This window comes from Klebsiella sp. K5-204 (assembly GCF_030128585.1).
In the GTDB taxonomy this organism is placed as follows: domain Bacteria; phylum Pseudomonadota; class Gammaproteobacteria; order Enterobacterales; family Enterobacteriaceae; genus Klebsiella; species Klebsiella quasipneumoniae.
The window spans coordinates 1,021,028-1,076,695 of record NZ_JAKUZS010000001.1; the positions used below are offsets into that span (position 1 = coordinate 1,021,028).

A 55,668-nucleotide genomic window follows, 5' to 3' on the forward strand; every position below is an offset into this window, starting at 1 on the left:
CCACCAGCCGCGTTTGCAGCCACCAGGCGAACAACGCCACCGCCATCAGCAGCAGCGACAGCAGCGCAGCGCCGGTGAGATCCACCGGCCAGTCGGCCAGCTTTTTCTCAATGCCCACCGTCAGCATCACTACTCCCGCCCGACTGCCCAGCGCCGCCGGGACGCCAAACTCCTCAATGGCGAGAGTAAACGCCAGCAGCATCCCCGCCGCCAGCGCCGGGGAGAGCATCGGCAGCGTCACGTGCCAGAAGGCGCGCCAGGCGCTGGCGCCATGGACCCGGGCGACCATCGCCAGCCGTTGCCCGCTCGCCAGCAGGCTGCGGGAGACGGCAAAGTAAACCACCGGAAAAATGTTAAAGGTCATCACCAGCACGATCCCGCTGCGGCTGAACAGCAGATCGTTTAGCTGCCAGCCGGTCAGCTGCTGCAGATAGCCCTGGCTTTGCAGAGCCAGCATCCACGAGAGCGCCGAGATATAGGGCGGCGTCAGAAAGGGGATCAAAAACAGCAGGTCCCACAGCCGGGGCAGCGGCAACGAAAACATACCGCGCAGAATACCGAGCGGCAGGCCGATCATCACGCTGGCCAGCGCCACGCCGCCGGCAATCCACAGCGTACCGCCGAGCATCGACGGCAGCTGGGGGTCGGCCAGCAGCGGCGAGACGCCGCCAAAGGCGTCATGGAGCGAACCGGCGCTAAAATGGGGAAAAATCGCCTGCAGCAGAATAAACAACAGCGGTAACGCGACCAGCAGCGTCAGGGCGGCAAGCGTCACGCCGGAAAGGAATTTTTGTTTCACAGCGGTTCCTGAAACGAAGCGTTCTCCGGCGGCCAGCGCCGGAGAACCGTGTCAATTAGTGGGCATACAGCTGACTGAAGCGGCTGAGGACGGCGCTACGCTCGCTACTCCCCTCGCCGCTGGTGGGCAAGACCTTCAGCGCGTCCAGCAGCGGGCGTTTGGCGGCCACATCGCGGCGAGCGGGCATCAGCCAGGCGTCGGCGACCCGCGCCTGACCTTCCGGCGACAGCACGTAATCGATAAAGGCTTTGGCCTCGTCGGCTTGCTGGCTGGTTTTGAGGATCATCATCGGGCGCGGGGCGATCACCGTCCCGCTGGCCGGGAAAATCACCTTCAGCGACTCGCCCTGCTGAATATTGCCGTAGGAGACATAATCCACCGCGCCGAACACCGCCGCTTTCGCCCCCTGCATCACCGGCGTCACCGCCTGGGCGTTGGGGCCGCTGACCACCATGCCGTTCTTTTTCAGATCGTCAAACAGCTGCCAGGCCTGGTCGCCCATGCTGTTTTGCAGGCCAATCAACAGATCCAGCGACGCGCCGGAGAGCGACGGGTCGGGCGTGGTCACCTTGTCTTTAAACGCCGGCTGGGTGAGGTCGCGCCACTCTTTCGGCTCCGGAGTGCCGCTTTTGCTGTTCCAGACGATGCCAAGCGCCGAGACTCCCTGGGCGATATAGTCCGCCGATTTCAGATTAGCCGGTACCTTGTCGGCATTGGCGCTGTGAAAAGGCAGCAACCAGCCCCGGTTGTGCAGATCCTCCGCGGTATCCCATGAAGCGGAGATCAGCACATCCGCCTGCGGGTTGGCCTGCTCGGCCTCCAGACGGGCCATCACTTTGCCGGTGGTGGCCTGGAAAACGGTCACCTTCACCCCGGTCTGTTGTTCAAAACCACTGGCCAGGCTTTTCGCCAGCGAGCCGGGGCCGGCGGTGTAAACGGTCAGCGCATGGGCGCTGGAGAGCATCATGGCGGAGAGAGCCATCGCGAGTACCACTCCTTTCTTAACGGTCATAACGGTGTTCATGCAACTTCCCCTGAGGTTGGCGTAACGGCGCGGACAGCGGCCACGCGGCCCGCGGATAAATGGACGATCCGGTCGGCTAACAGGTCGGCTTCACGGCGGTCGTGGGTGACATACACGGCGGTGGTGCCGAGCTGTCGCAGCAGGCGGCTCATTTCACCACACAGCGATTCGCGCAGTTCGCTGTCCAGGTTGGAGAGCGGCTCATCAAACAGCAGCACCCGCGGCGCGGCGACGATCGCCCGCGCCAGCGCCACCCGCTGCTGCTGGCCGCCGGAAAGGCCTGAAGGTTTACGTTCCGCAAAGCCGTCGAGGCCCACCCGCGCCAGCGCCTCGCTCACCCGGCGCTCGCGTTCGGCGCGGGCAACGCCGCGCATGCGCAGCGGAAAGGCGACGTTCTGCGCCACGCTCATATGCGGCCAGAGGGCGTAATCCTGGAAAACCATGCCGATATCGCGCTGTTCCGGGGGCAATCCCCATCCTGCGCGGGCGACCAGCCGATCGCCAAAGCGGATTTCACCGCTGGCCGGCACGCTCAGCCCGGCCAGCAGGCGCAGCAAGGTGCTTTTGCCGCAGCCGGACGGGCCCAGCAGCGCCACAATGCTGCCGGGTTCGATATGCAGCGAGAAGCCATCGAGAATGGAGGTCTCTGCGAAAGCGAATGAGACCGCCTGCAGAGTGATAGGGGTTAGCGCGCGCATTGTCGCCCTCCCTTGCGGGAAAGCAACCCCTGCCCGGCGGTCGACATCCGACGGGGCGCGCTCACCTGGGATAACATCAGGGGAGCCAACATATTGTGATCCTCTTTGGGACTTTGTGCTGGCGACTATAGCCAGACGAGATGACGTATTGATTACATTTTCATTGCGGCTTAACGTGTTACCTGCCAACCGACCCATTACTCAAGGAACGCCTATGAGCCGCTTTCGCCACGTGGAACTGCAGTATGCCAGCCGCCTGCTCAACCACGGCCCGACCATTTTGATCACCAGCTACGACGCTGCCTCCGACCGGCGCAACGTCATGGCCGCCGCCTGGTCGATGCCGGTGGAATTCGCCCCGCCGCGGGTGGCTATCGTGGTGGATAAAAGCACCTGGACGCGGGAAATCATCGAGCGCAACGGCACCTTCGGCATCGTGGTTCCCGGCGTGGCCGCCGCCAGCTGGACCTACGCGGTCGGCAGCGTCAGCGGCCGCGATGAAGACAAATTCAATGCTTACGGAATTCCGGTGGTGAGCGGCCCGGAACTGGGACTGCCGCTGATCGAGGAGAAGTGTCTGGCATGGATGGAGTGCCGCCTGCTGCCGGCGACGGCGGCCCAGGAGCAGTACGATACGCTGTTTGGCGAAGTGGTTTCCGCCGCCGCCGATGAGCGCGCGTTTGTCACCGGACGCTGGCAGTTCGATGACGATAAGATCAATACCCTGCATCATCTGGGAACCGGCAATTTTGTCGCCAGCGGCCGCCACGTGCGGGCAAACTCCCTCGACGAATAAACCGTACTCGACGATGTCGGCAGGGTCCTGCTGACATCGGGCGCCTGAACGTCATGGCCCCGCCAGCAGACGATGACGATTTAGCCCTGTAGATCAGACCTCGTGGCAGTATAGGGATCTCACCCCGGACGGGAGAACCTATCGCTATAATGACAACGTGCATCAATACCAGGCGGTGAGCGGCGATTTTTACAAGCTGACCTTCGCCCCGACGTTCAAAGTGGGCGATGTGTTTGATATCAAAGCGAGGCCGGAGATCCGCTTCTTTGTCACGTGGATGAACTGGGATAAAGACCTGGATCGCTATGCGATCAACGATGATTTCGGCAGTAAAGGCTTTACCGCCGGAGGAAACTGGAACTTTGGCGTGCAGACGGAGATTTGGTTTTAATAAAGTAACCCGTCCGGGGCAAACGCCTGGACGGGTTGATTTATATACACGCTGTTACTTAACGCCAACGGCCGCTGCAAAGTCCTGCTGTTTTAAACCTGTAGCTTCACGTATCGCTTTCACGTCAATTTCGCTGAAGGTATGAACGTGCTGCTCCTTCGGCATTTGTTGACCTTTCTCGATCCTGACCATTTCTTCTGCACTCGCCAGCAGATCGGCAAACAATTCGTCTTTCATATACACCTCAGTTGGCTCTCTGGCGCTTAGGATAGATGAACATGATGTTTCTCTCAGTGCGTAGCCGGAGAAGCCCCTGCCGGAGGCGGCGCAAAGCACCTTGTCCGTTGGACAGATGCGCAGCATCGCCTCCGGGGCGCCGGGTTACATGCTATAACCCGGCTTCTTAATCAACTGCGCCATCTGCGGGGCGATCTCGCTGTCCCACACCGCCTGCCATGCGTCCGGCTCAACCTGAGTAAGCGCGACGCTGACCGCGCCCTCTTTACTGTTCAGATGGCGGATCAGCACCTCGGTAATGTCGGCGGCCAGCGCGGTTTTTTGTTCGTCAGTCAGTTCACGGGGAAAGCATTTAATATCAACATGCGGCATAGCAAAGACTCCTTGTGGTGAAGGCCATAACGCTACCACAGAATGGCGGTTGCGGTTGACATCGCGTGCGTTAAATCAGCTTGTTACGTCGTAGCGCCGCGGCCAGCTCCGGTCGCTGATAGACCGCCAGGGCGACGGCGGCAAATTTGGGCGTATGGGCGTTAAACCACGCCTGCCTGGGCCCCCAGCTATACATCGCCGCGATATAGCAGTCCAGGAGGGTAACCGACGCGCCCAGCGCCCAGGGCCCGGCGACCAGCTGCTGTTCGAACCAGAGATAGAGGTTGTTCCGGTACTGGCGACAATTTTCCACCAGCTGCTCCGCCGCGGCGGGCGCCCAGCGTTCCGGGTAGTCGGCATAGGTAAAGGTGGGATAGACATTCGCCACCAGCCAGATCAGCAGACGCTGAAACTGCTGACGCTGCGGCGTCCCCGGCGCGGGGGCCAGATCGGGGCGCTGGTCGAGGATCATCAGCGCGATGGCGGCGGTTTCGGTCATGATGCTGCCGTCGGCCAGCCTGAGGGTGGGCACCTGGCACAGCGGGTTAATCTGCCGCAGGCGCTCGCGCGCCGGGCCGGGCTGGTCAAAGCCCTCGACGTCAACCACCTCGTAGGGAATATCGGCCAGGGAGAGCATCAGCTCGCTAATCGTCGAGCCCCATCCCGGCACGCCATATACGGTAATCATGGTCTGCCTCCAGGGTAAAGCCTAAGTGTAGGCAGAAAATTGCCGCTCACCCACCCGGCATACCCTGGCCCTGGCGGTTAGTAGGTGATCCCCGGCGGGTTGACCACCGACTGCGCCACCGCTTCGCCCTGCTCTCCCCAGCGCGCCAGCACCTGTTGATATTCACCGCGGGCGATCGCCCCGTCGAGGGCGGCCTGCAGGGCAAAGACCAGACCGTTGCCTTTTTTAGTGGTCGTCGCCACCCACGCTTTTTTCGGCCCCAGGCCTACCACCCGGGTCTGGCCGTTAAGGGCCGCTTTATAGGCGGCCACCGACTGCGGACCGAAAAAAATATCCGCCCGCCCGGACTGGATATAGAGGTTGCCGGAGGCATCATCGGTCAGGTAGACCGGCTGGGCCGGCGGCCGCCCGGCGGCCCGGTTGTCCTCATTCCAGCCCAGCAGGATCCGCTCCTGATTGGTGCCGGACCCAACGATCACTTTGCGCCCGGCAAGGTCCGCAGGTCCATGCACCGCGGCGATGTCGCTGGTGGATTTCACCGAGAAGGCCAGAGAGTCCACCCGATAGGTGGCGAAATCGAACTTCTCTTTGCGCTTCTCGGTTACCGCAATATTAATCAGCGCCACGTCATAGCGGCCGGCGGCGATGCCCAGCGGCCAGTCCTCCCACGCGGTGGGCACCAGCCTGAGCTTCAGGCCAAGGCTCCCGGCCAGCAGGCGGGCTATATCCGGGTCGCTGCCGATCCGCGTGCGGTTGTCGCTGGCCAGCAGCGCCAGCGGCGGCGAATTGAGCGCCGAGATCGCCACCGTCAGCGTCCCCGGCTCCACGAAACGGTAGCCCGGCGGAATTTTCGCTATCGCCTGCGGGTCGCGAGTGACCGGCAATGGCTGCTCATTGGCGCGCAGATCCAGCGCCGCGTGAGCGTCCAGCGCCAGGGCGCTGAATACAAGGGTCGCTATCGCTCTGTTCATGACGGCAGCACCCTGGATAAAAACTGCCGGGTACGCGGATGCTGCGGATGGTTGAGCACCTCGTCGCTGCTGCCCTGCTCGACGATCCTGCCGTCGACCATAAACACCACCTGGTCGGCCACCTCGCGGGCAAAGCCAACCTCGTGGGTGACCACCACCAGCGTGGTGCCAGAGCGCGCCAGCTTCTTGATCACATCCAGCACCTCGCCCACCAGCTCCGGATCCAGCGCCGAGGTGGGCTCATCAAACAGGATCACCCGCGGGTCCAGCGCCAGCGCCCGGGCTATGGCGATACGCTGCTGCTGGCCGCCGGAGAGATGCCGCGACCAGGCGTCGGCTTTATTGCGCAGTCCGACGACGTCCAGCAGCTCCCAGGCACGGGCAATGGCTTCTTTGCGCGTGACCTGCCTGTGGGCGATCGGCGCCTCTATCAGGTTCTCCAGCACCGTCAGGTGCGGAAACAGGTTAAAGTTCTGGAACACGTAGCCGACGTTGATCCGCTGGCGGAGGATCTCCTTCTCTTTCATCTCATACAGCTTGTCGCCTTTGCGGCGATAGCCAATATAGTCGCCATCAATCTGAATAAACCCCTCATCGACGCGCTCGAGGTGATTAATGGTGCGCAGCAGCGTGGACTTGCCCGAACCGGAAGGGCCGAGGATCACCGTCACCGTGCCCGGAGGTATCTCCAGCGACACATCGTCCAGCGCCTTGTGGCGGCCATAGTATTTGCTGACCCCGGTGATAGAGATATGGCCATTACGAGAGCTGGGCATGGACGGCCTCCTGGGGCTGTGGTTGACGTGCGGGTTGATTCAGACGGCTGCCACGGGCGCTGTTCACCGCCGAGCGGCGCTCACTGCGCGCCAGGCCACGTTCCACCAGGTACTGAATGGCGGAGAGGACGCTGGTGATAACCAGATACCAGGCGGCGCCGACCATCAACAGCGGGATCACCTCCTGGGTACGGTTGTAGATCATCTGGATGGTGTAGAACAACTCCGGCATCGCCAGGACGTACACCATCGCCGTTCCTTTCGCCAGACTGATGATCTCATTGAAGCCGGATGGCAGGATGGTGCGCAGCGCCTGCGGCAGAATAATGCGCAGCGTGCGTCGCCAGGCGGGTAGCCCCAGCGCGGCGGCGGCTTCATACTGCCCGTGGTCAACGCCGAGGAAGCCGCCGCGAATAATCTCCGCGGTATAGGCGCTCTGCACCAGGGTCAGGCCCACCACCGCCGTGGAGAATTGCCCCAGCACGTTTATCGTCTGGTAGCTGGCCCAGGTGACGCCGGTAAACGGGATCCCCAGCGACAGGGTGTCGTAGAGATAGGAGAAGTTGTAGAGAATGATCAGCACGACAATCAGCGGCAGCGAGCGAAACAGCCAGATATAGCCCCAGGCGAGGCTGCTGAGCAGCCACGATGAGGACAAGCGGGCCAGCGCCAGCAGGCCGCCGAAGATCACGCTCAGCACCGTGCCAAGCAGGGTCAGAAGCAGGGTTTGCCCCAGCCCTTCGAGGATCACCGGGTCGAAGAACCAGCGGGCGAAGACGCCCCACTCCCAGCGCGGGTTAAAGGCCACCGACTGGATCACCACCGCCAGCACCAGCAGGGCCACCAGGGCCCCGACTACCCGCAGCGGATAGCGCGCCGGCACCACTTTGATCGTTTCAGATGAATGCATCATGCCTCCTCAGGCGCTGTGGCTGAAGGCGCTCACCGCCAGCGCTTTAGTGAACCGCAGTCGGCCATCGTAGGGCGGCTGACTGTACTCTTCGGGGTCTCGCGCGAGGTCGAACTGCGCCTCATACCCCTGGCTGAGATAGAGCTTGACCGCCTCCGGCTGACGAAAGCCGGTGGTCAGGTAGATATGGCTGTACCCGGCCAGCACCGCCCGCCGCTCCAGCTCCTGAACCACTTTCGCCGCCAGCCCCTGCTGGCGCAGACGGCGGTGCGTCCAGATACGTTTGATCTCTGCGGTGTGGCGATCCTTCGGCTTATAAGCGCCGGTGGCGATAATTTCGCCCTCACGCTCAAGGACGATAAACAACCCCTGCGGCGGCAAATACCACTCGCTCAACTCCACTTCCGCATCGCGGGAAAAATAGTCACCGTAGCGGGCGGCGTATTCGGCAAACAGCCCGCTAATAATCGGCTGCAGCTCCGGTGCGTCCGGAGAAATATCGCGGAATGCTTCGCTCATCGCGCCTCCTGTCAGTCGCCCAGTCCGGGCGGGTTGATCTCCGATTGCGGAATGCTTTCCACTCCCTCTCCCCAGCGGTTAAGCACGTTGGCATAGTCCCCGCTGGCGATAGCGCCGTTCAGCGCCGCCTGGACGGCATTCACCAGCCCGCTGTCTTTTTTCAGCGTCACCGCGATATGCGCCGCTTTCGGCCAGCCACCGTCAACGCTGCCCACCAGTTTGGTTTTGCCGGTCAGCGCCGCCTTCCACGCGCCAATCACATTGGGGCCGAAAAAGGCATCGGCTCGTCCGGTCTGCAGCGCCAGAGTCTGGGCTGCATCATCCTTGGTGTAGACCGGGGTAAACGGCTTCAGCCCTTTTTTGACGTTCTCCGCGTTCCACGCCAGGAGGATCGCCTCCTGGTTGGTACCGGAGCCGACGATAATCTTCAGCCCGGCGATGTCTTCCGCCTTGTCAATCTTGCTCAGCGGACTGCTGCTTTTGACGTAGAAGCCCAGCGAGTCTTTGCGGTAGGTGGCGAAATCGAACTTCTCTTTCCGCGCTTTGGTGACCGTAATATTGCTGATCGCGGCATCATATTTGCCGGAGGTGACCCCTAGCGGCCAGTCTTCCCAGGAGGTGGGAACCACGTTCACCTCCAGCCCGAGACTCTCCGCCACCAGCCGGGCGATATCCGCCTCGCTGCCGAGCAGGGTTTTGTTGTCATCGGCGAAGACCGTCAGCGGCGGTGAGTTCAGGGCCGCCACCGCGACGGTAAATTTCCCCGGCACCGCCAGATGCAGATCTTTCGGCAACAGGGCAATGGCCTGCGGGTTTTTCGCTGTGTGAATGGGCGTTTTGTTGGCCTCAAGGCTTACCCCGGTGCCATTGATCTTGACGTCCTGTGCCCACGACGAGGCGCTAAATGCCAACGCGACGGCCAGCAAGAGTGTTGTTTTCTGCATAGCGTGATTCTCTTTTCTTATTTTTTGAATTGATTAGCGGGTAGCGCCAGGCCCAGACTTTCCCGCAGGGTGGCGCCCGGATAGTCGCGACGGAACAGGCCGCGCGCCTGTAACAGAGGCACCACCTCATCCACAAAGCGCGGAAAGGTTTCCGGCGTGCCGCCCTGAATAATGAAGCCGTCCGCCGCGCGCTGTTCGAACCACAGTTGCAGGCCATCGGCGACATCGCTGGCGGTGCCGGTAAAGCGCGGACGCGGGCTCGCTGCCTCCAGGGCCACCTGGCGCAGGGTTAATCCGCGCTCGCGGGCGTGACGTTTAATCTCGTCGGTGGTACTGCGGAAGCTGTTTTGCCCGAGGTCGCCAATATCCGGGAACGGTTCATCGAGCGGATACTGCGAAAAATCATGGTGTTCGAAATACCGCCCCAGATAGTTCAGCGCATCCTCGATGGAGACCAGCGCCGCGGTGGTCTGGTACTGGCGCTCCGCGTCTTCGGCGTCATCGCCGACAATGACGCTGACGCCCTGGAAAATATGCAGCTGATCCGGGGTGCGCTGCCAGGCCGCCAGCTGGCTTTTCACGTCCTGATAAAATGCCTGCGCCTCGGTCAGCGATTCCTGATGGGTAAAAATGGCATCGGCGTGGCGTGCGGCTAATTTTTTGCCATCGTCCGATGCGCCAGCCTGGAAAATAATCGGTCGTCCCTGCGGCGTGCGGGCAATATTCAGCGGTCCGGCCACTTTAAAGAAATCGCCGTGATGATCGAGCGTATGCAGCTTATTTTTGTCAAAGAACTGACCGGTCGCTTTATTGCGCACAAAGGCATCCTCTTCCCACGAATCCCACAAGCCTTTCACCACCTGCAGATATTCATCGGCAATGCGATAGCGCAGCGCATGATCCGGATGCTGGGCCCGGGAGAAGTTTTTCGCCGACCCTTCCAGCGGCGAAGTGACCACGTTCCAGCCCGCCCGCCCCTGGCTTAAATGGTCGAGGCTGGCGAACTGGCGGGCGGTGGTAAACGGCTCGCTGTACGAAGTGGATAAGGTCCCCACCAGCCCCAGCCGCCGGGTGACCGCGGCCAGCGCGGAAAGCACCGTTAAAGGTTCGAAGCGATTTAAAAAATGGGGAATCGATTTTTCATTAATATATAAACCGTCGGCGACAAAAATAAAATCCAGTTTTCCCGCTTCCGCTTTTAACGCCGTCTCTGTAACAAAATCAAAATTAATACTGGCGTCCGCTTGCGCCGCCGGATGACGCCAGGCGGACATATTTCCCGATGCGCCATGTAATATCGTCCCCAGACGCAATTGTCGATTTTCAGACATAGCTACCCCTTCCCCTGTCATCCATTAAATGTGTTGTAATGCCTGCTCCGCCAGACGGGCGAAATAGTGCGCTGCGGGTGCAATAAGCCGTTCGTCCGGATTAAATGCCGGATGGTGCAGACCATATTCGCTGGCGCTGCCGATACTGACGAACGCCCCGGGAATATGCTGAAGATAGACCGCAAAATCTTCACCGCCGAGATGCAGATCGGCGTGGTGGGTGCGGTACCCGGCCTGGGCCGCTACCTCGCTGGCGAAGTCGGCCCAGCGGGCGTCATTGACCAGCGCCGTCGGGCCGGCATACCAGAAGACGTCAATCTGCGCGCCAAAGGCGCTGGCGAAACCGGCCGCAATCTCGCTGACCCGGGCCTTGACCCGCTGCTGCACTTCACTGCTGTGGGTGCGCAGCGTCCCCTCCAGCTCGACGCTCTCCGGCAGCACGTTCCAGGTATTGCCTCCCTGGATCCGCGTCACGCTGAGCACCACCGAGTCGAGGGTGTTCACTTCCCGGCTGGCCACGCTCTGCAGCACCGTCACCAGCTGGCTGGCCAGCAGGATCGCATCCTTGCCTTCGTGGGGGCGGGCGGCATGCGCGCCCTTTCCGGTCACTTTGAAGACGAAGCGGTCGACGTTGGCGTAGAACGCGCCGCCGCGGGTGGCAAATTCGCCCACCGGCAGGCCGGGCTCATTGTGCATGCCAAAGATCGCCGACACCTCCTCCAGCGCCCCGGCGCGGATCAGGGTTTTCGCCCCGCCAAAATTTTCCTCCGCCGGCTGGAACAGGATCCGCACCCGCCCCGGGAGTTCCGCTTCCCGATCCTTCAGCAGCAGCGCCGCTCCCAGCATTACGCTGGTGTGAATATCGTGCCCGCAGGCATGCATCACCCCTTGATTCTGCGAGCGGTAAGGCAGACCGGTCGCCTCCTCGATGGGCAACGCGTCGATATCCGCCCGCAGGGCTATCACCTTGTCGCCGCTGCCGACTTCGGCCACCAGCCCGGTTTTCAGATCGTAGGGCAGCAGGGTCAACCCACCGCTTTGCAGCCAGTCGCGGATCCGCGCAGTGGTGGCCACCTCCTGCAGGGAGAGCTCCGGGTTCTGGTGCAGCTCGCGCCGCCAGCTAATCAGTTGTTGTTCAAAGGACATTCAGCACCGCCTTGCCGTAGTGAGCCTGCGCCAGCAGGCGCAGAGAGCGCAGGCGCGCAGGCCCGTCGCTAATGGGGGTATCAATGATGAGTTCATCCAGCTGATCTTCCGCCTGCAGCGCGTCCAGCCGGGCTTTCACCTCTTCGGGGGTACCCGATATCAGCGAAGATTCGCGGCGGGCGATACGGGTGGGACGGCTACCGGCCTGGCGGGCAAAGGCAACGGCCTGCGCCTCACTGCCGACGGTCACCCGCTGGCCGTTCTCCAGCTCAACGCCCCACGCCTCCACCTGCTGCGCCAGCGCGGCGGCGGTAGCGGGATCGTCGGCGACCACCACCTGCACGGCGACAATCGCCTCGCGCGGGCTCAGCTCGCGCCAGCGGTTGAGCACTGTACGGCGCAGCGCGCTGTCGCCATTGAGATGGGCGGCAAAGACAAAGTTCCAGTCAAGGCGGGCCGCCAGTTCAGCACTCTCCAGGCTGGCGCCGAGCAGAAAACCGTCTGCCCGGCGCGGTGGGATCGGCGTGGCGCGCAGACTCTCTTCCCCTCCGGGCTCAGTCAGCGACAGCCAGTTATCCAGCTGCGCCAGCTGGTCGGCAAAGGCGCCTTTCTCTTCCTGATGCAGGCCCTGCTGCAGCGCGCGGGTGGAGAGCGGCAGGCCACCAGGCGCCTTGCCGACCCCGAGATCGATGCGGCCCGGCGCGAGGGCGGACAGCAGGTTGAAGTTTTCCGCAACCTTATAGGGGCTATAGTGCTGGAGCATGACGCCGCCGGACCCGAGGCGGATCCGCCGGGTGTGGCCCAGCAGCCAGGCGATAACCAGCTCCGGCGAGGGGCTCGCCAGCTGATCGGTATTGTGATGTTCGGCGACCCAGAAGCGGTGATAGCCCCAGGCTTCGGCGTGTTGCGCCAGCGTTAATGTACGCGCCAGCGCCTGCGCGGCGGTTTCCCCGGCGGCAAGCGGACTTTTATCCAGGATACTGATTCGATAAGACATTTCGCAGGCTCATATGAAAGTACGTGCCTGCATTATTAAAATCTCTGCTAACTATTGAGAAACAATTAATTCACATGTGTACTGCTGAAAATTAGATATGCCCGCCTGACCGCTGCGCTTCCAGCTCGCGGAGCAGCGCCTCGGCCTGCCGAGGACTGCGTAGCCGGACGAAGCGAATATGACGATATTGCGGATCCTGCATATCGGCCAGATAGCGTCGGCGATTCTGCCGCCAGGTTTTCAGCGTCCAGAGGATGATGGATTCCCGGCTGCAGAACGAACGGCGGAAACTCTCGCGGTTGCCGGTGCCCGGCCACAGCTCCTGACGTCGCCACGCCCGGCTCGCGGCCCGCCACACCGCCTGGCGCAGCGTGCGCCAGAGGCCATAATCCAGCCAGATCACCAGATCCACTTCGCGCCATTTAACCCCGCGGCTGCGATTGTAGTTGCCATCCAATACCCAGCCCGGGGTGGCCGTCGCGGCGGCAATGGCGGCGAAAAACGCCTCATCCGGCGCGCCCTGCCAGTTCGGCCGCCAGTACAGGCGATCCAGTTCGATGCACGGCAGCCCCAGCCTGTGCGCCAGGCGACGAGCCAGGGTGGATTTGCCTGAGCCGCTGGTGCCGACCACGTTGATGTTCATCTCTGTTTCTCCCTGGTAGCCATTTCCGTTGTTTGTCGCCTTTGCCCGGATGGGAAAAGGCAGTATGTACAGCCGCTTACGACAGCAAGCAAAAGGCAAAAAATTTCCGGCTGATCGCCCCACCTGTCATCCCGCGCCAGTGGAGATAGCGCCGCCGCCAACAAAGCAGTCTTTATCCAGCGTCAGGCTGGCGATCTTATGCACCGGGCCTCGCATACAGACCTGAAAATCCGCGCCGAAGGTGATGCGCAGCTGGCCGCCTGGCATGTTGACCTCCACCCGATCGTCCACCTTCCCTAACCGGCGCATGGCGCTGGCCGCCGCGCAGCTGCTGCTCCCGGAGGCCATCGTAAACCCGGCGCCCCGCTCCCAGATACCAATCTTCAGCGTATGGCGATCGACAACTTCCACGAACTGCACATTGCAGCGTTTGGGGAACAAAGGATGATGTTCAATTTGCGGCCCTAAGCGATGAACCTGTTCCAGGTCGAGCTTATCCACGAGGACAACGCAGTGGGGATTGCCCATAGAGACCAGCACGACGGACAGGGTTTCATCCGCCAGCGGCAAGGGATAATTCACCGCCTCGGGCAAATTCACCAGGGCGGGTAACGCCGCCGGATTGAAATTCGCCCGCCCCATGTCGACGCTAATCTGATGAAAATCGCTCTCCACGGTGCAATAGACGTCTCCGCCCGCCGTGTGCACTAAAAAGGGCTCATGCCCGACACGACCGATATCAAACAGATAGCGCGCATAGATCCGTAGCCCATTCCCGCTTTTCTCCGCCTCGGAGCCGTCCGGATTGATAATACGCAGCGTGGGGTGGGTTCGATCGCCGCTGTCGATCAGGAGACCATCAGAACCGACGCCATAGTGGCGATGGCACAGAATTCGAATATGCTCGTTGCTCAGCTGGTCGGCAACGGCGCGATGGCATACCAGGTAATCATTACCCAGTCCGTGATATTTATGAAAGTGCAAGGGGGTCATTGTGTAGGTCGCCTGGCGCTACGGGTATGGTTTTACATCTTACAATACCTGCCCCGGCAGAATGAATTAAACAATAAGGGTTAACCGCTCTGTTCATTCTGCTCCCCTGCAGGCATCACGCTTCCTCCGCCTGCGCGGCGCCGTGACCGACGCGGAAGCCATTTATGCTGGAGTAACCGGATATTAACATCAAAACCACTGATGATAATGGCTAAAAAATGGTCGTGGATGACCGGTTAAACGCCGGGCTGCGACCCGGCGAGCAGGTGGCCATCGCCCGTGGATAACGGATGCAAAAGCAGCGAACTGCGCCTCCGCCGTCCCCTGACAACCTCGCGCTTACCCCAGTCGACGCCAGCATACCAGCGCTTTCATTCTGTTGCGGGAAACTCTGCGACGCTGATCTCATTGATAAATCTGTCAAATGCTATCGGTAAATGTTTTAGGTGCGTAACTATTAGGTTACGTGTAGGATTCAGCGCCATGTCTGAGCTTATCTCCTACGTCAGAATGATGAGAAAGCCAGCATAATGTGCCAGCCGTCCTCCACGCCGGCTGCAAACATGGGCATTGACAGGAAACTGATACATCAATGAATACGAAACACGACACTGCAGCGGAGCACCATGCTGCAAAACGCCACTGGCTCAACTCACATGAAGCGGGTTATCACAAAGCGATGGGCAACCGTCAGGTACAGATGATCGCCATCGGCGGCGCCATCGGTACCGGTTTGTTCCTCGGCGCCGGGGCACGTTTACAAATGGCAGGGCCAGCGCTCGCACTGGTCTATCTGGTCTGCGGCATCTTCTCTTTCTTTATTCTTCGCGCCCTCGGCGAACTGGTTCTCCACCGCCCCTCGAGCGGCAGCTTCGTCTCCTATGCCAGGGAATTCCTCGGCGAAAAGGCCGCCTACGTGGCCGGCTGGATGTACTTCGTTAACTGGGCAATGACCGGGATCGTCGATATCACCGCCGTGGCGCTGTATATGCACTACTGGGGCGCGTTTGGCGATGTGCCGCAGTGGGTCTTCGCCCTCGGCGCGCTGGCCATCGTCGGCACCATGAACATGATCGGCGTGAAGTGGTTCGCCGAGATGGAGTTCTGGTTCGCGCTGGTCAAAGTGCTGGCGATCGTCGCGTTTCTCGTGGTTGGCACCATTTTCCTCGGCTCCGGTAAGCCGCTGGACGGTAATGCCACCGGCTTCCACCTGATCACCGATAACGGCGGCTTCTTCCCGCACGGCCTTCTGCCGGCGCTGGTGCTGGTGCAGGGCGTGGTCTTCGCCTTCGCCTCCATTGAGCTGGTGGGCACCGCGGCCGGTGAGTGTAAGGATCCGGAGACGATGGTGCCGAAGGCCATCAACAGCGTGATCTGGCGTATCGGCCTGTTCTACGTCGGGTCGGTGGTGCTGCTGGTGCTGCTGCTGCCGTGGAACGCCTACCAGGCGGGACAGAGCCCGTTCGTTACCTTCTTCTCAAAACTGGGCGTACCGTATATCGGCAGCGTGATGAACATCGTGGTGTTAACCGCCGCCCTCTCCAGCCTCAACTCCGGCCTCTACAGCACCGGGCGTATTCTGCGCTCCATGTCGATGGGGGGCTCCGCGCCGAAGTTCATGTCGAAGATGAGCCGTCACCACGTCCCTTACGCCGGGATCCTGGCGACGCTGGCGGTGTACGTGGTCGGGGTGTTCCTCAACTATCTGGTGCCGTCGCAGGTGTTTGAGATCGTCCTCAACATCGCTTCGCTGGGGATCATTGCATCCTGGGGCTTCATCGTGGTGTGTCAGATGCGTCTGCGCAAAGCGATTAAGGAAGGAAAAGCGGCTCAGGTGAGCTTCAGAATGCCAGGGGCGCCGTTCACCTCCTGGCTGACGCTGCTGTTCCTGTTTAGCGTACTGGTGCTGATGGCCTTCGATTATCCGAACGGTACCTATACCATTGGCTCCATCCCGTTGCTGGCGGTGCTGCTGGTGGCGGGCTGGTTTGGCGTGCGTAAACGCGTGCATGCGATTCACAGCACAGCGCCGACGCTCAAGCAGTAAATGGCAGGACTCCCGGTTTGTCCATCGCGGGCAAACCGGGAGGTCAGGACTTAGTTATCCTCAACCAGCTGCGACACGTCGCTGCTGTTAATTTCCCGCTTATTACCAGACTCATCGATATAGCTGGTCATCCCCGTTTCTTTATCCAGCTGCGGCTTGCCGTGGGTGACGATCGTCTGACCGCTTTTGGTGGTCATAACGTAGTTGGACGAACAGCCTGCCAGCAGCGCCAGCATCGCGCCGGCGCAAATCACCATGAATGGTTTTTTCATTTTATCTCCACTGATTACCACTGCCCGCGCGAGGCGGGAAAGCGATAAGTGTATAACCTTCAGGTTTATCAGGCCAATACGCGTTTGTAACAGAGGGTGAGATGCCGGGCGCAACCACCGGTAGCAATGGTCGTCGCGCCCGGGACCTTACAGGGCGATGCGGATCACATCGTCCGGCGCCGTGGCCTCTTTCTCACGGCTGGATGCTTGTTTCACGCTGACGTACAGCGTTTTGCCGTCATCAGAGAGCGCCAGGCTGTTGGGATGGGTGGGCGTTTTAAAGGTCTTCACCACCTTATAGCTCTTGCCGTCGATAACGCTCACTTCCCCCGCCTTACGGTGCGTCACATAGGCTTCATTGCGGGTGGGGTTAAACAGCACCGCCAGCGATTCCGGCGCGGTGATTTTCTCCAGCACTTTGCCGTCGCGGGTATCGACCACCAGCACTTCCGGCTGCTTGCTGTCGGTAATAAAGGCGCGGTGACCGGCGGTATCGAGGCTCAGGTTAAGGTAGAAATGCGCCTTGCCGTCATCCAGCAATTTTTTGCGCGACACAATGGTGTTGCTCTCGCTGTCGATGGTCAGCAGTTCGCCGTCAGCATTGGTGGTATAAAGGCGTTTCGCCTGCGGATCGATCGCCAGGCCGGTGGCCATCGCCCCGGTGCCGGTAATCGTCGTTTTCAGCTTCAGGGTAGCGCCATCCACCACCCAAATCACGCTCTCTTTGCCCAGACCGGTAATGTAGATAGTGTTGGTCTGCTCATTGACCGCCAGCTCGCGCGGCTGCAGCGGGCGCACGGTTTCACTGCGCTGACGCTCGTCCAGCACCAGTCGCCCCTTCACTGCGCCGGTTTTGGCGTCAATGGCGGTGACGGTGCTGTCGACGGTATTACCAAACCACAGCGTACCGGTGGCATGGTTGATAGCGGCGCCAAACGGCTTCAGATCGTTGTGAATAATCTGCGTCACGTCGAGGGTGGTGGGGTCAAGACGATAAACAATCCCCCCTTTGTCCAGCGAACGACTTTGCGAAGTGGCGACCCACAGCGCGTTCTCCTGCTGGCTGTAGGCCATTTCGTAGGCCCCTTTCCCGACGGCCTTGCGCAGCATCTCTTCCGCGGCGTGGGCGCTAAAGCTGCCTGCCAGCAGCAGAGAAGTGAATAACAGTGAATGGCGCAGACGCGGCGCGGCAAACTGACGTAATGACATGACGACTCCCTTTGATAAACCTGTATGTGCTGACCCGACATCGCTTCCGGCGGCAAAGTCATAGCTCTGCCTTATTTTGAATGCGAATAGTAATCATTAATCATCTCAAAGTGGAGCGCTAATTGTTGTTGCCCGGTAAATTCGTCAGCCTGGAGCACTATCCGTTAACCAACGGCAGTTAATAATTTTCAAATATTTTACAAACGGGGTAACATATATACATATGTTCCATTTGGTTCGTCTCCCGAGTACTATCGATGAAAATCCTATCCGTGCGACACGCGGCCCTGCCGGCCCTGCTGCTGCCGCTCATCGCCGCCGCCCAGGCCGCCGATGAACAAACCATGGTGGTGACCGCTGCGCCAACCACTGTTTCTGAACTGGATACCCCCGCCGCCGTCAGCGTGGTCAATGGGGATGAGATGCGCCAGGCCGCGCCGCGCGTCAACCTCTCTGAATCGCTGGGCGCCGTGCCGGGCCTGCAGGTGCAGAACCGACAAAACTATGCCCAGGATCTGCAGCTGTCGATTCGCGGCTTTGGCTCCCGCTCTACCTACGGCGTGCGCGGGCTGCGCATCTATGTGGACGGCATCCCGGCGACCATGCCCGACGGCCAGGGGCAGACCTCCAATATCGATATCGGTAGCGTCGACACCCTCGAGGTGCTGCGCGGCCCCTTCTCTGCCCTCTACGGTAACTCGTCCGGCGGGGTGATCAATGTCACCAGCCAGACCGGCACCCAGCCGCCCACCGTGGAAGCCAGCAGTTACTATGGCAGCTTCGGCACCTGGCACTACGGGATGAAAGCCACCGGCGCCGTTGGCGACGGCAGCCACGCAGGCGATGTGGATTACACGGTGTCGACTAACCGCTTCACCACCCATGGCTATCGCGATCACAGCGGCGCGCGCAAAAATCTGGCCAATGCCCGGCTGGGGGTGCGCATCAACGACGTCAGTAAGCTGACGCTGCTGCTGAACAGCGTTGATATCAAAGCCAATGACGCCGGCGGCTTAACCGCCGATGAATGGCGCGATAACCCGCGCCAGTCGCCGCGCGGCGACCAGTATAATACCCGCAAGGATACCCGGCAGACCCAGGCTGGCCTGCGCTACGAGCGTCAGCTGAGCGACCAGGACGATCTCAGCGTCATGATGTACGCCGGGGAACGCGAAACCACCCAGTACCAGTCGATCCCGCGCGCGCCGCAGCTGAAGCCGAGCCATGCCGGCGGGGTGATCGACCTCACCCGCCACTACCAGGGGATCGATACCCGGCTGACCCATCGCGGCGAGCTGCTGGTGCCGGTCACCCTGACCGCCGGTCTTGACTACGAGAACATGAGCGAGCGCCGCAAGGGCTATGAAAACTTTGTGATGGTCAACGGCGCGCCGCAGTATGGCGAACAGGGCGCGCTACGCCGTAACGAACGTAACCTGATGTGGAACGTCGACCCTTACCTGCAAACCCAGTGGCAGCTCACCGACAAACTTTCGCTTGATGCCGGGGTGCGCTACAGCTCGGTATGGTTCGACTCGAATGATTACTACATCACCCCAGGCAATGGCGACGACAGCGGCGATGCCAGCTATCACAAATGGCTGCCCGCAGGCTCGCTGAAGTATGCCCTGACCGACGCCTGGAACGTTTACCTCTCCGCTGGCCGCGGCTTCGAGACGCCGACCATTAACGAGCTGTCATACCGCGCCGATAACCAGAGCGGTCTCAATTTCGGCCTGAAGCCCTCCACCAACGACACGGTGGAGATCGGCAGCAAGACGCGGATCGGCAATGGGTTGCTCACCGCCGCCCTGTTCCAGACCGATACCGATAATGAGATCGTTGTCGACAGCAGCAGCGGCGGGCGCACCAGCTATAAAAACGCCGGCAAGACCCGTCGTCAGGGGATGGAGCTGGGACTGGATCAGCAGTTTGGCGAGAGCTGGCGCCTGAAGGCGGCCTGGACCTGGCTTGACGCGACCTATCGCACCAATGTCTGCGGCGACGCCAGCTGCAACGGCAACCGTATTCCGGGGATCGCGCGCAATATGGGTTACGCCTCCTTCGGCTATCAGCCGGAGCAGGGCTGGTACGCCGGGAGCGATATTCGCTACATGAGCGACATCATGGCGAATGACGAAAACACCGCCAAAGCCCCTTCCTGGACGGTGGTCGGCCTGACGACCGGCTATAAGTGGAGCTATGGCAGGATGGATATGGATCTGTTCGGCCGGGTCGACAACCTGTTCGACCGCGAATACGTCGGGTCCGTCATCGTTAACGAGTCCAACGGACGCTACTACGAGCCCGCGCCGGGACGCAACTACGGTATCGGGCTGAACCTCGCCTGGCGCTTCGAGTAACGCCCGGCTTCGCCCGCGGACCGGCGGGCGAAGGCGTTACCCTCAGGCGCTGGCGCCCGAGGCGCTGATTAAAGCAGGTTTCTCAGGGACAATTCGAAAATGATCTTTTCCGCCTGGCAGGAGAAGGCGATGGACAGATCGAGTTTCACCTCGTCGCCGGCGGCGGCGAGCGTGTAGTCAACCTGCGGTGGTTCACTGGCCGGCGCCGCCGCGGCGGCACGCTCGCGAACGGCGGCTACGGTTGACTCCGCTTCCTCGCGGCTCGGGAATAATTTCTCAGCCCGGTAGACGCAGTCCTCGTTATCAATAATTGTCCCGACATCAATGGCGCAGCCTTTGGTGCTGCATTTATCTACTACATCTTTCATCGTCATAACCTCTTGAGTTTTCTTAAGGATAAGAATCCGCTCGCCGAAAAGCAAACCATTAATATCCGTAAGGATTAGCGATTTTTATTCTATCGCGCCGCGCAGGACGCTAGCTTGCGCCATCGCAAGGCGAGGCATGATGATGCAGGACCGCCGCGACTCACCGCGCGATTGCCCCTGCAACCGTGCTAGCCATCACACTATTCTGCACACTTTCTCGTCTGCCTCTCGCCGCAGCGTTAGTCTGGTCACAGAACAACGCCAACAAGGAGCTGCTATGGCACTGCCAATAATGATTGATTGCGATCCGGGACATGATGACGCGATCGCCCTGGTCCTCGCCCTCGCCTCGCCGGAGCTGGAGGTGAAAGCCGTCACCGCCTCCGCAGGCAACCAGACCCCGGAGAAGACTCTGCGCAACGTGCTGCGTATGCTGACCCTGCTGAACCGCGCGGATATTCCGGTCGCCGGCGGCGCGTGGAAGCCGTTAATGCGCGATCTGATCATTGCCGATAACGTGCACGGGGAAAGCGGACTGGATGGCCCGAACCTGCCGGAGCCGGCCTTTGCGCCGCAAAACTGCACCGCCGTCGAGCTGATGGCCAGGGTGCTGCGCGAAAGTCAGGAGCCGGTGACGCTGGTGGCCACCGGGCCGCAGACGAACGTGGCGTTGCTGCTCGCCAGCCATCCTGAGCTGCACGCGAAGATCGCCCGCATCGTGATCATGGGGGGCGCTATGGGGCTGGGCAACTGGCAGCCGGCGGCGGAGTTTAATATCTACGTCGATCCGCAGGCGGCGGAGATGGTCTTTCAGTCGGGGATCCCGGTGGTGATGGCAGGCCTGGATGTCACCCACCGGGCGCAGATCCTTCCTGCGGATATTGAGCGATTCCGCCAGATTGGCAATCCGGTATCGACCATCGTCGCCGAACTGCTCGACTTCTTTATGGCCTACCATAAGGACGAAAAGTGGAGCTTCGACGGCGCGCCGCTGCACGACCCCTGCACCATCGCCTGGCTCCTCAAGCCGGAGCTCTTTACCACTATCGAGCGCTGGGTCGGCGTGGAAACGGAAGGCAAATATACCCAGGGGATGACGGTGGTCGATTACTACCATCTGACCGGCAATCCGCCCAATACCACCCTGATGCAGGATGTGGACCGCGAAGCCTTTGTCGATCTGCTCGCCCAGCGGTTAGCCTTTTACGCCTGATATTCATGCAGCGCCTCTCTTCCCGGCCGGGAGAGAGGCGCGTTCAGGCTATACCCGGCGTATTAGTCATCCGCCGACACGCGGATCACCACCTTACCAAAGTTTTCACCTTTCAACAGGCCGATCAGCGCCTGCGGCGCCTGCTCCAGACCGTCGATCAGCTGTTCGCGATATTTAATTTTACCCTCCTGCACCCAGCGCCCCATCTGCTGCTGGAATTCCGCGATCCGATGCCCATAATCCTGGCCGATAATAAAGCCCTGCATCCGAATGCGTTTCTTGAGGATGGTCGCCATCAGCAGCGGCAGACGGTCCGGCCCGTCCGGCAAACCGGTGGCGTTATAGCCGCTCACCAGTCCGCAGACCGGAACCCGCGCCGCGGTGTTGAGCAGCGGCAGCACCGCGTCAAAAACCTTGCCGCCGACGTTTTCGTAGTAAACGTCAATGCCCTGCGGGCAGGCCTGGGCCAGCTGTTCGGCAAAGTCCGCCGCGCGATGGTCAAGGCAGACATCAAAGCCTAAGGTGTCAACCGCATAGCGACATTTCTCCGCGCCGCCGGCGACGCCGACGGTACGGCAGCCCTTAATTTTGCCGATCTGTCCGACCGTAGCGCCCACCGGCCCGGTGGCCGCAGCGACCACCAGCGTGTCACCCGGCTTCGGCTGGCCAATGTCCAGTAATCCCATGTAGGCGGTGAAGCCCGGCATCCCCAGCACCCCCAGCGACCAGGACGGGTGCTGCGGGTTGTCCCCCAGCTTCACCAGTCCGCTGCCGTCGGAAAGCTCATAATCCTGCCAGCCGCTGTAGCCCAGCACCCAGTCGCCGGGTTGAAAATCATCATGCTGCGAGGTCACGACGCGACTCACGGTCCCGCCCACCATCACCGCGCCGATGGCCACCGGCGGTGAATAGGACGGCGCGTCGCTCATCCGCCCGCGCATATAGGGATCCAGCGATAAATAAACGGTACGCAGCAGAACCTGACCCGGCCCCGGCGTCGGCACCTCGCTCTCTTCCAGGCGGAAATGCTCTGCCGTCGGTTCACCATGGGGACGGGAAGCCAGTACCCAGCGGCGATGGCGTTGCGGTTGTTCTGACATAGCAAACTCCTCTTGTTAGCAGACAGTACTGAGGCTAGCTGCTTTATGCGCAATGCGCTTTATCATTAAGAGCCGGATGGCGATTGATTAAGGCGCACCACCAGATAGACGCAGGTCTCTGCGGATTCATTGATAAAGCGGCAGTCGTTCGGTGGGCCGAGCTCCAGACAGTCCCCGGTCTGCATCTCGTGGCGGGTATTCCCTTCCAGGAACACCAGCTCGCCCCGCTGCAGCCAGATCAGCTGGCGGGCCAGCGCATAGGACGAAGCCGGCATCGGCACATCGCTGCCGGGCGGCAGCTCGATCTGCACCAGGTCAATGGGCAGATCGCTGCGCGGCGAAACGTGGCGGCGGAGATAGTGGCTTTGCGGGTCGTGCCATACCGGCTGGCTGGCAAAACGCAGCAGCTTGCCTTCCTGCATTTCCGCCCTGGCGATCAGGGTCGACATACTGATGCCGAAGGCGCCGGAAAGGCGGCCCAGCATCGACGCCGTCGGGCTGCTTTCGCCGCGCTCGATTTTATGGATCATCGCCCGCGAGGCGCCCGCCCGTTCGGCCAGGTCGTTCAGCGACCAGCCACGGGATTCGCGCTCGATGCGGATGCGCGCGCTGATACGCTGATTGAGGTTGTCTTCTATAGTATTCATAACGTAACACTATAGTGTGCGCGCAGGCATTACACAACCGCCCGTCGGGCCGCATAACCCCTGGCCCATCAGGAAAAAATTTGCTGAAAACGGATGACAGCGTGGCGTTCATTATTGTAATAATATCGTACTACTATAGTGTACGAAAAACTGAGGTTTGCTATGTCCATCCGCCCTGCCATTAAAGACGATTGCGCGGCGATCGCCGAGATCTATAACCACGCCGTCGTGCATACCGCCGCTATCTGGAATGACAAAACCGTGGATACCGACAACCGCATCGCATGGTTTGAAGCCCGCCAGCTGGCAGGCTTTCCGGTGCTGGTGAGCGAGGAAAACGGCGTCATCACCGGCTATTCCTCCTTTGGCGACTGGCGCGCGTTTGACGGCTTTCGCCACACCGTGGAGCATTCGGTGTACGTTCACCCCGAGCACCAGGGGAAAGGCCTGGGCCGCAAACTTCTGGTCGCCTTGATCGCCGAAGCGCGTCGGCTGAATAAACATGTGATGGTCGCCGGGATCGAGTCGCAGAACCACGCCTCGCTGCACCTGCATGAAACGCTAGGCTTTATCACCACCGGGCAGATGCCGCAGGTGGGAACCAAATTTGGTCGCTGGCTGGATCTGACCTTTATGCAGCTGCAGCTTGATGCGCGCCAGGACCCGGACGGCCAGGCATGAATGGGTCGCTTACCCTCGCCTTTCTGGTGGCCGCCGGCGTAGGCCTGGTGGTGCAGAACACCCTGATGGTGCGCATCACCCAGTCGGTGTCGACGATCCTCATCGCCATGCTGCTCAATTCGCTGGTAGGTATCGTTATTTTCGTGACCTTGTTGCTGCTGCGCCAGGGCGTCGCCGGCTTTCATGAGCTGGCCCTGAACGTGAAGTGGTGGACGCTGATCCCCGGCATGCTGGGATCCTTTTTCGTCTTCGCCAGCATCAGCGGCTATCAGACCGTGGGCGCAGCCACCACCATCGCGGTACTGGTGGCCAGCCAGCTGGTCGGCGGGTTGATCATGGATTTAATTCGCGCCCACGGCGTACCGCTGCGGGCGCTGATCGGGCCATTATGCGGCGCGGTGATGCTGGTGGTGGGCGCCTGGCTGGTGGCCAGACGCCAGTTCTGAGCGCCTGTTCAGAGGATCGCGCCGCCTTTGGTCAACTGCTCGCGGCGCGCGTCCTGCTCTTCCTGATGCTGTCGCCCATGGTGAGCGATGGCGGTGCGCAGGCGCTGCTGCTGAGTATAGCGTTCCTCACGACTGAGCTGCGCGTCATCGCTCAGGGCGATCAGCAGCTCATTCATATGCGCGATAACGCCCTCGGCAAGGATGTCATCGACTTTAACGATGACCTCATCCAGATGTGCCATTCTGTTCTCCTTTCACTTAATTCAGCTTCGCTTTGGAAAAATCGCTCCCCATCATGCTCACAGTGTAGCCGCTGACGTTGCTGCGGGTGGCATAGAAGGTCTTGCCGGTCGCCAGGGTGATCCACGGCGCCTGCTGGTAAAAGATCTCTTGCGCCTGTTCGTAGAGTTTGGCGCGCGCCTGCGGATCGCTCACCAGCAGGGCTTTCTTCACCAGCGCGTCATACGACTTATCGCACCAGCGGGCGGCATTAGAGCCGGTCTGGATATTATCACAGCTGAGCAGCGTGCCGGCAAAGTTGTCCGGGTCGCCATTGTCTGACATCCAGCCGTACAGGGCGCTGTCGTGTTCGCCTTTACGCATGCCGGCCAGGTATTCGCCCCACTCATAGCTGACGATCTTCGCTTTCACCCCGACTTTCGCCCAGTCGTTTTGGATCATTTCAGCAATGCGTTTTGAGTTCGGGTTGTAGGGCCGCTGAACCGGCATCGACCACAGGGTCACTTCCGCCCCTTGCTCCAGACCCGCCTGTTTGAGCAGCGCCTTCGCTTTCTGCGGATCGTAGTCGTAGTCCGGGAGGTCTTTTTTATACCCGAGCATGGTGGATGGGATCGGCGACTTCGCCACCGTACCGGAATCGAGGAACACCGCCCTGACGATGGCCTGTTTGTCGGTGGCGTAGTTTAACGCCTGGCGCACCAGCACATTATCAAACGGTTTTTTCTCGGTGTTGAACGCCAGATAGCCGACGTTCAGCGCCTCGACGGCGTGCAGCGTCAGATCGTTGTTGCCCTTGATCACCGGGAACTGTACCGGCGAAGGCGCTGGAATAATCTGGCACTCGTTAGTCTGCAGTTTAGCCAGCCGGGTCTCGACGTTCGGCGTGATGGAGAAGATCAGGTGCTTCGTCGGCACCTCGCCTTCCCAGTAGTGGGGATTGGCGATATAGCGGATTTGCGAATCCACTTTATACTGCTGCAGAGCATAGGGTCCGGTGCCGACAGGCCAGTTATCGACGTTTTCTGGCGTTCCTTTCTTCAGCATCGCCTCGCCATATTCCGCCGACAGAATAGAGGCGAAGTCCATTCCCCAGTCGGCAAGAAACGCCGCGTTCGGCTGATTGAGCACAAACTGGACGTGATAGTCATCGACCTTTTTCACCGACTTAATCAGCTTATCGAGGCCCACATCGTGGAAGTACTCATAGTTCCCCTGCGACACCTTGTGATAAGGATGCTGAGGATCCATCTGGCGCAGTACCGAAAACAGGACGTCGTCGGCGTTAAAATCGCGGGTCGGTTTGAAGAATTTATTGCTGTTGAACTTCACCCCCTGACGCAGCGTGAAGGTCCAGGTTTTGCCATCTTCAGAGACATGCCACTCGGTGGCCAGCGACGGGATCGGCGTGTTCTTCACCGGGTCAAAGGTGACCAGACGGTTATACAGCACCTGCGAGCTGGCGACGAACGACGGGCCGGAGCTGGCGATCTGCGGGTTGAAGGACTCCGGGGAGGCCTCTGAGCAATAGACCAGCGTGTCATTGCCCGCGGCCCATGCGGCGCTGGCCGGCAGCAGCGCGCTCAGCAGCAGCGCCAGCGTGGTTTTCCCTGTAGACATGGTTATAAGCCCTGATTATTGATTATAAGAACCGTAATAACAGCACAGCCCCTGGCCCCCGGCAAATAATCAATGGCTATCACCTTATGCCAATCGCGCTGAATTTGCTGGTTTAATCGGCGTCGCGCTGCTTTTTGCGCCAGGTACGGTTGGGATGTTGTGAGCTACGCACAATTCCGGCAAAAAAATGTGCGATAACCGCCCCGCTCACGCTCGCCGCCAGCCGCGACCGGTACACTGGAGGAACCGCAGAACAAGAGGTTACCCCCATGACAATCACCTGCAATCTGTACCTTGACGGCCAGTGGCACGATGCCGAAGACGGTCGGACCTTTACCCGGCGCCACCCTGCCCACGACGACGTCGCCTCGGTTGCCGCTGCCGCCAGCCTCGCCGACGGTAAACGCTGCGTCGAGGCCGCGGCCAGCGCCTTCCCGCAGTGGCGCGATACATCCCCGGCGGAACGGCGACGCTTACTGCTCGACGCGGCGGAGCATATGCTGCTGCGGGAAGCTAAATTTATCGCCGCCATGGCGGCGGAGACCGGCGCCACCGCCCACTGGGCGGGATTTAACGTCCATCTGGCGGCCGATATCCTGCGCGAAGCGGCGGCGCTGACCACCCAGATCGAAGGGCAGATCATTCCATCCAACGTGCCGGGCAATCTGGCGATGGGGGTCCGCCAGGGTGCCGGCGTGGTGCTGGGCATGGCGCCGTGGAACGCGCCGCTGATCCTTGCCACCCGGGCGCTGGCGACGCCGCTGGCCTGCGGCAACACGGTGATCCTCAAGGGCGCTGAGCTCTCTCCGGCTACACAAGGATTGATTATCGACGCCCTCGACGCGGCGGGCTTCCCGCCGGGCGTGGTGAACTATCTTACCTGCGCGCCTCAAGACGCGCCGGCGCTGGTGGAGTCGCTGATCGCCCATCCGGCGGTGCGGCGCGTCAACTTTACCGGTTCCACGCCGGTGGGGCGGATTATCGCCCGCACCTGCGGGCAGTATCTGAAACCGGCGGTGCTGGAGCTCGGTGGCAAAGCGCCGCTGCTGGTCCTCGACGATGCCGACATTGAGCAGGCGGCGGCGGGCGCCATTTTTGGCGCCTTCGCCAACGCCGGACAGATCTGCATGTCCACCGAGCGCATTATTGTCGACAACGCCGTGGCGGAGCGCTTTATCCCTCTGCTGACCAGGCGCGCCGCTTCTCTCCCCGCCAGTCTGACCGGCCCGGTGGTCGACATGAACACCGTTACCCGCTGCAACGCGTTAATCGACGATGCCTTAACCAAAGGCGCCCGCCTGCTGACCGGCGGTAAAGCCAGCGATACCCACATGGCGCCTACCTTGCTGGACGGCGTCACCCGCGAGATGCGGCTGTGGAACGAAGAGTCCTTCGGCCCGGTAAAAGCGATTATTCGCGTTAATAACGATGAAGAGGCGCTGGCGGTAGCCAACGACAGCGACTATGGCCTTTCCGCTGCGGTCTACAGCCGCGACAGCGCCAGAGCGTGGAACCTGGCGCAACGTCTGCAAACCGGCATTTGCCATATCAATGGCCCAACCGTTCATGATGAAGCGCAAATGCCGTTTGGCGGCTGCAAAGCCTCCGGCTATGGCCGGTTCGGCGGTCGGGCCGGGATTGCGGAATTTACCGAGCTGCGCTGGATAACGCTCCAGACCCAGCCTCGCGAACTGCCATTCTGACGCTGACTCCCCCTTAGCCGTGGCTGGCGATGAGCTGCGCCAGCCCTTCCGGGTTTTCCCACGCCATTGAGTGCCCCGCGTGGGGCACAATCCCGACCGGGATCCCTTGCGCCTCTACCCGTTCGATATCCGCATAAGGGAGCGACTGCTCGCCGACGATCAGTATCTTCTGACAGCGCAGCTGGCAGAGCTGAGTAAACCAGGGGGTATTGCTGCCATGTATCAGGCTGCTGGCGGCTCGCCAGACGGCCCAGGGGGCGCTGTTTTGCAAACAGCCGGCCCAGGGCGAGCGCTCTTCCGCCAGCATCCTGGCGTAACCTTCGGCGATAAAGGCCGCCTCTGACTGCGCCGCTATGCGCCTGCTGTACTCGCCGCCTCCGGCGAACAGGTTGGGTTCAGAAACCAGCAGCGTCGTCACCCGCTCCGCCAGCAACCCTGCCGCTTCAATGGCGATGCTTCCCCCCATGCTATGCCCGTACAGCGCGAAGCGCTGCAGGCGCAGGTGGTCGAGGACTTGCTCCACCGCTTGCGCTTGTCTATGTATGTTGTAACTAAAGTCGTGCGGTTTATCGCTGTAGCCGAAGCCCGGTAGATCGATAAGTATTTTGCGCCGCCCGTTGAGCGCGGGGGCGCTGGCGACGCGGGGGTAGTCGTAAGATGACGCGCAGCCGAGGCCGTGGATAAACACCAGCGGAAGCCCCTCTCCCGGAAGATCGAGCCAACGCAATGTGGCGCCTGCGACGGACGAAAAGAAACCGTTCACCTGTTTGCCTCCATGATAAGGTTACTGTGTTTTTATACAGTAACCTTATCCTTGCCGCCACCCTTTTCTGTCGTCCGCCGCCGGAGCGTTAAAACAGCGAGACGAGGAGCGCCATCGGGAAGCTGAACGGCCAGGTGGCGCCGATCAACAGGGCCGCCAGCAGGCGGATCACCCGGCTCTCTTTGGTTAAAAACCAGCTAATTACGGCGCAGATCACGCCCATAATGGCGTAAAACACCAACATTTTTTGATATAACGTCATTCTTCGTTTTCCTTCCCTGAGGAGCGTTCCATGGTGGGATAATTATCTGCCATGACGTCGTGATTCAGAGATATCTGTATAACAAATTCAGAATCGGGCTGAATATTCAGAACAAAGCCCGATTCGTCTTAATCCGATAGCGCAACCGCGCCCGCCGTACTATACCTTTAGGGACTTACTCATTAAGGTGGCGTTATGGATGTCTCCAGCAAGACCGTCGTTATGATTAATGTCTGCGCCGCGTTCGCGCTTATCAGCCTGCTGTCGGTGAGATTTGGCTGGTTTTAATCATTTTACTCAGCAACGAAACCTAAAAAAGCAGCCCTCTGGGCTGCTTTTTTAGGTGCGGAGGCTCGCGCCTATATTAGGGTCATAAACAATACGGGCTGAGTGGCCTGCGAAAATAACCTTGTTTAGCGCAGGGTTATAATGAGGCAAAACATTCACTTTCTCACTATCCCATTCGGCGGCGGCGCAAACGGCCTGCCCCACTCCCGCGCTCTCACAGCCCTGAATACGTTTTGCTGGCGCGTTACCATAGCTCAGCGCCACGGTGCCGACAGCCAGCAGAATAAAAGCAAAAATTTTCACAGCGACATCAACGTTAAAACCGAATATGCGTGAAATGATCGCATGAGCGGCGGCGGAAAGTCAAACCCGGGAGCGTGCGCCACCGCGCTGGCGCGTATGGCGGATTGACGCGCCGGTTATTAAATATTGCGAATAAATATTACCCGTTAACCGTAAATATAAAAGCCTTATTTATCGTCGTGAAATAGTTTCTGTTCAGCGCAATCTGATTCGTCTGATAAAGATAATATTTCGCCAATCGCAAACCAAAAGATTATCGCGCGTTGGCCGAAAATGCGATATACCGCGCAGGCGCTGGATCTTAATAAGATAAAAGGCGGCTACAAGCCGTTGTAACTTAACCTTTTCATGTCAGGCCTCGCTGGCTAGGGCCCCCAATAGCGCTAAATGACAACAAATATCATTTGCCTTCTCTTCAGAGAATACTTACATTCATAACTATTGGTAATGTTTTTAGCGCTGTGCGCTTTTATATTTCGAGGTGGATATGTCCGGAATCATCACCCTGGTCATCGCGCTGATCCTGCTGGTCGCGGCGGTGTATAATCTTATTTCCTATATACGGGACCGTCGCAGCGCCAGCTTGCCGAGCAAAAAAACCAAGCGCTGAACACAGTTAACGCGACTTCCTTCCTGCGCCAGCATCGCTGGCATACTCCTCTTCCTGGCTTAGTGCGGACATAAAAAAAGCCCCTGCCATCAGGCAGGGGCCGGTATTGGGTCGCAAACCGCGACGTTGCCGCCTCACCCGCCGGGCGCGACGCGCCCAGGGTGACTGGCGAACCCCATCCGGCGCTTATCTCCGGCACTCACGATGGCTTAGCTCTTGAAGGGGTATCAGAATAATCTCACATTCCCCGCCGCGAGTTTTAACCATTTTTGCCATCGTGACTATTAGCGAACTAACACACCCATTGCGTAATCATTCGTTGCCGCTTATGGGTCAATCCGTTAGCCATGTTTAACCATCACATGGCGGACCACGGTGTAATCCTCAAGGCCGTACATCGACATGTCTTTCCCATAGCCCGACAGCTTCTGACCGCCATGCGGCATTTCACTCACCAGCATAAAATGGGTGTTGACCCAGGTGCAGCCGTACTGCAGCCTGGCGCTGAGCCGGTGGGCGCGGCCAACATCTTTCGTCCACACCGAAGAGGCCAGACCATACTGGGAGTCATTTGCCCAGCTCAGGGCCTGCGCTTCATCGCTGAAAGGCGTCACGCTGACCACCGGGCCAAACACTTCGCGCTGCACGATGGCGTCTTCCTGCCGGGCGCCGGCGAGCAGCGTCGGCTGGAAATAATAGCCCGCGCCGTCCGCCCGATTGCCGCCGGTCACCACTTTAATATGCGGTAGCGCCTTTGCGGCTTCCACCGCGGCGCTAACGCGCTCAAGATGGGCCAGCGAGCTCAGCGGTCCCAGCTCGGTGGCGGCATCCTCCGGCGCCCCCATTTTCAGGCTGGCCACCGCCGCCCCGAGCTTCTCCACCAGCTGCTCATAAATACCCTGTTGGGCGTAGATCCGGCAGGCGGCCGTACAGTCCTGGCCGGCGTTGTAAAACCCGAAGGTCCGAACGCCATCCACCACCGCATCGATATCCGCGTCGTCAAAGACGATGACCGGCGCCTTACCGCCCAGCTCCATATGGGTACGTTTAATCGACGAGGCGGTATGGCCGATGATATGCGCGCCGGTGGCAATCGACCCGGTCAGGGAAACCATTCGCACCTTCGCGTGGGCGGTCAGCGGATCGCCCACCGTTTTGCCGCGGCCGAACAGTACGTTGACCACCCCTTCCGGAAAAATATCTTTTGCCAGCTCTGCCAGCTTCAGCGCCGTCAGCGGGGTGATCTCGGAGGGTTTTAGCACCACGCAGTTGCCGGCCGCCAGCGCCGGGCCCAGCTTCCAGGCCGCCATCATCAGGGGATAGTTCCACGGCGCGATGGAGGCCACCACGCCCACCGGGTCGCGACGGATCATCGAGGTATGCCCTTCCAGATACTCTCCGGCCGCCATTCCCGGCAGGCAGCGGGCGGCGCCGGCGAAGAAGCGGAAAACGTCCGCAATGGCCGGCATCTCATCGTTAAGCACGCAGTGCAGCGGCTTGCCGCAGTTCAGCGACTCCAGCTGCGCCAGGGACTCCGCCTGCGCCGCGATGGCATCCGCCAGCTTCAGCAGGCATTCCGCGCGCGTTTTCGGCGTCGTCTGGCTCCAGGCGTCGAACGCCCGATCCGCCGCCTCAACGGCGGCATCCACCTGGGCCGCTGTCGCTTCGGCAATCTCCAGGATCACATCGCCGGTCGCAGGGTTGTATACCGGCACCTTCTCGCCTTCACCTGCCACTAACTTACCGTTTATCAAGAGGTTGTGTTGCATAGCATTATCCTGTTTCATGGTTTTATTTCCCGTTTCCGGCGACGTTATCGCCGTCGCGGGTGAGCCACCAGGCCCCTAAGATTGGTATCGTTGTTACCAGCATCACCAACAGCGCGACAACGTTGGTGACGGGCACATCTCGCGGCCGCCCCAGCTGATTCAGTAACCACAACGGCAAAGTTCGCTCATGCCCTGCGGTAAAAGTCGTGACGATGATTTCATCAAATGACAGGGCGAATGCCAGCATCCCGCCCGCCAGCAGCGCCGATCCCAGATTGGGCAGCACCACGTAGCGAAAGGTCTGCCAGCCGGTCGCCCCCAAATCCATCGAGGCCTCCACCAGGCTCCAGGAGGTCCGGCGGAAGCGGGCGATGACGTTGTTAAACACCACCACCACGCAGAAGGTCGCGTGCCCCACCACGATGGTCAGCAGCCCAGGCTCAAGGCCGACCGCTTTAAAGGCGGTCAGGAGCGCCAGGCCGGTAATAATCCCCGGCAGGGCGATGGGCAGCAGCAGCAGTAGCGACACCGCGTTCTTACCAAAAAAGGTGCTCCGCCACAGGGCTCCTGCAGCAAGCGTGCCAAGCACTAAGGCGATGGCCGTCGACAGGGCGGCAATTTTAAGTGACAACGTCACTGCCTCCAGAATATCGCTGCGCCCTGCCGCCTCGCTGAACCAGCGCAGCGTCAGCCCCTGCGGCGGAAAACTGAAGGCGGCATCTTCCGTATTAAAAGCATAGATGGCGATGATCAGCAGCGGAAAGTGGAGAAAGACCACCCCGCCCCATGTCGCCAGTTTCAGATACCAGGGTGCGCGTTCAGAGTGCATCGAAGGCTCCCAGACGTTTCACGAACGCCAGATAAAGGGCAATCAGCACGATCGGCACGAGGGTAAACGCCGCCGCCATCGGCATATTGCCGATCGCCCCCTGCTGCGAGTAAACCATATTGCCGATAAAGTACCCCGGCGGGCCGACCAGCTGCGGCACGATAAAATCGCCCAGCGTCAGCGAAAAGGTGAAGATCGACCCGGCGGCAATCCCGGGAATAGCCAGCGGCAGGACCACGTAGCGGAAGGTCTGCCGCGGGGCGGCGCCAAGATCGGCCGAGGCCTGCAGCAAAGAGCCAGGGATACGCTCCAGCGCCGCCTGCACCGGCAGGATCATAAAAGGCAGCCAGATGTAGACGAAGACCAGGAAGCGTCCGAGTCCGGAGGTGGATAAGGTGTTGCCGCCCACCGCCGGGACGGTCAGCAGAGCGTTCAGCGCCCCTTCCAGCCCGAGATGGCCGAGAAACCACTGCGCCACGCCATCTTTGGCTAACAGCAGCACCCACGCGTAGGCTTTGACGATATAGCTGGCCCACATCGGCAGCATGACCGCGATATAAAAGAAGGCCTTCATTTTGCCGCTGGTGTAGCGCGCCATATACCAGGCCATCGGCAGCGCCAGCAGAGCACTGGCCAGCGTCACGCACAGCGCCATGACCAGGGTGCGAACGATAATGTCGTAGTTGGCAGGGTTGAACAGCGCCTGCAGATTGGCCAGCGTGAAGTCGCTGGTCACCGACATGGTGAAGTCGTCAAAAGTATAGATACTCTGCCACAGCAGGGTCAGCAGCGATCCCAGATAGACGATGCCAAACCACATCAACGGCCCAAGCAGCAGCAAAAACAGGCCCAGCGCCGGCCGGCGCCAGAAGATCCCCGATACGCGTCCGGCCTGCGCAGGAACAATCGCCATGGTCATCTCAGCCTCCGCTTTCCAGCGGGGTCATCGCCGCGCGCGACCATGACGCCTGCACCGTTTGCCCGGCTCGCGGAACGCTCGCCGCCGCCGCGCCGTCGATATTGGCCTGGCTGACCAGCAGCTTGTCGCCATCCGCCAGCCGGAGCTCGATCCGCGTTGCCGCCCCCTGATACTGTACCGCCTGCACCACGCCCTGCACCTGCACTTCGCCGCCGCCCTGCAGGCGAACATGTTCCGGGCGCAGCGACCAGCAGCCCGCCAGGCCGCATAGCCGCCGGGCCGCCTCGGCCTCAAAGACGTTGGCGGTGCCGACAAAACCGGCGACAAAGGCAGTCTTCGGATGCAGATAAAGATCCTGCGGGGCATCCACCTGCTCAATGCGCCCGTTGTTAAACACCGCCACGCGATCGGACATCGACAGCGCTTCGCTCTGGTCGTGGGTGACGAAGATGAAGGTGATCCCCAGCGACTGCTGCAGCTTTTTCAGCTCCACCTGCATCTGCTCGCGCAGCTTTAAATCCAGGGCGCCCAGCGGCTCGTCGAGCAGCAGCACCCGCGGCTGGTTCACCAGCGCCCGGGCGATGGCGACCCGCTGCCGCTGACCGCCAGAGAGCTGGGAGGGCTTGCGATGGTGCGCAAAACCGAGGGCCACCTTCTCCAGCGCCTCCTGGGCGCGGGCATGGCGCGCTTTCTTCGCCACGCCTTTGACCATCAGGCCGTAAGCGACATTGTCGAGGATCGACATATGGGGAAACAGCGCATAGTCCTGGAACACGGTATTGACGTCCCGCTGCCAGGGCGGCAGCTCGCTGGCCGGCTGACCGAAGATCCGGATGGTGCCGCCGGAGAGCTGCTCAAAACCGGCAATCAGCCGCAGGCAGGTAGTTTTCCCCGAGCCCGAAGGTCCCAGCATGGAGAAAAACTCGCCGTCGCGGATACCAATGCTGACCCCGTCCACCGCCCGCACATCGCCATACAGGCGCGATACATTCTGAAACTCGACCGCGTACGTCATTGTTTGCCTCCGATCCTTAGCGGCCGCCCATTATCGCAATGTAGTCCTGCGTCCAGCGGCTGTAGGGAACGTATTTCCCCCCCTCGGCAACCGGCGTTTTCCAGAAGTGGATGCGGGCAAACTGGTCATAGCCGTTGGTCTCACAGCCCTTCTCTCCGAGCAGCGCGCTGGCTTTACAGCCCTCAGGCACCACCGGCAGCGAGCCGAACCAGGCCGCTACATCGCCCTGCACCTTCGGCGTGAGCGACCAGTTCATCCATTTATAAGCGCAGACCGGGTGCTTCGCCTCGCTGTGCAGCATGGTGGTATCCGCCCAGCCGGTCACCCCCTCCTTCGGAAATACGGTAGCGACAGGCTGGCCTTCCGCCTTCAGGCCGTTGGCCTGATAGGGCCACGAGCTGGAGGCGGCCACCCCTTCGTTTTTGAAGTCGTTCATCTGCACGGTGGCGTCATGCCAGTAGCGGTGGATCAGCGGTTGCTGGTCACGCAGCACCTTCAGCACCGCGTTGTACTGGGTTTCGGTCAGTTGATAGGGATCTTCGATCCCCAGCTGCGGTTGGGTGGCTTTGACAAACAGCGCAGCGTCGGCGATATAGATCGGGCCATCATAGGCCTGCACCCGCCCCTGATTGGTTTTGCCATCCGGAAGATCCTGCTTCACGAAGACCACGCTCCAGCTGTCCGGCGGCGTCGGGAATACGCGGGTGTTGTACATCAGCAGATTCGGTCCCCACTGATACGGCGTGCCGTAAACTTTGCCCCCGACGTTAAACCATGCCCCTTGCGCAATGCGCGGGTCGAGAGTGTGCCACCCGGCAATCAGCGCTGTGTTAATCGGTTGAACGCGTTTGCCCATGATCAGACGCAGCGAAGCATCGCCCGAGGCAGTCACCAGATCGTAGCCGCCCTTGGCCATCAGGCTAACCATTTCGTCAGAGGTGGCGGCAGTTTTCACATTAACCTGACAGCCGGTCTCCTTTTCAAACTGGCTGACCCAGTCGTACTGCTTGTCGGTCTGACCGCGTTCGATATACCCCGGCCAGGCAATAATATCCAGCCGCCCTTCCGGTTTATCCAGCGAGGTGAGTGGCTCAGCCGCCTGGACGGTCAGGCAGGCCATCCCCAGCACATAAAGGCTGCAACGGGCCAATTTTTTGCTCATCAGGTGTTACTCCTGTCACAAGGGAATTAGCGGCAGCCGTGCCGTAAAAATATCTCCTGAAATAAGGGTAGTCAGCGGATTAACGCCCTCGGGGGAATTTATTCAGGTTGTGACCCGGGACGCATTACGCAAAAATCGCCAACACAAGACTGACTTTATGGATTATAGACAACGAGTTAGAGAAAAAGGAGGGGTATGCGTATTTCCTATGGTGAGCGCCGGTAAAATAATGACCGGCCTCGATAAAAATCCATCTTCGTTTATTTTTAGCGATTGTTTATCGCGGCGAAAAATAGTCAAAGCGATCAGGAAAGCTGCTCACGAATTAGCTCGCCCAGGCGCTTCACCCCCTGCTCTTCGCGTTCTCCCCAGCCCCAGGCGGTATTAAAGCGGAAAAACGAGGTCCAGCTGGCGGAGGTGGAGAACATTTTTCCCGGGGCGATGCTGATGTGCGACGCCAGCGCCCTGGCGCTCAGCACGCTGGCGTCGGCCCCTTCCGGTAGTTCGATCCACAGAAAATAGCCGCTGTCGCTGTGATGGATAGTGACCTCCGGCGGCAGATGGCGCAGCAGCGCCTGCCAGGCCTGCTGTTTACGTTCCGCCAGCTGGCGGCGGAGACGGCGCAGATGGGCGTCATAGCGTTTGGTCGACAGGTAATCCACCAGGGCTAACTGCATCGGCGAGCTGGTGGAGAGCGTACTCATCAGCTGCAGCTGCTGGATCCGCCGCGCCTGTTTCCCGGCCGCCACCCAGCCGATGCGAAAGCCGGGCACCAGACATTTTGAAAACGAACTGCAGTGCAGCGTCATATCCTGTTGATCCCAGAACTTCGCCGGCAACGGCTTCTCGCGGCCAAAGTAGAGCTCGCTGTAAACATCATCTTCAATCAGCATCACGTCATAGCGCGCCAGCAGCGCCACCAGCGCTGCTTTTTTTTCGGCGCTGAGGGTGAAGCCGAGCGGGTTCTGGCCGTTGGTCATCAGCCAGCAGGCCTTGACCGGATAGTTTTGCAGGGCCGCCTCCAGCGCCGTCAGGTCAATGCCCTCTTTGACGTCGGTGGCCACCGACAGCGCCTTCAGACGCAGCCTCTCCAGCGCCTGCAGGGCTCCGTAGAAACAGGGATTTTCCACCACCACCCAGTCGCCGGGCTCGGTCACCGCCTGCAGGCTGAGGTTTAGCGCCTCCAGCGCTCCGGCGGTAATGACGATCTCGTCGGGCGAGACGTTCATCCCCTGCAGGGCATAGCGCCGGGCAATGGCGTGCCGTAGCTCCGCGTTGCCCGGTGGCAGGTTCTCAATCACGCTCATGGCGGTGGCGGTTTTACTCACCTGCGCCAGCGAACGGTTAAGCTGCTGGAGTGGAAAGAGACGCGGGTCCGGGAAGGCCGAGGCAAAGGGCAGCATTGACGCCTGGCGGCTGGCCTGGAGCACCTCAAAGATGTAAGTATTGATATCGACCGCTTCATCGCGGGTCACCTGAGCAGGCTGCGCCGGCTGACGAAGCTTCACCGGCTGGGGAGCGACGTAATATCCCGACTGCGGTCGGGCGACGATGCGCCCCTGGCTTTCCAGTAGCTGATAGGCATGGCTGACGGTCATAAAGCTCATGCCGCTGCTGACCACCTGCTCGCGCAGCGAGGGGAGCCGATCGCCCGGCAACCAGACGCCAAGCGCGATCTGGTCGGTCAGCTGCTGCGCCAGCTGTTGATACTTTTTCATTGTCACCCTTTCCTTGCTGCAACCTCCCTTTATCATATATCAGTTGTTATAAATTAACACTTTTAAGTAACTGTTATGTAAAACAGCGCAACCCGGTCACACAGAACGCCCGCAGGAAAGGTTCACGAGAAAATTGTCCAAAAAAACGATATGATGCATAACCAAAAAATGAACATGATACCGATGGTAATACATAAGCTATGTAATCCTTTTTCTGACATGACCATTCCCTTTTATTGATATCCTGAGAATAAAATACAAAGCACGGCTAAATACGACAATTTAAAATTATTTAATCCATAATTAACTGACTCATCCTTTTTACTGATTCTCATACTAGCAAACGTGTGCAGACGTTAAATTCATTAATAAAGAACAGATAATAAAATGCTATATCTGTCGTAATCAGAGGATATTGCTCACAAAAATTAAACGACCGCGCTTTCCCGGGCAGCTACAGGTCTAAGCTGATCCGTAAGACTACGATAATACAGTGAAATAGATTATTAATATTTTCCTGGCCAACAATCTGGCTTTGCTTTCAGCGTTAAAAATGACGCTGTTCCCTTGGGGGATTTCCATGTTGGCGGTCCCCGGAGACCGGCAAAAAGATCATAACAGCCGCCAACTGTTATGATAAAAAATGAACCGACTGCCTCTGCCCCCTTGCCGCCACCCTACCTAAAATTGCGCTGAATCAATTTTGTTGTGGAGTCCTGCATGTTCGGTCTTGATGCATTCCATCTGGCGCGAATTCAATTCGCCTTTACGGTCTCGTTTCATATTATCTTTCCCGCCATCACCATTGGCCTGGCAAGCTACCTGGCGGTTCTCGAAGGCCTGTGGCTGAAAAGCAAAAATCCCACCTGGCGCTCGCTGTACCATTTCTGGTCGAAGATCTTCGCCGTCAACTTCGGTATGGGAGTGGTGTCCGGGCTGGTGATGGCCTATCAGTTCGGCACTAACTGGAGCGGTTTTTCGCAGTTCGCGGGCAGTATCACCGGCCCCCTGCTGACCTATGAAGTCCTGACGGCGTTCTTTCTGGAAGCCGGTTTTCTCGGGGTCATGCTCTTCGGCTGGAACCGCGTGGGGCCGGGGCTGCACTTTTTCGCCACCTGCATGGTGGCGCTGGGGACGATCATCTCGACCTTCTGGATCCTCGCTTCCAACAGCTGGATGCAGACCCCGCAGGGGTTTGAGATCGTCGATGGTCAGGTGGTGCCCGTCGACTGGCTGGCGGTGATCTTTAACCCGTCGTTCCCCTACCGCTTGCTGCACATGACGGTGGCGGCATTTCTCAGCAGCGCGCTGTTCGTCGGCGCCTCGGCGGCCTGGCATCTGCTGCGCGGCAATCAGTCGCCAGCGATCCGCAAGATGTTCTCCATGGCGCTATGGATGACGCTGCTGGTCGCGCCGGTCCAGGCGCTGATCGGCGATATGCATGGCCTGAACACCCTGAAACACCAGCCGGCAAAAATCGCCGCCATTGAGGGCCACTGGGAAAACCTGCCCGGCGAGCCGACGCCGTTACTATTGTTTGGCTGGCCAGATATGGAACAGGAGCGCACCCGCTACGGGCTTGAGATCCCGGCGCTGGGCAGTCTGATCCTCACCCACAGCCTGGATAAACAGGTGCCGGCGCTGAAGGAGTTCGCCCCTGAGGATCGGCCAAACTCCACCGTGGTGTTCTGGTCATTTCGCCTGATGGCTGGTCTCGGCATGCTGATGCTGCTGCTCGGGGCGCTGGCCCTGTGGCTGCGCCGCGGCGACCGGCTGTACCACTCGCGGCCGTTTCTGCGCTTTGCCCTGTGGATGGGCCCCTCAGGACTGATTGCGATTCTCGCCGGCTGGGTGACCACCGAAGTGGGCCGCCAGCCATGGGTGGTGTATGGCGTTCAGCGCACCGCCGAGGCGGTTTCCGCCCACGGCGATCTGCATATGTCGGTCAGTTTGTTGACCTTTATTGTGGTTTACAGCGCCGTCTTCGGGGTCGGCTACAGCTACATGCTGCGCCTGATCCGCAAGGGGCCGCAGGAGGTGCAACCCGCGACAACCGGTACGCCAGCCCGCCCGCTGTCCGCCGCTACTGAAGGTTATCTGCAGAAGGAGTCCCGCTAATGGGTATCGAATTATCGGTGATCTGGTTCGTGATTATCGTCTTTGCCACGCTGATGTACATCGTCATGGACGGCTTTGATCTGGGCATTGGCATGCTGTTCGGCACGGTCCGGGGCAGCACAGAGCGCGACGTGATGGTGAACAGCGTCGCCCCGGTATGGGATGGCAATGAGACCTGGCTGGTGCTGGGCGGCGCCGGTCTGTTTGGCGCCTTTCCCCTCGCCTACGCGGTGATAATCGACGCCCTGTCGATCCCCCTGACCCTGATGCTGATCGGCCTGATCTTTCGCGGCGTGGCCTTTGAATTTCGTTTCCAGGCCACGCCGTCGCACCGGCCATTCTGGGACCGCGCCTTCTTTGGCGGTTCCCTGCTGGCGACCTTCAGCCAGGGCGTGGTGGTCGGAGCGGTGATCGACGGTTTTACCGTCAGCGGTCGCGCCTTCAGCGGCGGCATGTTTGACTGGCTGACCCCGTTCAGCCTGTTTTGCGGACTCGGGCTGTGCGTGGCCTATGCGCTGCTCGGCGCTACCTGGCTGGTGATGAAGAGCGAAGGCGCGCTGCAGCAGCGGATGCGCAGCGCGTCGCGACAGTTGCTGGTTGCCCTGCTGGCGGTGTTTGCCGTCATCAGCCTGTGGACGCCGCTGGCGCACCCGGCGATCGCCGCCCGCTGGTTCAGCCTGCCGAATCTCTATTTCCTGCTGCCGGTGCCGCTGCTGGTGCTCCTGATTAGCGCCTGGCTGTGGCGCACACTGCCTCTGCACGACCGCCATGTCTCGCCTTTCACCCTAACGCTGGGCCTGGTGTTTCTCGGCTTTAGCGGCCTGGGGATCAGCATCTGGCCGCATATTATTCCGCCATCGATTACCTTGTGGCAGGCCGCCGCCCCGCCGCAAAGCCAGGGCTTTATGCTGGTGGGCGCGCTGCTGATTATTCCGGTTGTTCTTGGCTATACCTGCTGGAGCTATTACGTGTTCCGCGGCAAAGTCCAGCCAGGGGAGGGTTATCATTGATGAAAACCGTCTGGTCCAAACGTCTGCTGTGGCTGATCGCGCTGTAGGGAGGCAGCGTGCTGACGCTGGCCGCCATCAGCCTGCTGTTTCGCCTGCTGATGACCGCCGCGGGTCTTAAAGTTTGAACCAGGATGCAGAGAAATCGGGATCCGGAGTTCTCCATCTTGTCTTCACTTTTACCTGCTGAAATACGCGGACACATCAGAAGAAAGGATATTGCTATGAAGAAGTTAGCTTTACTGTCTGCCGCGATGACGCTGGGAATATCGTCATGGGCTTTCGCTGCCGACAACCCACCGCCGCCGCCAGAAAAAAGCGCGCAGCATCAGGGTAAATCGGCGGCGAAAAACGGCCAGCACGACGGTAAGCAAGCGCAACACAACGGCAAGCAGCCGCGGCATGATGGCAAGCAGCCGCAACGAGACGGCAAACAACCGCAGCATGGTGGTAAGCAGCCGCCAAAAGGCGGTGAGCACAGCGGGAAACCACTGCCGCCAAAAGCGTAATCCCTCACGCCTGGCCTTCTACGCCAGGCTTTTTTCACCCTCTTTCAGCAGACATTGACAAACCCTTGCCCTTCTTTGATAAACCGGGAAAAAAACCTGCACAGCGCCTGGCATAGTAAACCCACGCCATTGATTCACAGAGAAAAGGTATGTTGAGGAGAAGCATGAGCGCCCTGCTGTTGCTGTGCGCGCTTTTTTCCGGGCATCTGCTGGCCCACCGTCAGGGGCACGATTACTTTCCGGTACAGAGCCTCGAGCAGCAGCTGCTGCACGAGGCGGATAGCGATGAGCTTCGCAGCCGGTGCGAAGAGAACGCCGCCGACCTGCGCGAGCACCACCGCTGGCAGGACGCCCGCAAACCGCGGGCATCACACAGCCAGTAGCGTCGCCGCGGATCAGGCCCCTTTGCGCTTCGGCAGGGTCTTCATCAGCTCGTCCGGGCTGACGGAGGCCACGATGCTACCCGGGTGCGGCATTTTGAGGATATGGTTTTTGATCTTGCCGACCACGTGCATTTCGCACGGACGGCAGTCAAACTTCAGGGTCAGCACTTCATCGCCATGGATCAGCTGCATCGGCGTGGCTTTCCAGCTCTTGATGGAGCCTTTCGCCTGTTTCGGACAGAGGTTGAAGGCAAAGCGCAGGCAATGTTTGGTGATCATCACCGGCACATCGCCCTTCTCTTCGTGCGCTTCATAGGCGGCGTCAATCAGCTGCACGCCATAGCGCTGGTAGAACGCCCGCGCCTTGTGGTTATAGACGTTGGCGAGGAAGGAGAGATGGGTCTCCGGGTAGACCGGCGGCGGCACAGAGACCGGCTTACGGGTGCCGCGCTGCCAGGCGTTGAGCCGCGCGTCATCCAGCATTTCGGCCGTTTCACGCCGCAGCTGGTTGAGCAGGCTGTTGGGCACAAACAGCGGCGGCAGATTGACCTGCACCTCGCGCGCATAGTAAATGGTTTGCCCCAGTTTTGTGACACCGTCACGGAGGTTGGCCAGCGCTTTCTCCGCCTGGTTAGCTTCGGCGAACTCCCCGTCAAGGGTGTGGGTCACGCTGACGCCATCTTCACAGGTCATGGTGAGAACCAGCTGCTCCTGCCAGCCGCTTAGGGTGACGTCTACGGCGATGCGGCGTTCGCTGGAGGTCTTCAGCAGCGCCTGCTGCCAGTTGTGATCGAGGTTGCGGTTGAGCGCCTGATGCGGGCGCACTTTGTGCAGATCCGCAGGCATCTCGTTCGGCCACACCCGATAGCGATTTTCGCCGGTTTTTTCCACGTTATTGGCGCGGAAGCCCACCACTTCACGCTTAATCATCACGTTAAGGCCATCGCCGTTGGTTAACGGTTCGCTGACCTCGACGTCGAGATGGTCTTTACCCACCTTCAGCACTTCGCCCACCGGCAGTCCGATAAATTTTGGCGAATCAAAGGCGCCGATATCGCCTTTACGGGCATTAACGAAGTAATCGGTGCTGCCGCGGTGGAAGGTTTTATCGGTGGACGGGATAAAGAAATGCTCGGTGCGCCCTGCCGAGGCGCGCGCGAGATCGCCGCGGTCTTCAATGATGGCGTCCAGCATCTGGCGGTAGTGAGCGGTGATGTTTTTCACGTAGCTCATGTCTTTGTAACGGCCTTCGATTTTGAAGGAGCGCACCCCGGCATCGATCAGCGCCGCCAGGTTGGCGGTCTGGTCGTTGTCTTTCATCGACAGGAGATGTTTTTCATAGGCCACCACTCGCCCCTGATCGTCCTTCAGGGTATACGGCAGGCGGCAGGCCTGCGAGCAGTCGCCGCGGTTGGCGCTGCGTCCGGTCTGGGCGTGGGAAATGTAGCACTGGCCGGAATAGGCCACGCACAGCGCGCCATGGATAAAGAATTCGATGGTGGCGTCAGTATTATCGTAGATGGCCTTGATTTGACTGAGGTTCAGCTCGCGCGCCAGCACGATCTGGCTGAAACCGGCGTCTGAGAGAAACTTTGCTTTCTCCACGCTGCGGATGTCGCACTGGGTGCTGGCGTGCAGCTCGATCGGCGGCAGGTCCAGCTCCATGATCCCCATATCCTGGACAATCAGCGCATCGACGCCCGCGTCGTAAAGGTCGGTAATCAGCCGCTGCGCCGGCTCCAGCTCATCGTCATGCAGAATGGTGTTCAGCGTCACAAAGACCTTGGCGCCGAAGCGATGGGCGAAAGGCACCAGACCGGCGATGTCGCTCAGGCTGTTGCTGGCGTTGTGGCGGGCGCCAAAGCCAGGTCCACCGATATAAACGGCGTCGGCGCCGTGAAGGATCGCTTCGCGAGCGATACCGACGTCGCGGGCAGGACTAAGAAGTTCAAGACGATGATTGTGCAGGCGCATACGCGTGTTGTTATCCAGTATAAGGGGGTCGAAATGGCGGCTATTGTAGTCAGAACCGGGCGCAGACGAAAACCTTTTCCGCCGTCGCGGGACGACGAATTTTCAGTTTTCAGCAAAGTATTGAAGGAAAAGATATTTCCCTCAAATCACCGTACAGAGTACTGTCATCACGTATTCCGGATTTTCCTCGTCACGTTGTGAGTGGTTATCATCAGTCATCTTGTCTGGCCGCGGGTTCGCCCGCGGTTTTTTCTTTTGGATAGTGGATAAGCGAATGGAAATGAGCCGCCTGGGCGCCGCTGTTCCGGTAGGCATGCGCCGCATCGCCGGCGAAGCGCCGCCCCTCACCCGCCTGCAGCGAGTGCCACTCCCCCTGTAAGCAGAGATCCAGGGTACCGCTAATCACGACAACATGCTCAATCACCCCTTGCTCATGCGGCGTCGATTCGCTCAGCGCCCCGGGAGCAAGGGTTATCGAGAAATGATCAAAGCGCAACTCCGGGTCCCACGGGAAGACCGGGGTCACCACCATCGCCTGCTGCTGCGGGTCAAACGCGGAGGGCGCCGCGCCGTCATCCGGAACGATAAACGCCGAAAACGGCACGTTCAGCCCGGTGGCAATCTTCCACAGCGTCGCGACCGTCGGACTCGATTCATTCCGCTCAATCTGCCCGAGCATGGCTTTCGACACCCCGGTCTCTTCCGCCAGACGCGACAGGCTCCAGCCGCGCTGCTGACGCAGATTTTTGAGGGTGGCCGCCAGATGTTGCGCAATATTCATCCTACCTCCTGATTTTTCAGCCCAGAGTATACCTCCATTTGCCTGATTCAACAGGGCGATTAGCGGCATCGCGGGCCGTTTGCGACAAGAGGCTCGGTGCGCAGCCCTCACCACGCAGGAACCTTGTGCGCTAAAACGCACAATGATAGAGTAATCGGACGTTATAACGCACAAGAGAAAACTATGCGCTCGTTTACCGTTCCGCTTCCCAGCCTGTTCGCCGGCTTCGTCGCCGTGCTGGTGGGCTACGCCAGCTCTGCCGCCATCATCTGGCAGGCTGCCGCTGCCGCCGGCGCCACGCCCGGGCAGATCGCCGGCTGGATGACGGCCCTGGGCCTCGCCATGGGCGTCAGCACCCTCGCGCTGAGCGGCTGGCGAAAAGTGCCGGTGCTCACCGCCTGGTCAACGCCGGGCGCCGCCCTGCTGGTCAGCGGCCTGCAGGGGGTGACCCTCCCTGAGGCGGTGGGGGTATTTATCTTCGCCAATGCGCTGATCGTCCTCTGCGGCGTTACCGGCCTGTTTGCCCGGCTGATGAAAATCATTCCCCATTCGCTGGCCGCCGCGATGCTGGCCGGCATTCTGCTGCGTTTCGGTTTGCAGGCCTTCGCCGGCTTCCAGGATCATCTGCTGCTGTGCGGCGGCATGCTCGCCGCCTGGCTTCTGTGTAAGGCGCTGTGGCCCCGCTTCGCCGTGGTCGCCGCGCTGGTTGCCGGGGCGCTGATTGCCGCGGCCTCCGGGGAGGTGGCCAGCGCCGCTGTGCCGCTGGCGTTTGTGGCGCCGGAATGGATCGCCCCGCAGTTTACCCCGGCGCTGCTGCTCAGCGTCGGCCTGCCCTTCTTCCTCGTGACCATGGCCTCACAGAACGCGCCCGGGTTCGCTACCCTGCAGGCATCAGGCTATGCCGTACCGGTCTCCGCGCTGATCGTTGTCTGCGGGGGGCTGGCGCTGCTGCTGGCGCCGTTTGGGGTCTACTCGATCTGTATTGCGGCGATCACCGCCGCCATCTGCCAGAGCCCGGAGGCGCACCCGGATCCGCAGCAGCGTTGGCTGGCGGCCATGGCCGCAGGCGGTTTTTATCTGCTGGCCGGTCTGTTCGGGGGATCGATCACCGCGCTGATGTCGGCCCTGCCGCCAGCATGGATCCAGATGCTGGCCGGCCTGGCGTTGCTCGGCACCATCGGCGGTAGTCTGTTTCAGGCGGTACATCAGGCCAGTGAGCGCGACGCGGCGGTGCTGACCTTTCTGATCACCGCCAGCGGCGTGACGCTGGCGGGAATTGGCTCGGCATTCTGGGGCGTGGTGCTCGGCGGAGTGAGCTACGGCGTGCTATCCGCGCTGCGCCGCCCGTAGCTGGGTCGGCGTCAGGCCGGTGGCGGCTTTGACCCGATGGCTGAAATGGCTGGCGGAGCTGAAACCGCAGGCCAGAGCGATCTCGGTGAGCGGCAGCGCGCTGTGGCAGATCAGGTTTTGCGCCTTCGCCATTCGCTGCTGCATCACATATTGATGCGGAGCCATATTCAGCGACTGGCGGAACATACGGGCAAAATGAAATTCACTCAGTCCCGCCTGCTGCGCCAGGTCGGCCAGGGTCAATGGCTGATCGAGGTGAGCGTCGATCCAGGCCAGCACATGACGCTTCACCCCCGGCGCCAGTCCCCCGGTGACCGAGGGCAAACGCCACTGCACGGTGGAATAGTGCTGGATCAGATGGGTGAGCAATAAACTGCTGGCGGCGCTAAGGGTCAGCTGGTTCGCCGGCTGTCGCCAGTCATTAGCCAGCAAAAACTGACGATACACGGTGGTGATTTTGTCATCGCTGGCAAAGGTTTTCTCCTGCAGGGTGAAGTTCGCCGGGCTGCGATCCCACACCTCCTCCCCGACGCGGCGCAGATGCGCATCGGTACAATAGAGATGGACAAACGACAGATCGCCGCGGATATCCCAGACGCTTTCATCGCCTTTCGGCATCAGGCAAAAGCGATCCGGGCCGCCGCCATTCTTCCAGCCGTGCGGCGTCTTTTGATAGCTTTCATAACCATCGGCGACGTACAGGCTTAAGGTATGATGATCGCTGCGTACCGTTACGGTATCGCAGTTGTTATACCAGGCGGCCAGTTGAATACCGGAATTCAGCTCCACGGTGCCCTTCAGCACCGCGTTCTGTCGCCGTAATGTTTCAAACGTCCCGTAACCCATCGCCTTCACGCATCTGTCCTGTCTGGAAAAACTCTAGTCTAGGGAGACTGCGGCGCGGTTTCCAGTCCTCACCGCCGGCGAAAGACAAATAAGCGCAAGAATTTGCAAGCCGACAACAAGCGGGTGAAAGCCGCAGGTTGCGGCAGGCGGCATACTCCTCCCTTCAACAGGCAGAGGAGAATCAGGGTGAACGCATTACTTTATGCACTCGTTGTCGTTATCTGGGGAACGACGTGGATTGCGATTTTTTTACAGCAGGGGCCGGTGGCGGCGCCGGTATCGATTTTCTGGCGTTTCGCCGTGGCCAGCGTCACGATGCTGGCGATTCTGCTCGTCACGCGACGTCTGCGGCCGCTGGGCGCGAAGGACCATCTCTGCTGCCTGCTGCAGGGCTGCTGCGTCTTCTGCTTCAATTTCTGGTGCTTTTATACCGCCGCCGCCTGGATCAACACCGGTCTGGAATCGGTGATCTTTTCCATGGCGGTGCTGTTTAACGCCATCAACAGCTTTCTTTTCTTCCGTCAGCAGCCGCCGGGACGCTTCTGGGCTGCCGCCGCGCTCGGTCTGGCCGGTATCGTCACCCTGTTCTGGGATGACCTGCTGGCCAACGGGCTGAACGCTTCGCTACTGTGGGGGATCGGTCTGAGCGCGCTGGGCACTTACGGCTTTTCGCTGGGCAATATGTTCAGTATTCGTCACCAGCGGCGGGGGCTGGAGACGCTGACCACCAACAGCTGGGCGATGCTGTACGGCACGCTGGTGATGGGCGCCATCGCACTCCTCCGCGGGGATAATTTTATGCCGGAGTGGACCGTCAGCTATCTTGGCGCCCTGCTTTACCTGGCGCTGTTCGGCTCAGTTGTCGCCTTCGGCGCCTATTTCACCCTTGTGGGACGCATCGGCGCCAGCAAAGCCGCCTACAGTACGCTGCTGTTTCCGCTGGTCGCCCTGTCCATCTCCACCGTTTATGAAGGCTATGTATGGCACAGCAACGCCGTTATCGGACTGGCGCTGATCCTGTTGGGTAATCTGGTGATGTTTGCCAAACCGGAACAGCTGCTGCTGCGCCGAAAGCTGGCCTGAAACGGCGGAAGATAAAACAGCGCCGTCGGCAGACGGCGCTGGCGAGATTACCGCTGGGAAGGGTCGAATTTGACGGCGTCGACCGCCATATCATCGATTACCTGCTTCATGGTTTCGATGGTCAGCGGCGTGTTTTCATTGGCCAGAGTTTTTCCTTCCCCTTTACGAACCACTTTGATCACCGGCTTGTTGGTGCTGGCGTCAATCAGTTCGGCTTCAAAATAGAGGTCGGTGTCCATCGTACGATGGCCGGTGGCGGCCTGAGTACCGGCAACAATCATCGCGACCGGAACCACTTCATAGAACTGCAGCCCTTCTTTGCTGGAGTCCACCCCGGTGATCGCCCCGCGGAAAATAAGGCTACGCTTGCCGGCGGTGGTAGCCAGCGGTTTACGCTCGGAAATGGCCTGTTTGAGCTGTTTGTTGGTGTAATTAAGAATATCCTGCAGCGCCTTTTCACCGACCTGGGTCGTCGGCTTCGGTACCGGATAGTACGTTACCGGATGGTAGACGACATTATCGTAGTTAGCCGGATTGTAGTTTGGGTCGATCCAGCGCAGCTCCGACTTGCCGGAGGCCGTGGTGGCTTCTTTCAGGTTGGAATAATCTTTTAAAAAGCCCGAATACTGATTCGGCTGCGCCAGTTTGGACGCACAGCCCGTCAACGCTAACATCCCCGCCAGAGCGGCGACTTTAAATAACACGCGAGTACGCATAAAGAGATCCCTGTAAATGCAGTTTTTTCGGCAGACGTTATAGCAGATAAGACCCAGTAGTTTTGTGACAAAATGAGGGCTTCGTCAAGGAAGATATACAAATATTGATGGGATCAACATTACGTTATTAAATAATTACTTAATAGGTGAATAGGTCGCCTTTAACCCTCAGTTCAGCGAGGCTTTTCGCGCGTCTTTATCCGATGGGTATTAGCGCAAGGCGGCGCGGTCAATCTCAGCCATTTCACGCGCCGCTGAGGATTATGCGGGCTTGCGCGCCAGCAGCGTGGCGAAGCGCAGTTTGATCCGGTTGCCGCTTGCGTCGGTCCGATGCAGCTCACCGACGTCCTCATTGTATTTCAGTAATTCCCAGCCCCGGTAGTACTCCCGAAGTTCATCGGGTTTAAAAGCAAACGGGAAGCCGACGGTGCAGGGATAGTCCTCGGTGTCCATCGCCGCGACAATCAGGTTATAGCCCCCGGCGGCGGTGCAACGCTGCATATTGGCGATGAGACCCGGGATAGCGCCGGCCTCAAGAAACATCATCACCACGGTGGAGAGGATCAGATCATACTCGCCGTCAAAGGTCAGGCTGTTGAGGTCTTTCACCGCGGTCTGCAAATTATCCAGCCCTTCGGCGGCGCGAATAGTCTCCAGATTATTGATGCTCATCGCATTTTTATCCCACGCCGTCACCGTGAAGCCGTTCGCCGCCAGATAAAGGCTGTTACGTCCGTTGCCGCAGCCCAGATCCAGCGCCCGCCCCGGCGACACCATCGTCGCGGCATGCAGCACCTCGGAGTGGGTGCGGGTCAGGCCATATTTTTCACTAAAATAGTCCGCGTCACGCGTTGTCATGATCCTTCCTTCTTATTAAGGAGTGTTTCCCGGTCGACCTGTAGCAACAGTTTCCCGCTGACCAACAGCAGCCCTGTGCGCAGCAGCAGCAGGCCGATGACCAGATTGCTAAAAATAAAGAGCGGCAGCGCCAGATGATGAAAAAAGCCGTCCGCCTTCGCCTGGCCCAGATGCAGGCCGGTAGTGGCCAGTGCGGAAATACCGAACGAGAAGCTCCAGAAAGAAGCATTGAACGGCTGGCGAAGATACCAGGGCATCAGACGCAGCATAAACAACAGCTGTAGCAGACCGTAGCCAAACAGCAGCTTAGCAAAGATATCAGCCTCCCCGCCGTTGACGCTGAGCCAGGCGCTGCAGGCCACCAGCGCAGGCGCCAGCTGGATCCCCAACGAGGTGCGCAGCGCGGTCGGCAGTTCGCCTGCGCTGCGCAGCCGATGGAGGATAGCCGGCTCAAGGCTCAGCCAGGAGAAGACCCCGGCGCCAAGGAATACCAGTCCGGCGTCGGTAAACCCCAGCGCGCCGCAGGCCATCGCGCTGATAAAATTATTCGCCACCGTGGGCAGATACAGCCCCGGCGTGGTGGCCTCGCGAGGATGGTTTCCCCGCCACAGGCCGCCGCTTTGCCAGGCGGCATAGGCGAGCTGCAGCGCCACGCCCGGCACAAACAGCCCGATGGCCAGCGGCCGGCACCAGGGTACCAGTCCAATCGATACCAGCAAGGTAGTGGCGGGAAACAGGCTGACGAAGCTGCTGCTGACGGAATGTCGCATCTCCTGCAGCACACTCGCCGGAAAGCGGATCGCCCGGCTGATAAACGCCATGCTGAGCAGGACCCACATCGCCATCGCCAGCGTCACCAGCCCATCACCAATGCTGCGGCTGACCGGCCAGAGGGTGCTGGCGTAACGCCAGGCAAAGCCCATCCCGATGGTGCCGAGCACCATGCCAAAGTAACCCGCCGGCAGATTCAGCACCTGCCGCGATGTATGCGTTTTGTTCATTTTATTGATGATATCAATTTAATTTGAAGTTGCATTCTAAAGGAACCTTATCCCACGCGCTACGGCGATCTTTGCTATGTTTATGTTAACCATAAGTAATGAGGATCGGGAATGCGTAAATACCGTCTCAGCGAACAGACCCGGCAGTATTGTTACCAGGCAGAGGATGGCAAACAGTGCGTCATCCTGCGCCAGATCGTGGCGCTTATCGATTTCGCTGACGTCAAAGCGGGCAGCGAAGGCGGCTGGGTGGAGGAGGAAAGCGCTCTCAGCCAGCAGGGAGAGTGCTGGATCTACGATGCCAACAGCGTGGTCTTCGCCGGGGCGCGCATCCTCGACGATGCCCGACTCCATGGCCCCTGCGAGGTCAGCCATGGGGCTATCATCAGCGGGCGGGCATCCATTCACGCCTCGCAGATCAGCCATCACGCGCAGATTGGTGACAACGTCACGATTAGCCTGAGTACGGTGCGCGGTGACTGTCGCCTCGCCGACGAGGCGCGTCTTCTGCCCCACTGTCAGGTGATTGCCGCCCGCGGGCTGACCGCCGACCGCGACAAAGTGCTGCAGATTTATCAGCGAGCCACCGTCAGCGCGTCGCGCATTCTCCATCAGGCGCAGATCTATGGCGAGGCCTACGTCGAGCACGCTTTTGTCGAACATCGGGCGGAAGTCTTTGACCACGCCAGGCTTGAGGGAAACGAGGAGAATGACGTTTGGGTGTGCGATAACGCGCGGATTTACGGGCATGCCCGTCTGATCGCGGGTCGCGGCGAAGATGCCATTCCCACTGTGCGCTACAGTTCCCAGGTTGCGGAGAATGCGGTGATTGAAGGTAACTGTCTGCTAAAGCACCGCGCGATGGTGGGCGGCGAGGCGCAGCTGCGCGGTGGACCGATTCTGCTTGACGATGACGTGCTGATCCAGGGTCGGGCTGTTATCGTCGGCGATGTGATCGTTGAGCACCAGGTCACGCTTGGGGACGAGGTGCAGATCGCCGCGCGGGAAGGAGAAGCCATTCACCTGCGCGGCCCGAAGACCCTCGACGGCCAGCAGCAGATCACCCGAACGCCGCTGTTAGGCGCCCTGTAGCGCTTCGTCGCGGTCAATAATACGGGCGTAGATATTCTGATCGTCATAGCTGCCGTTCAGATACTCGGCCTGGCGGAGACAGCCTTCCAGAACAAACCCGTTACGCAACGCCACCTGGTTGCTGCGGGTATTCGCCACCCGACATTTGATCACAAACCGGCGCACCAGCCCGCTGCGGGCATAATAGTGGATAAAGGCCTGCAGGGAACGGGACAGATATCCCTGCCCCTGGCAATCTTCATCGATCCAATAGCCAATATAGGCCGTCTTATTCTGCGGCTCGATCTGGTTGAACGACAGAACGCCAATCGGCCGCTTATCGAGAAACAGCAAAAACATTTTGGCGTAATCCCGCTGGTGCAGCATCACGTTACCCTGCACATGGCGGCGGGTCTCCTCTTCGCTGCGCACCTCTCCGGCCCAGCTGAGCGACTGCTGTAGCCAGCGCTGGTTTTTCACCACCAGCTGGTGCAGGTCGCTGACGTAACGCTCATCAATGGCGGTAAGCGTCAGTCCCTCGGTCACCGGGATCGACTCAGGTACTGCTGGAATGTCTGTGGTCATGGGGCTCTCTGCGGGCCCGCAGGGGGTGCCTGGGGGCCACGGCTGTCACGGGGTTATTTCATGATCCGGTCGTCGACGTAGTTACGTTTATCCGGCGCCGGCGGGAAGTACTGATAGAGCCAGGTTTCGCTGATGGCTTCGCCCTGACAGCGCAGGAACAGACGCATCTCCACCGGGTCGGTCGAGTCGGAGGTCGGATACCAGTCGAACAGGATCCGGTAGCCATCGAACGGCTCGACGTAGAGGATCTCAATCTGCTTCGCTTCGCCGCTGGAGAGGGTGATCACCGGTTCAATACCGCGCGGCGCGGCCGCTTTCAGATCGCCGCCGACAAAGTCGATGGCAAAACGACGCGCCCACTTGTCCGGGTAGTGTTCCCCCGGCGCCCATCCCTCCGGGAAGCCCCCCATCCCGGTGCGGGTGGCGAGCACACGCGCCAGCGGGGTGCTCACCGGCGGCTGCGCGCTCCAGTAGAGACGGTAGCGGAAGTCCAGTTCGTCGCCCGCCTTCACCGCCTTTTCCGGCTGCCAGAAGCAGACGATGTTATCCAGCGTTTCACCGGTGGTCGGGATCTCCATCAGGCTGACCGCCCCTTTGCCCCACTGGTTACGCGGCTCCACCCACAGGCTGGGACGCTTGTTATACCAGCCCATCACGTCCTGGTAGTGGGAGAAATCGCGGTCCAGCTGCAGCAGACCAAAGCCGCGCGGGTTCTTGTCCTGGAAGGCGTTGAACTGCAGCTTCTGCGGGTTGTTCAGCGGCCGGCAGACCCATTCGCCGTTGCCCAGCCACATCGACAGCCGATCGGAGTCGTGGATCTGCGGGTGGATGGTATCGCACATCCGACGCTCGTTGTTGCCGCAGCTGAACATGCTGGTCATCGGCGCGATACCCAGCTGTTTGATATCCTTGCGGGCGTAGAGATGGTTCTCCACGTCCATAATGACCTGGGTATCCTGGCAGTGGATGGTGAACTTGTAGGCGCCAGTGATGCTCGGGCTGTCCAGCAGAGCGTAAACGGTGAATACCGTGGCGTCTCCTTTGACCGTTTCGAACCAGAAAGAGGTGAAATCGGGGAACTCTTCCGGGGTATCGGTAAAGGTATCTACCGCCAGCCCACGGGCCGAGAGGCCGTACTGGTAGGTGCTGTCTACCGCGCGGAAATAGCTGGCGCCGAGAAACGCCACGATATCCCGGCGCGCCAGCTCAGGCGCTTTAAATACCCGGAACCCGGCGAAGCCGAGATCGGACTGGCCTTCCAGCTGGCGGGCATCCACCCCGGCGTCATTGTACTTGAACAGCTCCGGACGGAAGTGGATCTCGCGCGCCTGCTGGGTGGCGGCGTCTAAAGAGAACATGCGCACGCGGCGACGGAACCCCATCCCGACGTGGAAAAACTGGATATCCAGTTTGCGTTCTTCAATATTGTTCCACAACGAGTGGTTGGCGTCATACTGGATGCTGTTATAAGCCTGCGGGGTGAGATTGGCCAGCGTCGGCGGCAGATCGCGCGGGGCGCCGCCCCACGGCTGGCGCGCCAGATCGTGAGCCATCGCCTGCAGCACGGCATAATCAAAACGGCGTGTCTGCCCGTCGGCAATGCCCGCGTCTTCAGCAAACGCGGCCTGACTGAATAAGGAAGCGACTCCTGACGTTCCGCATACGGCGGCAACAGCCATGGAAGATTTAAGAAAACGTCTGCGGTTCATGCCTGAGAAAGCGTCCTTCTGCACGGGTGAATTGATTCGCAACGCGTCATCACGCTGCGTGATAATTTCCGCCCACTCTAGACAAAAACGATTAATAATCCAATTGTTGCCAGCAGAAAAACGGTAAAAAAGCCCTGTCTACCAGAACAGGCTGTTTTTTCATCACCGGCGGAGGGAGAGCGCAATATCCAGCCCAGGGCCCGCCTGCAAACAAAGCGGACAGCACTCATCCCGTCTCATCGCCGGGGCGTTTCTTAGCCGCCCGCGGCCTGCAGCAGGGCCGCGCCCCGCTGAGCCGCGACCCATCCCCTTTATTCGAGGGTCACGTGATGCTTCATCACCCGGCGAAACAGCGCCAGCCGGGCGCGCATAAAGCGATTCTCCACTTTAAAGCCGGCACGCTTATGCAGGCCAATGCGCAGCAGACGATCCCGTCCGCGCACGCACGCCGGCCAACGCACCGCGCCGGCAAGCACCTGCTCGCCGCTGGCGACGCGGGCAAACTGGGCCCAGTAGTCAGCGACCTGAGCGGCGAAGGCCAGATCCACTTCACTGGCATATTGCCGCACCGGGTCGGTGAGCCGCAGGTTATCAAACACGTAGGGCACCTCGTTGCCGTGCCAGGCGCCGTGCGGATAGACATCATGCTCCGCTTCCGCCACATAATCGAACCAGTACCGCCAGCATGGCTGGCCCACGCGCTGCTGGGCCTGCATCACCACATAGCCGAGGGTGGTAAACGCCATATCCCGACAGACTTCCCGCCCCAGCGCTTCATCCCCCTTGACGCCGGGATAGAGGAGTTTGATCAGTCCCAGCCCCAGACGGCGCTCGCGGCGCAGCTTCTGGATCTGCCCGGCGATATCGACGCCAAACACCGCCATCACGCTGGCTTCATCGCTGTTGGAGCCGATCATCACCGGCATCGGATGCTGGCGCCCGGCAAAAAAGGTCTCCAGCATCGGCTGCGGAAGCACCACATCGCCGGCGATGGGCGCTGGCCCGATATTCAGCGGGGCGGTTAGCGACCAGAAGGCCTCCGCCGGGATCGCCCGCAGTTGTTCGGCGCTGGCCTGCGGCAAGGCGAAGCGTTCCGCCAGCAGGCGGCCTTTCTCCAGCGCCTTTTCTCGCGGCAGATCGGGTAAGGTATACCCGCTCTGAATAATCGCTTTATGGAACAACCCTTTCGCTTTCGGCGAGGCCATCAGCGACAGCACGCTGCGCGCCCCGGCGGATTCGCCAAACAGCGTAACGTTTGCGGCGTCGCCGCCGAAGGCGTGAATATTCTCCTGGACCCACTGCAGGGCGGCGATCTGGTCGAGCAGCGCGAAGTTATACAGACGCTCGCCCGCCTCTTCCTCCAGTGCCGGATGGGCGAAAAAGCCAAGATGACCCAGTCGGTAGTTGACCGTCACCACCACCACGTCGCGGCTGGCCAGCGCCAGGCCATCGTAAGGCGGCAGACTGCCGGCGCCGATGGTAAACCCGCCGCCGTGCAGCCAGACCATCACCGGCAGCGGCTGCGCTGCGCTGGCGGGGGCCCAGACGTTGAGATAGAGACAGTCTTCGCTGAAACGGCCGGGATCCCCGCCGCCAAGTTCGCGGCAGTAGTCAATGTCCTGCCAGCTGGCGGCGGAAAAGGCGTCGGCCTGACGCACGCCATGCCAGCGGGCGGGAGGCTGCGGCGCGCGCCAGCGCAGCGGCCCCACGGGCGGCGCGGCGTACGGAATGCCGCGCCAGATATGGATCCCCTGCTCTGCGCTCCCGGCCAGCGTGCCCTGCCGGGTTTTCGCCAACGGTTTCGACGGATGTTGCATAACCTGCTCCCTGTAAGGCTGATGCCAGCAGGGTACTGATTTTACAGCAGACCGCAACGTCGTTTGCTGCGCTCCTCCGCC

At 60.2% G+C, this 55,668-nt stretch carries 56 protein-coding genes and 4 pseudogenes (2 of these 60 only partly in view); 19 read left to right on the forward strand and 41 right to left on the reverse strand.

The genetic code is table 11. From position 1 onward, the window contains the following. The 3 genes in view from MKR05_RS05045 to MKR05_RS05055 are tightly spaced (at most 55 nt apart) and all read right to left on the reverse strand, a layout consistent with a single transcriptional unit that may run on beyond the window. Window positions 1-799, reverse strand: the beginning of a protein-coding gene (locus MKR05_RS05045; RefSeq protein WP_087824034.1) for an iron ABC transporter permease. Its footprint begins 857 nt before the window's first position; only the first 799 of its 1,656 coding nucleotides appear in the window; its start codon is at window positions 797-799; its stop codon lies beyond the left edge, outside the window. Between the two features lie 55 nt (window positions 800-854). Then, complete coding sequence (locus MKR05_RS05050) at window positions 855-1,823, reverse strand: ABC transporter substrate-binding protein (protein WP_023289865.1); 969 nt, start codon at window positions 1,821-1,823, stop codon at window positions 855-857. Further along, the gene (locus tag MKR05_RS05055) at window positions 1,820-2,521 is read right to left on the reverse strand and encodes an ABC transporter ATP-binding protein (RefSeq protein WP_087824035.1); all 702 of its coding nucleotides are present in this window, start codon (window positions 2,519-2,521) and stop codon (window positions 1,820-1,822) included. Before MKR05_RS05055 ends, MKR05_RS05050 begins: the two co-directional genes overlap by 4 nt. A 214-nt stretch (window positions 2,522-2,735) precedes the next feature. Between MKR05_RS05055 and MKR05_RS05060 the strand changes: the two genes are divergently transcribed. After that, complete coding sequence (locus tag MKR05_RS05060; protein ID WP_023289867.1) at window positions 2,736-3,317, forward strand: flavin reductase family protein; 582 nt, start codon at window positions 2,736-2,738, stop codon at window positions 3,315-3,317. 97 nt (window positions 3,318-3,414) lie between these two features. After that, window positions 3,415-3,708, forward strand: a pseudogene (locus MKR05_RS05065) (carbohydrate porin); the annotation flags it as partial. A 60-nt stretch (window positions 3,709-3,768) separates the two neighbouring features. Here MKR05_RS05065 and MKR05_RS05070 read toward each other — a convergent pair. From MKR05_RS05070 to dapF, 12 genes and pseudogenes are all read right to left on the reverse strand, one after another. Beyond that, window positions 3,769-3,945, reverse strand: a pseudogene (locus MKR05_RS05070) (transcriptional regulator); the annotation flags it as partial. A gap of 144 nt (window positions 3,946-4,089) precedes the next feature. Further along, complete coding sequence (gene pptA, locus MKR05_RS05075; protein WP_004891592.1) at window positions 4,090-4,317, reverse strand: tautomerase PptA; 228 nt, start codon at window positions 4,315-4,317, stop codon at window positions 4,090-4,092. Between the two features lie 70 nt (window positions 4,318-4,387). Then, window positions 4,388-5,005: a glutathione S-transferase family protein gene (locus tag MKR05_RS05080; protein WP_023289870.1), complete on the reverse strand. Its 618-nt coding sequence runs from the start codon at window positions 5,003-5,005 to the stop codon at window positions 4,388-4,390. 77 nt (window positions 5,006-5,082) lie between these two features. Further along, window positions 5,083-5,934: a transporter substrate-binding domain-containing protein gene (locus MKR05_RS05085; RefSeq protein ID WP_072198978.1), complete on the reverse strand. Its 852-nt coding sequence runs from the start codon at window positions 5,932-5,934 to the stop codon at window positions 5,083-5,085. Window positions 5,935-5,972: 38 nt separating this feature from the next. Further along, on the reverse strand, window positions 5,973-6,752 hold the full coding sequence (locus tag MKR05_RS05090) for an amino acid ABC transporter ATP-binding protein (RefSeq protein WP_032453069.1): 780 nt from the start codon (window positions 6,750-6,752) through the stop codon (window positions 5,973-5,975). Further along, window positions 6,736-7,662, reverse strand: coding sequence for an amino acid ABC transporter permease (locus tag MKR05_RS05095; protein WP_023289874.1), 927 nt, complete (start codon window positions 7,660-7,662; stop codon window positions 6,736-6,738). The genes MKR05_RS05090 and MKR05_RS05095 overlap by 17 nt, the downstream gene beginning before the upstream one ends. A gap of 9 nt (window positions 7,663-7,671) precedes the next feature. After that, window positions 7,672-8,181: a GNAT family N-acetyltransferase gene (locus tag MKR05_RS05100; protein ID WP_004202731.1), complete on the reverse strand. Its 510-nt coding sequence runs from the start codon at window positions 8,179-8,181 to the stop codon at window positions 7,672-7,674. Window positions 8,182-8,192: 11 nt separating this feature from the next. Next, window positions 8,193-10,456: pseudogene (locus tag MKR05_RS05105) on the reverse strand (NtaA/DmoA family FMN-dependent monooxygenase). Between the two features lie 24 nt (window positions 10,457-10,480). Continuing rightward, window positions 10,481-11,602 (reverse strand): M20 peptidase aminoacylase family protein, encoded by a 1,122-nt coding sequence (locus MKR05_RS05110; protein ID WP_048297620.1) that lies wholly within the window; start codon window positions 11,600-11,602, stop codon window positions 10,481-10,483. Further along, window positions 11,592-12,599: an MsnO8 family LLM class oxidoreductase gene (locus tag MKR05_RS05115; protein WP_048335871.1), complete on the reverse strand. Its 1,008-nt coding sequence runs from the start codon at window positions 12,597-12,599 to the stop codon at window positions 11,592-11,594. The genes MKR05_RS05110 and MKR05_RS05115 overlap by 11 nt, the downstream gene beginning before the upstream one ends. Before the next feature lie 91 nt (window positions 12,600-12,690). Beyond that, window positions 12,691-13,242 (reverse strand): (d)CMP kinase, encoded by a 552-nt coding sequence (locus MKR05_RS05120; RefSeq protein WP_044523492.1) that lies wholly within the window; start codon window positions 13,240-13,242, stop codon window positions 12,691-12,693. Window positions 13,243-13,368: 126 nt separating this feature from the next. Then, window positions 13,369-14,235, reverse strand: coding sequence for a diaminopimelate epimerase (gene dapF, locus MKR05_RS05125; RefSeq protein ID WP_050533414.1), 867 nt, complete (start codon window positions 14,233-14,235; stop codon window positions 13,369-13,371). A 592-nt stretch (window positions 14,236-14,827) separates the two neighbouring features. Here dapF and ansP point away from each other — a divergent pair. Then, entirely contained in the window at window positions 14,828-16,282 is a 1,455-nt protein-coding gene (ansP, locus tag MKR05_RS05130) for an L-asparagine permease (RefSeq protein ID WP_023289881.1), read from the forward strand. A 50-nt stretch (window positions 16,283-16,332) separates the two neighbouring features. Here ansP and MKR05_RS05135 read toward each other — a convergent pair whose 3' ends face one another. Next, window positions 16,333-16,554: a YgdI/YgdR family lipoprotein gene (locus MKR05_RS05135; RefSeq protein WP_002906779.1), complete on the reverse strand. Its 222-nt coding sequence runs from the start codon at window positions 16,552-16,554 to the stop codon at window positions 16,333-16,335. A 147-nt stretch (window positions 16,555-16,701) separates the two neighbouring features. After that, complete coding sequence (locus MKR05_RS05140; protein WP_032453078.1) at window positions 16,702-17,763, reverse strand: YncE family protein; 1,062 nt, start codon at window positions 17,761-17,763, stop codon at window positions 16,702-16,704. Between the two features lie 257 nt (window positions 17,764-18,020). Here MKR05_RS05140 and pqqU point away from each other — a divergent pair, with 257 nt between their 5' ends. Further along, window positions 18,021-20,126 carry a TonB-dependent receptor PqqU gene (pqqU, locus tag MKR05_RS05145; RefSeq protein WP_023289883.1) on the forward strand — a complete coding sequence of 702 codons (2,106 nt, stop codon included), beginning with the start codon at window positions 18,021-18,023 and terminating at the stop codon, window positions 20,124-20,126. Between the two features lie 68 nt (window positions 20,127-20,194). Here the strand turns inward: pqqU and MKR05_RS05150 are convergent, their stop codons facing one another. Beyond that, window positions 20,195-20,494 (reverse strand): DUF406 domain-containing protein, encoded by a 300-nt coding sequence (locus MKR05_RS05150; protein ID WP_020481014.1) that lies wholly within the window; start codon window positions 20,492-20,494, stop codon window positions 20,195-20,197. A gap of 277 nt (window positions 20,495-20,771) precedes the next feature. On the opposite strand from MKR05_RS05150, the gene rihA reads away from it, so the two are divergent. Then, a complete protein-coding gene (gene rihA, locus MKR05_RS05155) occupies window positions 20,772-21,707 on the forward strand; it encodes a pyrimidine-specific ribonucleoside hydrolase RihA (RefSeq protein ID WP_284118097.1) in 936 nt (311 codons plus the stop codon). Window positions 21,708-21,769: 62 nt separating this feature from the next. On the opposite strand, the gene MKR05_RS05160 is transcribed toward rihA, so the two are convergent. Continuing rightward, entirely contained in the window at window positions 21,770-22,807 is a 1,038-nt protein-coding gene (locus tag MKR05_RS05160) for an NADP-dependent oxidoreductase (RefSeq protein WP_049116187.1), read from the reverse strand. Window positions 22,808-22,872: 65 nt separating this feature from the next. Beyond that, window positions 22,873-23,454: an XRE family transcriptional regulator gene (locus MKR05_RS05165; protein ID WP_023289886.1), complete on the reverse strand. Its 582-nt coding sequence runs from the start codon at window positions 23,452-23,454 to the stop codon at window positions 22,873-22,875. Window positions 23,455-23,616: 162 nt separating this feature from the next. On the opposite strand from MKR05_RS05165, the gene MKR05_RS05170 reads away from it, so the two are divergent. Further along, window positions 23,617-24,135: a GNAT family N-acetyltransferase gene (locus tag MKR05_RS05170; protein WP_023289887.1), complete on the forward strand. Its 519-nt coding sequence runs from the start codon at window positions 23,617-23,619 to the stop codon at window positions 24,133-24,135. Continuing rightward, complete coding sequence (locus MKR05_RS05175; protein WP_023289888.1) at window positions 24,132-24,581, forward strand: DMT family transporter; 450 nt, start codon at window positions 24,132-24,134, stop codon at window positions 24,579-24,581. Before MKR05_RS05170 ends, MKR05_RS05175 begins: the two co-directional genes overlap by 4 nt. 8 nt (window positions 24,582-24,589) lie before the next feature. Here MKR05_RS05175 and MKR05_RS05180 read toward each other — a convergent pair whose 3' ends face one another. Beyond that, a complete protein-coding gene (locus MKR05_RS05180) occupies window positions 24,590-24,823 on the reverse strand; it encodes a YdcY family protein (RefSeq protein WP_023289889.1) in 234 nt (77 codons plus the stop codon). Between the two features lie 16 nt (window positions 24,824-24,839). Beyond that, complete coding sequence (locus MKR05_RS05185; RefSeq protein WP_023289890.1) at window positions 24,840-26,438, reverse strand: ABC transporter substrate-binding protein; 1,599 nt, start codon at window positions 26,436-26,438, stop codon at window positions 24,840-24,842. Between the two features lie 269 nt (window positions 26,439-26,707). Between MKR05_RS05185 and MKR05_RS05190 the strand changes: the two genes are divergently transcribed. Further along, a complete protein-coding gene (locus tag MKR05_RS05190; protein ID WP_131096221.1) occupies window positions 26,708-28,141 on the forward strand; it encodes an aldehyde dehydrogenase in 1,434 nt (477 codons plus the stop codon). Window positions 28,142-28,154: 13 nt separating this feature from the next. Here the strand turns inward: MKR05_RS05190 and MKR05_RS05195 are convergent, their stop codons facing one another. Continuing rightward, entirely contained in the window at window positions 28,155-28,904 is a 750-nt protein-coding gene (locus MKR05_RS05195; protein ID WP_131096222.1) for an alpha/beta fold hydrolase, read from the reverse strand. A gap of 88 nt (window positions 28,905-28,992) precedes the next feature. Next, window positions 28,993-29,166, reverse strand: a complete 174-nt coding sequence (locus MKR05_RS05200; RefSeq protein ID WP_008804686.1) for a GhoT/OrtT family toxin — start codon at window positions 29,164-29,166, stop codon at window positions 28,993-28,995. A 195-nt stretch (window positions 29,167-29,361) separates the two neighbouring features. Between MKR05_RS05200 and yncL the strand changes: the two genes are divergently transcribed. Continuing rightward, complete coding sequence (gene yncL / locus MKR05_RS05205; RefSeq protein ID WP_002906891.1) at window positions 29,362-29,454, forward strand: stress response membrane protein YncL; 93 nt, start codon at window positions 29,362-29,364, stop codon at window positions 29,452-29,454. A gap of 51 nt (window positions 29,455-29,505) precedes the next feature. Here the strand turns inward: yncL and MKR05_RS05210 are convergent, their stop codons facing one another. Next, the gene (locus MKR05_RS05210) at window positions 29,506-29,757 is read right to left on the reverse strand and encodes a hypothetical protein (protein ID WP_032453085.1); all 252 of its coding nucleotides are present in this window, start codon (window positions 29,755-29,757) and stop codon (window positions 29,506-29,508) included. 487 nt (window positions 29,758-30,244) lie between these two features. Here MKR05_RS05210 and MKR05_RS05215 point away from each other — a divergent pair, with 487 nt between their 5' ends. After that, complete coding sequence (locus MKR05_RS05215; protein ID WP_004175940.1) at window positions 30,245-30,367, forward strand: small membrane protein; 123 nt, start codon at window positions 30,245-30,247, stop codon at window positions 30,365-30,367. Window positions 30,368-30,708: 341 nt separating this feature from the next. Here MKR05_RS05215 and patD read toward each other — a convergent pair whose 3' ends face one another. From patD to MKR05_RS05245, 6 genes are all read right to left on the reverse strand, one after another. Then, window positions 30,709-32,136: an aminobutyraldehyde dehydrogenase gene (patD, locus tag MKR05_RS05220; protein ID WP_101866172.1), complete on the reverse strand. Its 1,428-nt coding sequence runs from the start codon at window positions 32,134-32,136 to the stop codon at window positions 30,709-30,711. 22 nt (window positions 32,137-32,158) lie between these two features. Next, the gene (locus tag MKR05_RS05225; RefSeq protein WP_017900483.1) at window positions 32,159-32,965 is read right to left on the reverse strand and encodes an ABC transporter permease; all 807 of its coding nucleotides are present in this window, start codon (window positions 32,963-32,965) and stop codon (window positions 32,159-32,161) included. After that, entirely contained in the window at window positions 32,955-33,884 is a 930-nt protein-coding gene (locus MKR05_RS05230) for an ABC transporter permease (RefSeq protein WP_004202776.1), read from the reverse strand. Before MKR05_RS05230 ends, MKR05_RS05225 begins: the two co-directional genes overlap by 11 nt. Before the next feature lies 1 nt (window position 33,885). Beyond that, window positions 33,886-34,899 carry an ABC transporter ATP-binding protein gene (locus MKR05_RS05235; RefSeq protein ID WP_048294949.1) on the reverse strand — a complete coding sequence of 338 codons (1,014 nt, stop codon included), beginning with the start codon at window positions 34,897-34,899 and terminating at the stop codon, window positions 33,886-33,888. Between the two features lie 16 nt (window positions 34,900-34,915). After that, the gene (gene ydcS, locus MKR05_RS05240) at window positions 34,916-36,061 is read right to left on the reverse strand and encodes a putative ABC transporter substrate-binding protein YdcS (protein ID WP_023289895.1); all 1,146 of its coding nucleotides are present in this window, start codon (window positions 36,059-36,061) and stop codon (window positions 34,916-34,918) included. Window positions 36,062-36,366: 305 nt separating this feature from the next. Then, on the reverse strand, window positions 36,367-37,779 hold the full coding sequence (locus tag MKR05_RS05245; RefSeq protein ID WP_101866241.1) for a PLP-dependent aminotransferase family protein: 1,413 nt from the start codon (window positions 37,777-37,779) through the stop codon (window positions 36,367-36,369). Between the two features lie 720 nt (window positions 37,780-38,499). Here MKR05_RS05245 and MKR05_RS05250 point away from each other — a divergent pair. From MKR05_RS05250 to MKR05_RS05270, 5 genes and pseudogenes are all read left to right on the forward strand, one after another. Beyond that, complete coding sequence (locus MKR05_RS05250) at window positions 38,500-39,897, forward strand: cytochrome ubiquinol oxidase subunit I (protein ID WP_060589482.1); 1,398 nt, start codon at window positions 38,500-38,502, stop codon at window positions 39,895-39,897. Next, entirely contained in the window at window positions 39,897-40,907 is a 1,011-nt protein-coding gene (cydB, locus tag MKR05_RS05255) for a cytochrome d ubiquinol oxidase subunit II (RefSeq protein ID WP_072421595.1), read from the forward strand. Before MKR05_RS05250 ends, cydB begins: the two co-directional genes overlap by 1 nt. Further along, window positions 40,907-41,032: pseudogene (locus MKR05_RS05260) on the forward strand (DUF2474 domain-containing protein). The gene cydB and the pseudogene MKR05_RS05260 overlap by 1 nt, the downstream one beginning before the upstream one ends. Before the next feature lie 96 nt (window positions 41,033-41,128). Continuing rightward, on the forward strand, window positions 41,129-41,413 hold the full coding sequence (locus MKR05_RS05265) for a hypothetical protein (RefSeq protein WP_048297631.1): 285 nt from the start codon (window positions 41,129-41,131) through the stop codon (window positions 41,411-41,413). Between the two features lie 149 nt (window positions 41,414-41,562). Beyond that, the gene (locus MKR05_RS05270; RefSeq protein WP_032428865.1) at window positions 41,563-41,796 is read left to right on the forward strand and encodes a DUF2554 family protein; all 234 of its coding nucleotides are present in this window, start codon (window positions 41,563-41,565) and stop codon (window positions 41,794-41,796) included. 12 nt (window positions 41,797-41,808) lie between these two features. Here MKR05_RS05270 and MKR05_RS05275 read toward each other — a convergent pair whose 3' ends face one another. Beyond that, window positions 41,809-43,770, reverse strand: a complete 1,962-nt coding sequence (locus tag MKR05_RS05275; protein ID WP_101866314.1) for a U32 family peptidase — start codon at window positions 43,768-43,770, stop codon at window positions 41,809-41,811. A gap of 33 nt (window positions 43,771-43,803) precedes the next feature. Here MKR05_RS05275 and MKR05_RS05280 point away from each other — a divergent pair, with 33 nt between their 5' ends. After that, the gene (locus tag MKR05_RS05280; RefSeq protein ID WP_032429169.1) at window positions 43,804-43,971 is read left to right on the forward strand and encodes a hypothetical protein; all 168 of its coding nucleotides are present in this window, start codon (window positions 43,804-43,806) and stop codon (window positions 43,969-43,971) included. A 10-nt stretch (window positions 43,972-43,981) separates the two neighbouring features. On the opposite strand, the gene MKR05_RS05285 is transcribed toward MKR05_RS05280, so the two are convergent. Next, window positions 43,982-44,551 carry a helix-turn-helix domain-containing protein gene (locus MKR05_RS05285; protein ID WP_023289901.1) on the reverse strand — a complete coding sequence of 190 codons (570 nt, stop codon included), beginning with the start codon at window positions 44,549-44,551 and terminating at the stop codon, window positions 43,982-43,984. A gap of 183 nt (window positions 44,552-44,734) precedes the next feature. Here MKR05_RS05285 and MKR05_RS05290 point away from each other — a divergent pair, with 183 nt between their 5' ends. Beyond that, window positions 44,735-45,901, forward strand: a complete 1,167-nt coding sequence (locus MKR05_RS05290) for a benzoate/H(+) symporter BenE family transporter (RefSeq protein ID WP_072413278.1) — start codon at window positions 44,735-44,737, stop codon at window positions 45,899-45,901. Here MKR05_RS05290 and MKR05_RS05295 read toward each other — a convergent pair. After that, on the reverse strand, window positions 45,878-46,747 hold the full coding sequence (locus MKR05_RS05295; protein ID WP_064154536.1) for an AraC family transcriptional regulator: 870 nt from the start codon (window positions 46,745-46,747) through the stop codon (window positions 45,878-45,880). The genes MKR05_RS05290 and MKR05_RS05295 overlap by 24 nt on opposite strands. 186 nt (window positions 46,748-46,933) lie before the next feature. Here MKR05_RS05295 and MKR05_RS05300 point away from each other — a divergent pair, with 186 nt between their 5' ends. Next, window positions 46,934-47,830 carry a DMT family transporter gene (locus tag MKR05_RS05300; protein WP_023289904.1) on the forward strand — a complete coding sequence of 299 codons (897 nt, stop codon included), beginning with the start codon at window positions 46,934-46,936 and terminating at the stop codon, window positions 47,828-47,830. Between the two features lie 47 nt (window positions 47,831-47,877). On the opposite strand, the gene MKR05_RS05305 is transcribed toward MKR05_RS05300, so the two are convergent. The 3 genes from MKR05_RS05305 to tehA all read right to left on the reverse strand — a co-directional run bounded on the left by MKR05_RS05305 (window position 47,878) and on the right by tehA (window position 50,405). Continuing rightward, on the reverse strand, window positions 47,878-48,546 hold the full coding sequence (locus MKR05_RS05305; RefSeq protein WP_004202796.1) for a DUF3313 domain-containing protein: 669 nt from the start codon (window positions 48,544-48,546) through the stop codon (window positions 47,878-47,880). 261 nt (window positions 48,547-48,807) lie between these two features. Beyond that, a complete protein-coding gene (gene tehB, locus MKR05_RS05310) occupies window positions 48,808-49,404 on the reverse strand; it encodes a tellurite resistance methyltransferase TehB (protein ID WP_101866706.1) in 597 nt (198 codons plus the stop codon). Next, entirely contained in the window at window positions 49,401-50,405 is a 1,005-nt protein-coding gene (gene tehA, locus MKR05_RS05315; RefSeq protein WP_101866707.1) for a dicarboxylate transporter/tellurite-resistance protein TehA, read from the reverse strand. The genes tehB and tehA overlap by 4 nt, the downstream gene beginning before the upstream one ends. A 111-nt stretch (window positions 50,406-50,516) precedes the next feature. On the opposite strand from tehA, the gene ydcK reads away from it, so the two are divergent. Then, the gene (gene ydcK, locus MKR05_RS05320; protein ID WP_032453096.1) at window positions 50,517-51,497 is read left to right on the forward strand and encodes a YdcK family protein; all 981 of its coding nucleotides are present in this window, start codon (window positions 50,517-50,519) and stop codon (window positions 51,495-51,497) included. Here ydcK and rimL read toward each other — a convergent pair. The 4 genes from rimL to MKR05_RS05340 all read right to left on the reverse strand — a co-directional run. Next, window positions 51,483-52,061 (reverse strand): 50S ribosomal protein L7/L12-serine acetyltransferase, encoded by a 579-nt coding sequence (gene rimL / locus MKR05_RS05325; protein ID WP_032453097.1) that lies wholly within the window; start codon window positions 52,059-52,061, stop codon window positions 51,483-51,485. The genes ydcK and rimL overlap by 15 nt on opposite strands. 53 nt (window positions 52,062-52,114) lie before the next feature. Then, complete coding sequence (locus tag MKR05_RS05330) at window positions 52,115-53,770, reverse strand: glucan biosynthesis protein D (RefSeq protein WP_101996913.1); 1,656 nt, start codon at window positions 53,768-53,770, stop codon at window positions 52,115-52,117. Window positions 53,771-54,081: 311 nt separating this feature from the next. Further along, entirely contained in the window at window positions 54,082-55,587 is a 1,506-nt protein-coding gene (locus MKR05_RS05335; RefSeq protein WP_284118103.1) for a carboxylesterase/lipase family protein, read from the reverse strand. Window positions 55,588-55,628: 41 nt separating this feature from the next. Next, window positions 55,629-55,668 carry the final stretch of a VOC family protein gene (locus MKR05_RS05340; protein WP_101866484.1) on the reverse strand. The gene runs 1,304 nt beyond the window's last position, so only the last 40 of its 1,344 coding nucleotides appear in the window; its start codon lies beyond the right edge, outside the window — the gene reads right to left on this strand; the stop codon is at window positions 55,629-55,631.

Coding starts and splice junctions, on each gene's coding strand:
- MKR05_RS05050 (WP_023289865.1), bottom strand. CDS start 1,823: ATGAACACCGTTATGACCGTTAAGAAAGGAGTGGTACTCGCGATGGCT.
- MKR05_RS05055 (WP_087824035.1), bottom strand. CDS start 2,521: ATGCGCGCGCTAACCCCTATCACTCTGCAGGCGGTCTCATTCGCTTTC.
- MKR05_RS05060 (WP_023289867.1), top strand. CDS start 2,736: ATGAGCCGCTTTCGCCACGTGGAACTGCAGTATGCCAGCCGCCTGCTC.
- pptA (WP_004891592.1), bottom strand. CDS start 4,317: ATGCCGCATGTTGATATTAAATGCTTTCCCCGTGAACTGACTGACGAA.
- MKR05_RS05080 (WP_023289870.1), bottom strand. CDS start 5,005: ATGATTACCGTATATGGCGTGCCGGGATGGGGCTCGACGATTAGCGAG.
- MKR05_RS05090 (WP_032453069.1), bottom strand. CDS start 6,752: ATGCCCAGCTCTCGTAATGGCCATATCTCTATCACCGGGGTCAGCAAA.
- MKR05_RS05095 (WP_023289874.1), bottom strand. CDS start 7,662: ATGCATTCATCTGAAACGATCAAAGTGGTGCCGGCGCGCTATCCGCTG.
- MKR05_RS05100 (WP_004202731.1), bottom strand. CDS start 8,181: ATGAGCGAAGCATTCCGCGATATTTCTCCGGACGCACCGGAGCTGCAG.
- MKR05_RS05110 (WP_048297620.1), bottom strand. CDS start 11,602: ATGTCCTTTGAACAACAACTGATTAGCTGGCGGCGCGAGCTGCACCAG.
- MKR05_RS05115 (WP_048335871.1), bottom strand. CDS start 12,599: ATGTCTTATCGAATCAGTATCCTGGATAAAAGTCCGCTTGCCGCCGGG.
- MKR05_RS05120 (WP_044523492.1), bottom strand. CDS start 13,242: ATGAACATCAACGTGGTCGGCACCAGCGGCTCAGGCAAATCCACCCTG.
- dapF (WP_050533414.1), bottom strand. CDS start 14,235: ATGACCCCCTTGCACTTTCATAAATATCACGGACTGGGTAATGATTAC.
- ansP (WP_023289881.1), top strand. CDS start 14,828: ATGAATACGAAACACGACACTGCAGCGGAGCACCATGCTGCAAAACGC.
- MKR05_RS05135 (WP_002906779.1), bottom strand. CDS start 16,554: ATGAAAAAACCATTCATGGTGATTTGCGCCGGCGCGATGCTGGCGCTG.
- MKR05_RS05140 (WP_032453078.1), bottom strand. CDS start 17,763: ATGTCATTACGTCAGTTTGCCGCGCCGCGTCTGCGCCATTCACTGTTA.
- pqqU (WP_023289883.1), top strand. CDS start 18,021: ATGAAAATCCTATCCGTGCGACACGCGGCCCTGCCGGCCCTGCTGCTG.
- MKR05_RS05150 (WP_020481014.1), bottom strand. CDS start 20,494: ATGAAAGATGTAGTAGATAAATGCAGCACCAAAGGCTGCGCCATTGAT.
- rihA (WP_284118097.1), top strand. CDS start 20,772: ATGGCACTGCCAATAATGATTGATTGCGATCCGGGACATGATGACGCG.
- MKR05_RS05160 (WP_049116187.1), bottom strand. CDS start 22,807: ATGTCAGAACAACCGCAACGCCATCGCCGCTGGGTACTGGCTTCCCGT.
- MKR05_RS05165 (WP_023289886.1), bottom strand. CDS start 23,454: ATGAATACTATAGAAGACAACCTCAATCAGCGTATCAGCGCGCGCATC.
- MKR05_RS05170 (WP_023289887.1), top strand. CDS start 23,617: ATGTCCATCCGCCCTGCCATTAAAGACGATTGCGCGGCGATCGCCGAG.
- MKR05_RS05175 (WP_023289888.1), top strand. CDS start 24,132: ATGAATGGGTCGCTTACCCTCGCCTTTCTGGTGGCCGCCGGCGTAGGC.
- MKR05_RS05180 (WP_023289889.1), bottom strand. CDS start 24,823: ATGGCACATCTGGATGAGGTCATCGTTAAAGTCGATGACATCCTTGCC.
- MKR05_RS05185 (WP_023289890.1), bottom strand. CDS start 26,438: ATGTCTACAGGGAAAACCACGCTGGCGCTGCTGCTGAGCGCGCTGCTG.
- MKR05_RS05190 (WP_131096221.1), top strand. CDS start 26,708: ATGACAATCACCTGCAATCTGTACCTTGACGGCCAGTGGCACGATGCC.
- MKR05_RS05200 (WP_008804686.1), bottom strand. CDS start 29,166: ATGACGTTATATCAAAAAATGTTGGTGTTTTACGCCATTATGGGCGTG.
- yncL (WP_002906891.1), top strand. CDS start 29,362: ATGGATGTCTCCAGCAAGACCGTCGTTATGATTAATGTCTGCGCCGCG.
- MKR05_RS05215 (WP_004175940.1), top strand. CDS start 30,245: ATGTCCGGAATCATCACCCTGGTCATCGCGCTGATCCTGCTGGTCGCG.
- patD (WP_101866172.1), bottom strand. CDS start 32,136: ATGCAACACAACCTCTTGATAAACGGTAAGTTAGTGGCAGGTGAAGGC.
- MKR05_RS05225 (WP_017900483.1), bottom strand. CDS start 32,965: ATGCACTCTGAACGCGCACCCTGGTATCTGAAACTGGCGACATGGGGC.
- MKR05_RS05230 (WP_004202776.1), bottom strand. CDS start 33,884: ATGACCATGGCGATTGTTCCTGCGCAGGCCGGACGCGTATCGGGGATC.
- MKR05_RS05235 (WP_048294949.1), bottom strand. CDS start 34,899: ATGACGTACGCGGTCGAGTTTCAGAATGTATCGCGCCTGTATGGCGAT.
- ydcS (WP_023289895.1), bottom strand. CDS start 36,061: ATGAGCAAAAAATTGGCCCGTTGCAGCCTTTATGTGCTGGGGATGGCC.
- MKR05_RS05245 (WP_101866241.1), bottom strand. CDS start 37,779: ATGAAAAAGTATCAACAGCTGGCGCAGCAGCTGACCGACCAGATCGCG.
- MKR05_RS05250 (WP_060589482.1), top strand. CDS start 38,500: ATGTTCGGTCTTGATGCATTCCATCTGGCGCGAATTCAATTCGCCTTT.
- cydB (WP_072421595.1), top strand. CDS start 39,897: ATGGGTATCGAATTATCGGTGATCTGGTTCGTGATTATCGTCTTTGCC.
- MKR05_RS05265 (WP_048297631.1), top strand. CDS start 41,129: ATGAAGAAGTTAGCTTTACTGTCTGCCGCGATGACGCTGGGAATATCG.
- MKR05_RS05270 (WP_032428865.1), top strand. CDS start 41,563: ATGTTGAGGAGAAGCATGAGCGCCCTGCTGTTGCTGTGCGCGCTTTTT.
- MKR05_RS05275 (WP_101866314.1), bottom strand. CDS start 43,770: ATGCGCCTGCACAATCATCGTCTTGAACTTCTTAGTCCTGCCCGCGAC.
- MKR05_RS05280 (WP_032429169.1), top strand. CDS start 43,804: ATGGCGGCTATTGTAGTCAGAACCGGGCGCAGACGAAAACCTTTTCCG.
- MKR05_RS05285 (WP_023289901.1), bottom strand. CDS start 44,551: ATGAATATTGCGCAACATCTGGCGGCCACCCTCAAAAATCTGCGTCAG.
- MKR05_RS05290 (WP_072413278.1), top strand. CDS start 44,735: ATGCGCTCGTTTACCGTTCCGCTTCCCAGCCTGTTCGCCGGCTTCGTC.
- MKR05_RS05295 (WP_064154536.1), bottom strand. CDS start 46,747: ATGGGTTACGGGACGTTTGAAACATTACGGCGACAGAACGCGGTGCTG.
- MKR05_RS05305 (WP_004202796.1), bottom strand. CDS start 48,546: ATGCGTACTCGCGTGTTATTTAAAGTCGCCGCTCTGGCGGGGATGTTA.
- tehB (WP_101866706.1), bottom strand. CDS start 49,404: ATGACAACGCGTGACGCGGACTATTTTAGTGAAAAATATGGCCTGACC.
- tehA (WP_101866707.1), bottom strand. CDS start 50,405: ATGAACAAAACGCATACATCGCGGCAGGTGCTGAATCTGCCGGCGGGT.
- ydcK (WP_032453096.1), top strand. CDS start 50,517: ATGCGTAAATACCGTCTCAGCGAACAGACCCGGCAGTATTGTTACCAG.
- rimL (WP_032453097.1), bottom strand. CDS start 52,061: ATGACCACAGACATTCCAGCAGTACCTGAGTCGATCCCGGTGACCGAG.
- MKR05_RS05330 (WP_101996913.1), bottom strand. CDS start 53,770: ATGAACCGCAGACGTTTTCTTAAATCTTCCATGGCTGTTGCCGCCGTA.
- MKR05_RS05335 (WP_284118103.1), bottom strand. CDS start 55,587: ATGCAACATCCGTCGAAACCGTTGGCGAAAACCCGGCAGGGCACGCTG.